Consider the following 57671-nt stretch of genomic DNA (forward strand, 5'->3'; position numbering starts at 1 on the left):
TTCAAATTTTTCTTTAGACACAATCGTGTTCCTTCCTAGTTATGATTCGCCACGTTCATTATTGAGCGAGACGCGCCAGAAATTGCTATTTTATGCGCCAACTCTCGTTAGCGCAATATTTGGACGCATTGTTCTTTCAAAAAATGAAAAAAAATGCCTTCCTTTTGTTTAACCACGCTCTGCAATGATTGCTTTTGCAACATTGTTAGGCACTTCAGCGTACTCACTAAACTCCATAGAGTAAGAAGCACGACCTTGTGTCGCAGAACGTAAATCAGTTGCGTAACCGAACATGACAGACAACGGAACTTGTGCACGAATTATCTTCAGGCCAGCTGTCCCCTCGTCCATACCTTCGATGATGCCGCGACGACGGTTAATATCGCCAACAACGTCACCCATCCAGTCTTCTGGAGTAGTTACTTCAACTTTCATCATAGGCTCAAGCAGAACCGGTTGCGCTTCAAGTGCACCCGTTCTGAAAGCCATAGAGGCAGCGATTGTAAACGCCATCTCACTTGAATCTGTTTCATGGTAAGAACCATCATATAGTGTAGCTTTGATATCCAAAACTGGATAGCCAGCAAGCACACCATTGTTCATCTGCTCTTCAACGCCTTTAGCAACTGAAGCGATAAACTCTTTCGGTACGATACCATTGGCAATTTCATCCACAAAGACAAAGCCTTCGCCAGCTTCTGATGGTTCTAGTTTCAGCCATACGTGACCGTACTGACCTTTACCACCATGTTCACGGATAAATTTACCTTCCGCTTTCGCTGTACCACGAATAGTCTCACGGTAAGCCACTTGCGGGTTACCAACGTTGCAGTTCACGCTAAATTCGCGCTTCATACGGTCAACGATGATATCTAAGTGTAGTTCACCCATACCAGAAATCAGAGTCTGGCCAGTTTCCGCATCCATATCAACGCGGAACGATGGGTCTTCCGCTGCTAGTTTACCTAGAGCGATAGTCATTTTATCTTGATCAGCTTGAGAGCTTGGCTCTACAACGATCTGAATAACTGGGTCTGGGAACTCCATGCGCTCAAGAACAATCTTATGGTTCTGGTCACAAAGGGTTTCACCAGTAGTCACATCTTTCAGGCCAATGATGGCTGCGATGTCACCTGCTCGTACTTCTTTTACTTCTTCTCGCTTGTTTGAGTGCATTTGAACAATGCGACCTAAGCGTTCACGTTGTTTCTTCACAGAGTTATAAGCTGTTTTACCGCTTTCAACAACACCAGAGTAAACACGGATGAAAGTTAAAGTACCAACGAATGGGTCTGTTGCAATCTTAAATGCTAGCGCTGAGAACGGTTCTTTGTCGTCTGCGTGACGCTCTGCTTCGTTCTCATCTTCATCGATACCTTTAATTGCAGGTACATCGACTGGAGAAGGAAGGAAATCAACCACTGCATCTAGAACAGCTTGTACACCTTTGTTTTTGAATGCACTACCACAAGTAGCAAGTACGATTTCATTATTAAGGGTACGAGTACGAAGACCTTGTTTGATTTCAGCTTCTGTTAGTTCACCTTCTTCAAGGTACTTATCCATCAGCTCTTCATTTGCTTCTGCAGCAGCTTCAACAAGTTCTGTACGATATTCTTCAGCCATTTCTTGCATGTCTGCAGGAATATCTTCGTACGTGAAAGTCATGCCTTGGTCAGCTTCATTCCAGTTAATTGCCTTCATCTTGATAAGATCGACAACGCCTTGGAAGTTTTCTTCAGCACCAATGTTCAGTTGAATTGGAACAGGAGTTGCGCCTAAGCGGTCCTTGATCTGTTCAACTACGCGCAAGAAGTCAGCGCCGGTACGGTCCATTTTATTAACGAAAACCATACGTGGAACTTGGTACTTATCAGCTTGACGCCATACTGTCTCTGACTGAGGTTCAACACCAGATGAGCCACAGAACACAACAACTGCACCATCAAGCACACGCAGAGAACGTTCTACTTCGATTGTGAAGTCAACGTGTCCAGGAGTGTCGATGATGTTAATACGGTGGTCCGAGAACTGAGCTTCCATACCACGCCAAAACGTAGTGGTTGCTGCTGAAGTGATCGTAATACCGCGCTCTTGCTCTTGCTCCATCCAGTCCATGGTTGCTGCACCATCGTGAACTTCGCCGATTTTGTGAGAAAGACCGGTATAGAACAGAATACGTTCACTTGTGGTTGTTTTACCTGCATCTACGTGAGCAACGATACCGATATTACGGTATTGCTCTATAGGAGTTTTACGAGCCACGGTTGAATCCTCTTATTAGAGACTTAGGGACTATTGCTATGTCTAGATTAGGCGTTAAAAGCGATGCTTCGCTAAAAATTGCTTGCCCTAGAAATAGCAATAGTTCCTAGCATAAGCATAGGAACTAAAGAAGTGCTGCAAGGAACCTTGCAGCACTAAAAAGGTATTACCAACGGTAATGTGCGAACGCTTTGTTTGCGTCAGCCATGCGGTGAACGTCTTCACGTTTCTTAACCGCAGTACCTTTGTTCTCAGACGCGTCTAGCATTTCAGCAGCTAGGCGTTGAGCCATAGATTTTTCACCACGCTTACGCGCAGCTTCAACTACCCAACGCATAGCAAGAGCGTTACGGCGAACCGGACGAACTTCTACAGGTACTTGGTAAGTTGAACCACCTACACGGCGAGATTTAACTTCTACCGCTGGGCGAACATTTTCAAGAGCTTCTTCAAATACAGCTAAGTGGTCTTTACCAGACTTCTCAGCCATTGAATCTAGTGCAGTGTAAACGATTTTTTCTGCAGTAGATTTCTTTCCGTCAACCATAAGGATGTTAACGAATTTTGCCAGCAATTCAGATTTGAACTTAGGATCTGGAAGGATCTTACGCTGACCTATTACGCGACGACGTGGCATGGATATTCTCCGTTGTCTTCTTCAGGTTTTTTCCAAAACTTTTCAGAATAATAAATAAAATAGTGTTTGGCCTTACTTAACGATTTCTTTTTAAAAAAGAGAATCAATTAAGACTTAGGACGTTTCACACCGTACTTAGAACGACCTTGTTTACGGTCGTTAACGCCAGCACAGTCAAGTGCGCCGCGAACAGTGTGGTAACGAACACCCGGAAGGTCTTTTACACGACCGCCACGGATTAGTACAACACTGTGCTCTTGTAGGTTGTGGCCTTCACCGCCGATGTACGAAGTTACTTCGAAACCGTTAGTTAGACGTACACGACATACTTTACGTAGTGCCGAGTTAGGTTTTTTAGGTGTAGTAGTGTAAACACGAGTACATACACCACGTTTTTGTGGGCACGCTTCTAGTGCAGGCACGTTGCTTTTAACAACTTGCTTTACACGAGGTTTGCGAACCAACTGGTTAATAGTTGCCATTAACTAGCTCCTGAAATTTACTTGAAAGTAAGCTTTGTGAAAAATCTATCCCTAATCACAAGTCGTAATTAGGGACGCAAAATTCTATTCAGCAGTGGGAGGTGTGTCAAGAAATATACAGATCTTTTTTAGCCGTCTAGAGCTCAGGATGGTCTACTTTTAACCAAACTGATAAAACACAGCTACCAAGTGACTGATTTGTCGTTCAAAACCGTCAGTTTAACGAAGCCATCGAAGTCAACTTGATCAATGGTACTTGAGACAAGTAGTTGTAAACCTCGGCTATCGAGATCTGGTTTTAACACCGACACCTGCTCTACTGCGCAGATTTGAGTGAATAACTCATGATTGGGAAGGCAAACATACACCGCATCTTCCACCAAAAGATACTGATCTTGTGGCTGAGAATAGGTCAATGCGAGTTTAAGTTTGTCGACTGATTTTACAATATGAAGCATAGCGTCCCCTAGAAAGTCAGTATCCGTTGGCACTGAGCTAACTTCTGCGTTAACTCGTCGGCTTCAACGGTGGTCACATCGATCAGCAGGTTGTCTGCTGAAAGACCAAACTGACTCAGACTACGCTGACACACATACACCTGTTCGATGTCGTACAGGTCCATAAGTTTGAATGCAGAGATGTAGTCACGCGATAGTGTTTCGTCGGGCTGCTGTGCTTTGAGAAGCTGTGTCACGCCATCGCCAACAAAGAACACGGCAATGTCTTCACTATATGCGGACGCAGCAAGCAGGGCGTCTAACCCTTCTCTACCCGCAGCGGTCGTATGAGGGAAACTGTTAAATATAAAGGCTAACTTTCTCAAAACTGCACAACCCTATCTTGCGTTAGTAGCGCTTCCGATAAGCTCCCTAATCCGGCTTGAGTAAATCCAGTGGCTAGGTTAGAGGCACTTAGTTGATGTTGCTCTGCTTCTTCAGAGCTAATCACTCCGCGTCTTAGCGCAGCTGCCACACAGGTTTCAAGGCTAACATCGTGTTCATCAGCCAGCTTTTGCCAAGCAGAAGCTAAATCAAATTCATCGTTAGCCGGTACGGTAAGGTCTGAGCCGTTACTCACGCCATCTTGATAGAAGAACACACTGTGAAGTTTGTGGCCCTGTTTAATCAGAGCCACGGCAAACTGGTAGGCACTTCTTGCTGACTGTGAGCCATAGACTGGCCCATTCACTAGGAGTGTATAGCTTAGCAACCCTCTTCATCCTCTGTTTTACGTTGGCGGATGTATAGGTACACGGTGTGCTTAGAGATGTTCAGTCGCTCAGCAACGCGGTTGATCGCGTCTTTAATATCGAAAATACCTTTGTCGTACAGCTCCATCACGATCTGACGGTTCTTAGTATTGTTCGATACCGATTTGTCAGCGTTAATTTCTTCAATGGTGCGTTCAACCGTTTGGTCGACAAGTTCTTCAACGTCACTAGCGAAGTTAACCGATGATGCGGCTTCGTCTGCGTCTTGTGTAGGCATGAACGATTGCAGCACTTGTGAGAATGGCGCGTCTAGATTCACGTTAATACACAGTAGGCCAATCACTCGGTCTTCACCGTTGCGGATAGCAACCGTGATCGACTTCATCAACACTCCGCCTTTAGCGCGAGTGAAGTATGAACGTGAGAAGTTACGCTTAGAACCTTCAATATCTTTTAGCATCTTCAATGCAAGATCGGTAATCGGCGAGCCAACCTGACGACCTGTATTTTCGCCGTTGGCAATTTTAATCGCAGAAGTATTGAGGTCTTCTAAAGAGTGCAAAACGATTTCACAAAACGGACCAATAAGGCTCGCAATACCGTCAACAACGGCCTCATAAGATCTTAGAATGATTTTATCGTGTTCACTGAATGGCATAACGTGGACTGATTCCATTTCAAGTAACACATCTGCATTGACTGTTTCTGTAGTAGTCACTTATTCCTTACCTTCGTGTGAAAAATCAACAAATTTATGTAAGTTTATCAGAAAATTTTAATTGCACACCTAGCTAACATTGCAACTAGTGATTTAGAACAAGTTTAAAAATCAAATACTCACCTTCAAATCATAAAAAAAGCCTAACTCAAAGTTAGGCTTTTTATTCAATCAACGTATTTTAGAATAAAACTTTTAACCGATATTACTGTGCAGGAGCTGCTTCAGCGTTATCGATGTTTAGTAGTTCTACTTCGAATACTAGCGTTGAGTTAGCAGGGATAGTCGGTGTGTCTTGCTCACCGTATGCTAGCTCTGGCGGGATAACGAACTTGTACTTAGAACCAACTTGCATCAGTTGTACGCCTTCAGTCCAGCCTGGGATTACGCGGTTTAGTGGGAATGTTGCTGGCTCGCCACGATCGTAAGAGCTGTCGAACTGAGTACCGTCTGTTAGCGTACCTTTGTAGTGTACTTGAACGGTATCAGTGTCTTTTGGAGAAGCGCCTTCACCAGCAGTCATTACTTGGTAAAGTAGACCAGATTCAGTTTGCTTAACGCCTTCAGTTTTAGCGAACTCAGCGCGGAAGTCATCACCGGCTTTCTTCACTTCTGCAGATTTTTCTGCCGCTTGTGCTTGCATCGTTTCAGCAACACGCTTGTCTAGAGCTTCAAGAGCTGCGCGAGTTTCTTCTTCGTTAAGTGCTGTTTTCTCTGCGAATACGTCTTCGATACCTTGAAGAACCATATCTTTGTCTAGGTTGATACCTAGCTCGCTTGGCTTATCAATGCTTGTGCTTAGGTAGTTAGCGAAAGATACACCGATTGCGTAAGCCGCTTTGTCATCTTCTGTTTTAAAGTTTACTGCTTCAACTTTAACTTCTTCTACCTGTGGAGCTTCTGCCTTTGGTTCTTCTTTCTGACAACCAACTGCTAGCATAACCGTTGCGGCAAGCAGTGATACTTTTAAAACTGATTTCATTGAATTCTCCAATTAATGGCCAAGCCATTGGTTATTGTGCACAAATCTAATGATTAGATTGGTGTGAATACGTTAGTTATAACAATATACTAGTCATATGTCTTTCGACACAAACCGGATTATTAGATGTGATGCGAATATTTTTCCACTCATTGCTATGTACAATTGTCATCACCTTGTTAAATGGTTGCTTTTTCTTCCAAGATGATGAGCAGCGTTGGGAAATTGAGCCCAATGGTGCCACCAGCTTTGCACTCAGCAGAGATGGACGCTTCGCCCTGCTCTACTCTCAGAAAAAGCAACTGCTCCTTTGGGACCTCGCCGAAGACCAAGAGTTGGCTCAGCTTGGTCCACAAGACCAGTTAGAAAACCAAGTATCGCGTATCCGTATCTCGGACAATGGCCGTTTTGCCATTACCGCTAGCCAGATGAACTTCGCCGTTTGGGACTTATCTTGGACTCAAGCACAAGGGCTCTGGTCTATCTCCGACGGCTTGATTCGCGATGTCGATATCTCTAGCAATGGTGAAAAAGTACTGCTTGGCCTTTCTAATGGAAAAGCCATCTATGTGGACTTAGTCACCGGACGCCGTCTGGAGTTCCTTGCTCACCGAGAAAAAGTGAATTCAGTCTCCCTCTCTTCTAATGGCCGCTACGCATTATCAGGCGGCAACGACTACAAAGCTTACCTTTGGGATACCGAGTCGGGCTTGGTGTTGCGCACCTTTGAGCATGAACAAAGAGTAGTACGAGTCGCGCTACAACGCGATGGTGAACTGGCTTTTACCTCTGATGGCGGCAATCAAGCGATGATTTGGGATCTTGAAACGGGCGAACCTCAAGCGCAATTGCAAAGCTGGTCTAGACAGTTGATTTTCTCGAGTGCGCGTTTTTCTGATGACGGCAGTATGTTGGTGACGGGCACACCATCCAGCCAAGTGAGTGTGTGGAATACTCAGGATGGCAAGCGAATTTCTCGCCACGATGCTGAGCCATTAAAAGATGCTCGCCCTCCTCGTGCGGTAGTGTATGATGCAGCCTTTGATGATAAGAACCGTGTGATATCGGGCACCTCTGCGGGCATTGCCCAAGCTTGGAATGTGGATTAAGAACGATGACAGAAAAGCGAGTTGAACAACTAGAAAGCCGCGTAAATGACCTAGAGTGTCAGCTAGCTTTCCAAGAACAGACCATTGAAGAACTCAATGAAGCGCTTAGCCAACAACAAATGTTGATCACGAGAATGCAAGACCAGATGAAGTTCGTGGTTGGCAAAGTAAAAAATATGGATGGCTCTAATCTAGCTGACGCATCAGAAGAGACGCCACCTCCACACTATTAAGTATGGTTCAAAATAACGAATTGATTCTAGCGACGCATATCGTTAGTTTCTCGTCCTCAATGTGTAAACACATTTCAGGACGGGACATAGAAAACTAAGAGGGCGACAGATACTTATCTGTCGCCCTTTTGTTTATTTCATCTCAGTGAATAAGCTAAAGCCAATTAAGCCGATACCAACTTAGTCATCGGCATAAATCTTCACTTCAACACGACCTTGAGTATCAACGCTTGCACGATACATTCCTGAGCTGTTCATACCAAAATGTATATCGCCTTGGCCATCGATAGCGATCAAGCCACCTTCTCCACCCATGGTTTTCAATTCACCTTGAATGATCGTTTCACAAGCGGTGTGCACATCTTCTTTCAGATAACGCATTCGTGCTGCGACATCACTGGCGACCATTTTACGTAGGAAGAACTCACCCATCCCGGTTGTTGAGACGGCAACATTGCCATTTTCAGCGATGGTTCCTGCACCAATGATCGGAGAGTCACCCACACGACCGTATTTCTTATTGGTCACGCCACCGGTACTGGTTGCTGCCGCTAAGTTACCCGCTTGGTCTAATGCGACCGCACCAACCGTGCCGTACTTTTTATCGTCAGGGTATTTCTCAGCTTGCTGCTGATCATATTTCGCTTCAGACAGAGCAAAGATGCCTTTCTCTTTCATCGACTGAAGTTGGTCATAGCGGCGCTCAGTAAAGAAGTAGTCTTGCTCGGTAAAGGTGTAGTCATGCTCAAACGCAAACTTCTCGGCACCTTCACCAATCAGCAACACATGGTCGCTTTTCCGCATCACATCACGTGCAAGCTCAATTGGGTTTTTGATATGGCGAACGCCTGCAATAGCACCTGAATCCATTTCGCGGCCATGCATCACAGAAGCGTCCATCTCAACAAATTCATCATGCGTTAAAACAGAGCCCCTACCGGCATTAAAGTGCGGGCTGTCTTCCATCACCTTAACCGATGCCACTACCGCATCCAGAGCATCACCACCCGATTGCAATATTTGATAACCAGCCAAAACCGATTTTTCCAAAGCCTCGGTAATACCCGCTTTTAATTCATAGCTCATTTGCTCGCGCAAGATGGTTCCTGCACCACCATGAATGGCAATTGAAAAAGGCTGTGACATACAAACTCTCCACTGACGTCGTCTTATAATGTTGTGCTATCAATACCACATCCATGGTTCGATGTCTGATAACGAAAACCAAACTTTTACGAATGCTTAGATTTGCGGACACTTAGTTTGGTAGAGAAAAGCGAGGTCAAAAAGCGAGACTCCTAAACGCAAAAAGCCTCCACAAGGGAGGCTTTCAAGATTCTTAAACTAAACCGTTAATTCGGTATTAGTGAGAACCACAGCTACCGCCGCCGCAGCAGCCGTCTTTTTTCTCTTCACCGTGGTCATGGCCTTCGCCACCACAGCAACCGCCTTCGTGGTCATGATCGTGGTCGTGACCGCCACAGCCGCCTTCTTGGTGTACGTGACCGTGTTGAACTTCTTCTTCAGTCGCTTCACGAACCGCTACAACTTCAACGTCAAACGTTAGAGTTTGGCCAGCTAGCATGTGGTTACCATCAACAACAACTTCGTCGCCATCTACTTCAGTAACTTCAACTGGGATTGGACCTTGGTCAGTATCCGCTAGGAAACGCATGCCAACTTCGATTTGCTCAACACCTTGGAATACGTCAGCAGGAACACGTTGAACTAGTGCGTCGTTGTGTTCGCCGTATGCGTCTTCTGGAGTAACAGTTGCAGAGAACTTGTCGCCAGCTACTTTGCCTTCAAGCTCTTTTTCAAGACCTGTAATTAGGTTGTTGTGACCGTGAAGGTAATCTAGTGGAGCTTCTGCAGTTGATTGGTCAACTACTACGCCATCTTCAAGTTTCACTTGATATGCAACACTAACTACTACGTTCTTTTCAATTTTCATGAGAGCTCCAAGGAGGTTTGGACTAAGCTCGAACAGTTGAGCTTAGGAAAAATTCTGTACCGGGATATTATGGGGATCAATTAACGAAACTCAATCATTCTGGCTTAAAAATACCGATCATTTCTTGATTCGCGTGTTCAGATTTCTCTACAGTTTTCGGTTTACGCTGTTCTGTGAAGTCACAATCGACACATTCCACCAGCTCGATATTATTTTCAATCCACCAACGGAGTGTGTCTTGAGTGTTGCAACTTGGGCAGCTTGCCCCTGCGATAAAGCGTTTTTTCTGTTTCACGTTCATATCCTTTACTGCTCTGGATTCGCGGTTCTTCCCACTCACTTTATTGATAAGTTAAGCAGAGACCGCGTTTATTATTAGGTTAGTTCTATAGTCTGTTATTTCTATGCCCAAGCTCTATTTCTAAGCTCAAGCATGAGTTATCACTTCAAGCTACTGCCAATAGTTTCGAGATTGGTGATCGTTTTCCATCTCGTGTCCAAAGATCTCTTCAAGTTCTTTGCGAGCCTCTTTCGCTCTTTGGGCTAACTCGGCATCTTCGTTATGCTGAGGCAGCAACTCTTTCAGCATACCATTATCCAACTTTCTAAAGTGTGCTTCTGCTCGCTTCGCTTTATATGGATGCATGCCAAGTTCAGTCAATGTTTGACGACCTAAATCCAATGCTCCAAGGAAGGTTTCACGCGAATAGTTACTCACACCGTGGTTAAGTAGTTGATACGCTTCAACACGGCTTCGTGCACGCGCCAAGATCTTTAAGCGTGGGAAGTGCTGCTTACATAAATCGACGGTTTTCATGATTTCATCTGGGGAGTCAGTACACAACACAATCGCCTCTGCTTTATCAGCACCGGCTGCGCGTAATAGCTCTAGGTGAGTCGAGTCTCCGTAAAACACCTTGTAGCCGAACTTTCTAAGGATGTGTATTTGGCTGGCATCACTTTCAAGGACAGTGATACGAATCTTGTTGGCATACATCAGACGACCAATGATCTGACCAAAACGACCAAAGCCCGCAATAATCACTCGAGGGCTGCGATCAACCACATCCGAAGACATCGCACTTTCACTGATTTGATTAAGCTGACGTGCAAAGAATCGGTCTTGCAGTTTAAGCATCAATGGCGTGGTCACCATAGAAAGGCTCACAACCACCAGTAAGAACGACACTTGTTCGCCACTTAAGATGCCCTGCGCACTCGCCGCGGTAAAAATAACGAAAGCAAACTCACCACCTTGGCTAAGAATCATCGCCATTCGGCTACGTGCTTTAGCTTGAGTGCCGAAGATACGAGCCAGCGCATACAGCACCAAACCTTTCAATACGACTAGCGACGACACTGCAATAAGTATTGCGAATGGGCTTTCTGCCAGTAGACCTAGGTTTACCGCCATACCCACAGAGATAAAGAACAGACCAAGCAGTAAACCTTTGAATGGATCAATCGCGATCTCAAGCTCGTGTCGATATTCACTTTCAGCCAGAAGTACGCCCGCTAGGAAGGTACCTAATGCCATCGACAAGCCAATCCGTTGCATGATCACAGCAATACCAATCACAAGTAACAGCGCCGCGACGGTGAATAACTCACGCACACCACTCATCACTACGTATCGGAAAAGTGGTCTCAACAAGAAGTGGCCACCGACCAGTAGGCCAATCACGCCACCCAGCATCCACAGCATGTCAGCCCAGCTACCGCCGGTATTACCCGCAAGTAGAGGCAACATTGCTAGCATTGGAATAACAGCGATATCTTGGAAAAGCAGTACTGCAAAGCCCGACTGCCCTGCTTCTTTGCCGCCGAGCTCTCGCTCTTCAATAACACGCAAGGCAATCGCAGTCGAAGACAGCGCCAAACCCATACCTATCACGAGACTGGTTTGCCAAGTTAATCCAAATAGACAGGCGATGGCGGTAATAATTAGAGTGGTGATCAGCACTTGCGCGCCACCGAGTCCTAGAATCGGCGCTCGCATCTGCCACAGTTTTTTCGGATTAAGTTCGAGACCAATCAAGAAGAGCAGCAGTACCACCCCGAATTCGGAGAAGTGTAGAATCGCTTCGACATCACTGATTAAGCCAAGCCCCCATGGGCCAATTGCCACGCCCGCTAATAAGTAACCAAGTACTGAACCCAAACCGGCGCGCTGTGCGATAGGAACCGCAACCACAGCAGCCGCTAAAAATATAACGCTACTTTGTAGAAAATCATTAGTCAGAGCCATCATTCGCTCCTATATCTTGTAGCGGGTCTCGCAGCCAATTTCGATACGCTTCTGCGTGTTGGTAAAGCGTCATATCCGAAACATTTCTCGCCCAGTGTAAAACCAAAGGGGATATCCAATTCATCTGACACAAAGCAGCGGTAAGCTCGAATGGTTGCAAGATCTCTTGTAATGGATATTTATTATAGCCTGCGGCACCAAACGCCTCTTCTTTACCACCGGTAGTAATCACACTGCGCCAGTGTTTGCCTTTAAGTGCGCTCTGCTCACCAAACGCAAAACCCTTGCCTAACACGCGATCAAACCACTCTTTTAACAATGAAGGGCAGGAATACATAAACAGAGGATGCTGAAACACGATCACATCGTATTGAAGGAGCAATTCATGCTCATAAGGCACATCGATAAAGAAGTCTGGGTAGATGGCGTAGAGATCATGAACTTTGACATGACCGAGCGACTCTACCTTCTTAACCATCATCTGATTAGCAATAGAGGTTTGCGGCTCTGGGTGCGCGTAGATGATCAACACCTTTGGCACGACTTTGTCTGTCGAGGGAGTATTACTCATTCCTTTGAAACATTCCTTTGAGGGCTAAACGGTGGCAAGGCCACAAGAATTTAAGCAAAAGTTATTAATATGTTATTGGCATCATAACGCAAATTGCATTGTGATCGACTTTTATCTGGTTTCAGCCTACTATGCAGGCGTCTGTTCACCTCTAATTTCTATGCTATTTCAATTATGATTACTTTCTCTGATATTCAATTGCTACGCGGCGGTAAGCCACTCCTCGACCAAGCATCTGCGACTTTTCACCCTGGCGACAAGATCGGTTTGGTTGGTAAAAACGGCTGTGGTAAATCTACGCTATTCGCCTTAATTAAGGACGAACTGTCTATTGATGCGGGTTCATTCAGTAAACCAGCCCATTGGGAAATGGCTTGGGTTGCTCAAGAAACACCTGCATTAGAAAGAACAGCAATTGAATACGTGATTGATGGCGACCGTGAATACCGCGGCCTTGAAGATCAACTAGAGAAAGCTGAACAAGCCGACAATGGCACATTGGTAGCAGAGATCCACGGCAAGATTGAAACCATTGGTGGTTACAGCATAAAGGCACGTGCTGCCGAGTTACTGGATGGCCTAGGCTTTAGCCAAGAACAAATGACATGGAACCTGACTCAATTCTCAGGTGGTTGGCGTATGCGTTTGAACCTAGCGCAAGCCCTACTGTGTCGCAGTGACCTACTGCTACTCGATGAGCCTACCAACCACTTGGATTTAGACGCAGTAATGTGGCTCGAGCGTTGGTTACAAAGCTACCCTGGCACGCTAGTGCTTATCTCGCACGATAGAGACTTCTTAGACCCTATCGTCAACCGCATCGTGCACGTTGAAAACCAACAGCTCAATGAGTACACGGGTAACTACTCATCGTTCGAAACCCAACGAGCGCAAAAACTGATTCTGCAACAAGCGATGTACCAAAAGCAGCAGAAACAGATGTCTCACATGCAGAGCTACATTGACCGTTTCCGTTACAAAGCTTCAAAGGCTCGCCAAGCGCAAAGCCGTATTAAAGCGCTAGAGAAAATGGAACAAGTGCTGCCCGCTCAATTTGATAACCCATTCAGCTTTGAGTTTAGAGAACCAGACGCGCTACCAAATCCAATCATGATGATGGATGAAGTCTCTGCGGGCTACGATGACAACCTGATTCTAGAGAAGATTCGCTTGAACCTAGTACCGGGCAGTCGTATTGGTCTACTTGGCCGAAATGGCGCTGGTAAGTCAACGCTGATTAAACTCCTTTCTGGCGAACTGAAACAGCAAGGTGGTGAACTGAGCTATTCACAAGGCGTTAAGATGGGTTACTTTGCACAGCACCAGTTAGAGACGCTGCACCCAGAAGAAACACCGCTGCAACACATGATGCAGATTGCCCCTAAACACACAGAGCAACAACTGCGTGATTACCTAGGTAGCTTCGGTTTCCAAGGTGAAAAAGCGCTCGATAAAGTAGCCCCCTTCTCAGGCGGTGAAAAAGCGCGTTTAGTTCTGGCGCTACTAGTATGGCAAAAACCGAATCTGTTGCTGCTCGATGAACCAACCAACCACTTGGATCTCGACATGCGTCAGGCGCTGACGTTTGCATTGCAGACGTTTGAAGGCGCAATGGTTATCGTATCGCATGACCGTTACCTACTCCGTGCGACTACCGATGATTTGTATTTGGTACACGACCGCCAAGTGGCACCGTTTGATGGTGACCTAAGCGATTACTACAAGTGGCTAACCGAACAGCAGAAAGTTGAACGCAAAGAAGCACAAGCATTGGCACCAGCAAAAGACGGCGCCAACAGTGCAGCAGCAAAAAAAGATCAGAAACGTAAAGAAGCAGAGTTCCGTAAACTAACGGCACCAATTCGTAAAAAGCTGAGTCAATTTGAAAAGCAGATGGATAAGTTAACGCAGGCTCTTGAAGAAGCCGAGCAAGAATTATCCGACACTTCACTGTATGAAGCTGAAAATAAGGCTAAACTGAATAAAGTACTCGCTCTCCAAGCGAGCAGTAAGTCACAGCTAGAAGAAGTTGAAATGGATTGGATGTCCACTCAAGAAGAGCTTGAGCAGATGGAACAGGATATGGATAGCTTATGAGCCCAGAGCACGCCCCAATATCACTAACACTGGAACGACTATGGCAATTTAGCCTTCAGTATTACAGTGTGCGTGGTGTAAAGGATGCGTGCCTAGCTTTACAAAACCAGTTTCACGGCAACGTCAATCTACTGCTGCTGCTCAAATGGCTTGATGAGCAGCAATTGTCTTTTGCCGAAGAAGAGTGGCACAAAGTTCAACAGTGCTTGAGCCGCTCTGAAACCCTGCTTCATAGTTATCGAGAGCTACGTAAGCATCTCAAAGCACACGTTGTCGACTCTCTATACCGTGAAGCGCTAAAGTTTGAGTTACAGCTTGAAAAGCAACAACAGTCCGATCTGGTCGACTGTATAAACTCCCTACAACTGTACGCTAACCAGCAATCACCGCTCACTTTTCAGTACTGTCGTTTATTAGGGGCTGAAAACCTCTGCGACGCTTTTTCTGAACCAGCACCACAGCCCTAGCTCGTTCTCTTTCCCTTTTATTCAATCAAGATCCAAGCTTAACCTTGATATTATTCAAACGGTTACCCATAGTCTGTTTTTGTATCTCGTATAAGTGAAGCCTTGCGCTTATGCCGAGAATCAACCAAGCTCAAATAAAAACGTGGGCGTTTCGTTACAAACTCAACACGTTATCAAAACCCGTATAAAGAAGCATGGATCGTTTTTATGACAATATTTACCGCAGCTGCTGGTCTCTCTAATCCGCACTTACAAACCTTAGTGCCACGGTTTATTCGAAAGCAGGCGCTGTTTCATCCTCACTGGCAAACCTTAGAAACACCCGATGGTGACTTTCTTGATCTTGCTTGGAGCGAATCACCAGACGGTGACACCTCAAATAAAAATGATCGCAGTAGCAAGCCGATATTCGTTCTATTCCACGGTTTAGAAGGTAGCTTTGAGAGCCCTTATGCCAATGGATTAATGAATGCGTTTGCTAAAGATGGTTGGTTGTCCGTGATGATGCACTTCAGAGGCTGCAGCGGAAAACCCAATCGCCTGGCTCGCGCTTACCATTCAGGTGAAGTCGAAGATGCGCGCTTTTTTCTAAGACACCTGCACGCCCAGTTTCCGAATAACCCTAAGGTTGCGGTTGGCATATCTTTAGGTGGAAACATGCTGGCGAACTATTTGGCTGAGTACGCAGACGACCCATTGCTGTCGGCGGCGACCATCGTATCTGCTCCTTTTGACTTAGCGTGTTGCTCTAGTCGTATTGAGCGTGGTTTCTCCAAGCTCTATAAGAAGTACCTGCTCAACTCTCTAAAATCGAATGCGCTAAAAAAGGTTAACCTGCTGCAGGAAAAACTTGGCATCACCGCTGAAGCCATCAAGAACATCACCAAACTGTATGAGTTTGATGAACGAATCACTGCGCCTCTGCACGGCTTCAAAAATGCCCAAGATTATTATGCGCAATGTTCTGCTCTGCCTAAGCTCAATAAGATCAAACTACCGACTCAGATCATTCATGCCAAAGACGACCCTTTCATGACCGATGATGTGATCCCAAAATTTGTTCTGCCCGATAACATCGATTATCGACTGTTTCAAAAAGGCGGCCATGTTGGGTTTATTACTGGCAGTACACTCAAGCCAAGGTTTTGGTTAGAAGAAGCCTTGCCTGCCTACTATGAAAGTATCCAAGATTCGGCATAATGACCGAGCCTTAGTAAATAGAAGTAAAACAATACTAAGCACACGCATTTCTACATCAATAAACCTATTTATGAACATAAAAGAGAGAAGTATTTATGATCATCCCATGGCAAGACATTGCGCCAGAGACACTGGAAAACCTCATCAAAGAGTTCGTGCTGCGTGAAGGCACAGACTACGGCGACGTAGAGGTTTCACTGCAAAACAAGATTGATCAAGTGAAACATCAATTAGCTTCAGGAGAAGTCAGCATTGTGTTTTCTGAGCTCCATGAAACCGTTGATATTCAAGTCACAAAACGCTTCTAAGCTGCGCTCATAAAGGAGCCGTGTTATAGTGGTAAACGATTGCTAACAAGTAAGTTACTCAAAAGACAAGGGTTGTCATGTCCGCTAAACATCCAATTATTGCGGTGACGGGTTCATCTGGAGCCGGCACCACCACCACCTCAGAAGCCTTCCGTAAAATGTTCAATATGATGGACGTGAAGGCCGCTTGGGTTGAAGGGGATAGTTTCCATCGCTTCACTCGCCCAGAGATGGATGTCGAGATCCGTAAAGCGCGCGAGCAAGGTAAGCACATCAGCTACTTTGGTCCTCAAGCCAACGACTTTGGTGCGCTAGAAGAGTTCTTCCGTAAATACGGTAACGAAGGTACAGGTAAAGTAAGAAGCTACCTACACACCTTCGATGAAGCCGTGCCTTACAATCAAATGCCGGGCACCTTCACGCCATGGCAAGAGATCCCTGAAAACTCCGATGTGATGTTTTACGAAGGCCTGCACGGCGGTGTGGTTGATGGCGACATTAACGTTTCTCAACACGTCGATTTGCTGATTGGCATGGTACCTATCGTAAACCTAGAGTGGATTCAAAAATTCGTTCGTGACACCCGCGATCGTGGCCACTCACGCGAAGCCGTAATGGATTCCATTGTTCGTTCGATGGATGATTACCTTAACTACATTACCCCGCAATTTTCGCGCACTCACATCAACTTTCAGCGTGTTCCAACCGTAGATACATCTAACCCTCTCAACGCCAAAGGGATTCCAAGTTTAGACGAAAGCTTCGTTGTTATACGTTTGCGCGGCATCAAAAACGTCGATTTCCCTTACCTTTTAGCTATGATTGATGGCTCATTTATGTCTCGCCACAACACGCTTGTGGTACCAGGAGGGAAGATGAGTTTTGCTATGGAGCTCATTGTAAGGCCGATCCTACAACAACTCATCGAAACCGGAAAAATTGGTTAACAGAGCACCATTCTGGTTGATTACTTTTCATACCGTGATCATGTGCACAATTTTGCGTAAAAAATCGTAGCTTGGTCACGATTAAAATCAAGAAATAGTACCTGAAAAAGGATACTATTCTTAAACGAAACACAAGATAGCTTGCAGCGCTCAACGAGTGCTCTTATCCTACAAGTCAATCCAGGCTTAGCTAAAATACGGAAAGCGGCAAGCATACCCTGCAGAGGAAGTGAGATATTATGGTTCTAGGTAAACCTCAAACCGATCCAACATTAGAGTGGTTCCTTTCACACTGTCATATTCATAAGTACCCATCAAAAAGTACTTTGATTCATGCTGGTGAAAAGGCAGAAACCTTGTACTACATTGTTAAAGGTTCTGTGGCAGTTCTTATCAAAGACGAAGAAGGTAAGGAAATGATTCTTTCTTACCTAAACCAAGGCGACTTCATCGGTGAGCTAGGCTTATTCGAAGAAGACCAAGAGCGTACAGCTTGGGTTCGTGCAAAATCTCCTTGTGAAGTAGCTGAAATTTCTTTCAAGAAATTCCGTCAACTTATCCAAGTGAACCCAGACATCCTAATGCGTCTATCAGCGCAAATGGCAAACCGTCTACAAGTAACTAGCCAAAAAGTTGGTGACTTAGCGTTCCTTGACGTAACTGGTCGTATCGCACAAACGCTACTAAACCTAGCAAAACAACCAGATGCAATGACTCACCCTGACGGCATGCAAATCAAGATCACTCGCCAAGAGATTGGCCAGATCGTTGGTTGTTCTCGTGAGACAGTTGGTCGTATCTTGAAGATGCTAGAAGAGCAGAACCTAATTTCTGCACACGGTAAAACTATCGTGGTATATGGCACTCGTTAATCTCGATTAACTGAGCCTAAAATTTGAAAGCCACCAAATGCAAATTTGGTGGCTTTTTTGTTTTCTAAAGATCTACAAAGAAAATACGAATGAAACACCTACAGCTTCGAAGCGCAAACACTCTCGAAGCGAAGCCTATCTGCATCTTTAGGGTAAAGTCCGTACTCGTATCTTTCTTTAACCGTTAGTGCTTTCGAAGATCTTGTCAGCCGATGCTGCCACAAAACCGGTATAAAGCTCACCATTAGCCATCGCATAACGCTTAGCGAACTCATAGAAGCCTCCAGGAATCATCTCATTGCCCTCAACAAATGAAACTGGGACTTTGTCTGCCATTGTTGATGATTGCTCTAATAAGACCTCTGGAGAGCCTTTAACCTGACCGCCAGATGCATTGATCGTGAAGCCTGACTCGCTCAGGTAGTCATTCACCGCCTGCACTTCATCAAATTCATTTAGCTGGTTCACACTCACCGTAAAGTGGTTTGCACCATATCCATGAGCCGCGAGCCAAGACGCGTATTCGCTCTCTTTCGCTAGTACTTGGAAGTCAGCGAAGCTCAAATCCCAAAGACGACCACCAAACAAGAACTCATGGCCTTGAAGCTTGCTTACGTCGACTTGCTCAACCAATTTAGCAACGATCTGTTGTAAGTCACTTGAACACTCTTCGACCTTCAACTCACTAATGAACACTTTAGGTTGATTTGGATCTGGGTGCTCGTAATGCTTCGCGACTAGCTTCTTACTCTCAAACAAGTAATCGCCACACGCTTTATAACCTAGCTCAAGGAAAGGCTTAGCCAATGTTTCAATACCTAGCGGAGCAACATTGAAAGTACGCAGTGCAATATGGTCATTAATCAGAGCTTCGTCTTCTTTCAGCAAGTGATGTACTTTCTCAGCCGATGGACAAAGCCTGTGAATGTAATCGTCCCAAAGTGATTTAAAGAGTAGATCGGGCGTCATGGTGACTCCTTGTCAGAGGTTCTAGCAAGCTAGTAATTTGGATTAGAGAGGGAGAGGCTGGACACAGAGTCAGCAGCCATCAGCCTGTGACATACTTGTTCTATTATTATCTACCGCCCAATCTAGGTGTTGGGCGTGATGGAAAAAGGAAGCGATAACACCACTTCCTTATTTCAAAGTTAACGAATGAGCCTAGTACCTTATAAGCCTAAGTCAAAAAAGCATTAAGCTTATAAAACCACGGTCCATAAACCTGTGCTTCATAAATCTATGGTTCATAAACCTGTAGTTCAGAAATTAAAGCTCAATACCCGGGCTAAACGTTGCTGGAAGTTGAGTTTCACCACCTTCCATTGAAGCCATAGGGTAAGCACAGTAGTCCGCGGCGTAGTAAGCACTTGGGCGTAGATTGCCCGAAGCCCCCGGGCCACCAAATGGTGCATCACCACTTGCGCCTGTTAGCTGGCGGTTACGGTTAACAATACCCGCACGGATATGGTCAACGAAGTATTCCCACTCTGAATCGTCTGTTGAAACTAAGCCTGCAGACAAACCAAAACGTGTGTCATTAGCCAGTTCAACCGCTTGCTCTAGTGACTGGTAACGAACCACTTGCAGTAATGGACCGAAGTACTCTTCATCTGGCAGTTCGGCAATGTTAGTTGCATCGATAATGCCCGGAGAAACAAACGCCGCTTGACCCGCTTTTGCTTCTACTAGGCTGACACCGCCTAACGATTGCAGATTAGCTTGCGCGTCCAGAATGAACTTAGCCGCCGCTTCAGAGATTTGTGGCCCCATGAAGGGTGCTGGCTCAGCGAATGGCTGATCAACACGAATCTTCAAGGTAGCAGCAACGAGCTTATCGAGCAGTTGATCGCCCTTCTCTCCAACAGGTACATACAAGCGACGTGCACATGTACAACGTTGGCCCGCACTGATGAAGGCCGACTGGATAATGGTATAAACCGTCGCGTCAGCATCACCAAATTGGTCAGTGATCACCATAGGGTTGTTGCCGCCCATCTCTAGCGCCAACATCTTGCCCGGTTGACCTGCGAATTGACGGTGAAGGATATGCCCCGTATTAGCACTACCTGTGAACAGCACGCCATCAAGACCTTTAGCATCGGCCAGTGCGATACCTGTCTCTTTAGCGCCTTGTACTAGGTTGATTACGCCAGCAGGAAGACCCGCTTCTTGCCATAATTTCATCGCAAACTCACCCGTCCAAGGTGTCTGCTCTGAAGGCTTAAATACCACGGTATTACCCGATAGCAGTGCAGGAACAATATGACCGTTAGGTAGGTGACCAGGGAAGTTATAAGGACCAAATACTGCCATCACGCCTAATGGACGGTGACGCAGTACAATCTGGTTGCCTGCCCCTTCACGAGAAGCTTCACCGGTACGCTCATGGTAAGCACGAATTGAAATAGCAATCTTGCCCGCCATTGCGCCCGCTTCAGTGCGAGTTTCCCAAATCGGTTTACCCGTCTCTTTCGCGATGATTTGCGCGATTTCTTCGCTGTTCTCTTTAACTTTCTCAGCAAAGTTCAACACGATCGCTTCACGCTCTGCAAAGCTCAGTTTTTTCCAAACCAAGAAGGCTTCACGAGCTGCTGCTACTGCAGATTCAACCTGTGCTGGTGTCGCGCTATCACCCTGCCACACTACTTCATTGTTGTATGGGCTTACTGATGTCATGGCGTCACCTTGACCTGCCACCCACTGTCCTGCTATCCACTGAGTCATACTTCTATCCTTAAAATCTTCGACAGATAATCGCCGCTCTTATTGAGCCAACATGCGAACGAATTCGCCTTCTTTTACTTCAAGAGCGCTTGCTACTTCAGATGATAAAATCACTGTGTCGCTTGCTTGGTCATACGCACCTTTCGCGGCTACTGCGCGGAAGTTCTCAAACGAGGTATTACCAATTAGGAAGTCTTTAGAGCTAGAGTGCTCTGCAATTTGAACCTGTGCTCGAATTGAGTGACGCACAGATTCGATGTTTCTTAGATCACACTCAACCGTTGGGCCTGCATCAAAGATGTCGACATAACCACGGTTGGTGAAACCTTCACGTTCCAGCAACTTAAGTGCAGGGCGCGTATTGTCATGTACCTCTCCGATCACCGCTTGAGCTTCTTTGCTCAGTAGGTTTACGTAGATAGGTAGCTTAGGCATTAGGTCAGCAATGAAGCCTTTCTTACCAATACCGGTTAGGTAATCGGCAAGCGTGAAGTCAATCGAGAAGAAATGTTCTTGCAGCCATTGCCAGAAAGGAGAATTGCCTTCCGCATCTGATACACCACGCATCTCAGCAAAGATCGTTTTTGAGAAACGCTCTGGGTGCTCAGCCATCAGTAGGAAACGACACTTAGACATCAGTCGACCGTTTAAGCCTTTGCGGTAATCAGGACGTAAGAACAGCGTACAAATTTCGCTGCAGCCTGTGTAGTTATTACCAAACGTCAACAGCTTAACCACGTTATTCACTTTAAGGCGCTGTGAAGAGTGAACCACTTTACTGATGTGGTACGAGTAAAAAGGCACATCCCAGCCAATGGAAGCTTCGATACCCGTTGTACCAGCAACTTCGCCAGTTTCAGCGTCGAAACCCACCATTAGATAGCCTTCATCACCGGGTTCGGTCACGTCTGCTTTCGCAAAGCTGTATTCAGAATGGGTAATTCGGTTAGTTAACAATTCTTCGTTAACCGGAAGAGATGTGAATCCATGACCTGATTCAACTGCACAGGTGTGCAGCGCATCGTAATCAGACAGTTTTATTGGGCGAACAACTAGCATCAATATTCCCTCCAGATGCAAAATAGGCCCAAAACCAGAAGCTTGGGCCTTTAGCAGAACGTCATGGGATCGCTCTATTGGCGATCATTCCTATGACGCCGCTCAGGCTAAACTAGCGTAGCGATTGCTTTGTCTAGTTTTGATAAACCTTCTTCAATTTCTTGTTTAGTGATAACCAGTGATGGAGTAAAACGAACCACGTTTGCACCCGCAACCAGTACCATTAGGCCTTGCTCGCCTGCTGCTACTAATACGTCACGCGCACGCCCTTGCCATTCGTCATTCAGTGCAGCACCTAACAATAGGCCTTTACCACGAATCTCACTGAAAATTTGGTATTTGTCGTTAATCTTAGTTAGACCATCACGGAATAGCGCTTCACGCTCTTTTACGCCTTCTAGAGTCTCAGGTTGGCTAACTACGTCAACCACTGCTTCAGCTACCGCACACGCCAGTGGGTTACCACCGTATGTAGAACCGTGCGTACCAACCTTAAGGTGTGTAGCCAGTTCAGACGTCGTCAGCATTGCGCCGATAGGGAAACCGCCACCTAGAGACTTCGCTGTGCTTAGAATGTCTGGCGTCACGCCCAGACCTTGGTAAGCATAGAAGTTACCAGTACGACCATTACCTGTTTGTACTTCATCAAAAATCAACAATGCATTGTGCTTGTCACACAGTTCACGAACCGTATTCACGAACTCAGCCGTTGGAGAGATGATACCGCCCTCGCCTTGCAGAGGTTCCATCATGATGGCACAAGTGCGATCAGAGATATGCGCTTCTAGAGCGGCAATATCGTTGTAAGGTAGGTGAGTTACATCGCCAGGTTTTGGACCGAAGCCATCTGAGTAAGCTTCTTGACCACCAACGGTTACAGTAAAGAAAGTACGACCGTGGAAACCTTGTTTGAATGCAATGATTTCAGATTTCTCAGGACCGTGAACATCCGCAGCCCAACGACGAGCTAGCTTAAGTGCTGCTTCGTTCGCTTCTGCACCAGAGTTCGCAAAGAATACTTTTTCTGCAAAACATACGTCAGTTAGCTTCTTCGCTAGACGCAGTGCAGGTTCGTTAGTCATTACATTACTTAGGTGCCAAATCTTGTTTGCTTGCTCGGTAACAGCATTAACCATTGCTGGGTGACAGTGACCCAAACAGCTCACAGCGATACCACCAGCAAAGTCGATATACTCTCGGCCTTGTTGGTCCCAAACGCGTGCGCCTTCCCCTTTTACTGGGATCATTTCCATTGGGTTATAACAAGGCACCATCACCTCATTAAACAGACTACGTTCTACTTTATTTTCCACTGTCATCGTACATTCCTTCTCGATACCGCAAGCTTCGCAAATAAGCGTAATGGTTCATAAGTGAGACAAAGATATTTTGTCTCGCCATAATCCCGCTGCAGCATTATATTTACATTTAATTAACCTTTTCAATAGTGGATTATTCTTTAGCCATCCCTTACAACCAGCTAAACGTCACTACCTATGACTATTTATGCATCAATTAATCTGTTTTATGAAGCTTTTTTTACCTAAACGTATAACCAGCAACAGCAAAGCCTTACTGGCATTGCGGTATATTGGGTTCGAGACGAAATAACGCGAATAATTTTGCATAGGCTAAAAACTTAGCCTGACGAGGGAGAAATGTTATAAAAAGTGATCGGCGTCAGAGGGATGAAGACGCGTAGCGCCCGAATTTAAACGCTTAACGGGTAATGGAATACGTTAAACTGGCTTATTTAGACGGAGAAAGAGTCAAATTTAAACACTCAGCGTGCTAGGAAGTTAGCGAGAAGCTGGTGTCCTTGCTCTGTTTTAATCGATTCAGGGTGAAATTGGACGGCATCAATCGGCAAGGTTTTGTGTTGATAACCCATGATCTCATCCATGCTACCATCTTCAAATTCCGTCCAAGACGTCAGCTCAAAACAGTCTGGTAATGTGCCGTTTTTCACCACTAAAGAGTGGTAACGAGTCACAGTCAGAGGGTTATTGAGACCTTGAAAAACACTCTTACCGTTGTGGCGGATCGGAGAGGTTTTACCGTGCATCACTTGTCTGGCTCGCACTACTTCACCACCAAACACTTGAGCAATGGCTTGATGACCAAGACACACACCTAAGATCGGCAGTTTACCCACGAAGTGTTCAATGACTTGTAGAGAGATTCCCGCATCATCAGGCGTACAAGGACCTGGCGAGATAACAAGATGGCTAGGATTCAGCGATTCAATACCCGCAATATCAATCTCATCGTTGCGAACAACTTTTACAGTGACCCCTAACTCACAGAAATACTGATACAAGTTATAGGTAAAAGAGTCGTAGTTATCGATGATAAGTAACATGGGTCGAAATCGTTTGCTAAATACTAAATGATTGGGAGATATAGGGGCGGTATTGTGCAATACCCATGGCGAAAGGCAAGTGGAAACTGCATTTCGCTAATAATTAAGGCCAACCTAGGTTGACCTTAATTGTTTACAGATAGCGTTAAGTTATCTGAATTGGCTTGCTTGTATGGCAAGCCAATCTACTTACAGTTTAGCTACTTGCGACGACGCCACATTGCCAGGCCAAACAATGACATCAATGCACCCAAGCCGAATGAACCGCCGACTCTTAACTCAAGAACCGCAGGATCATGATCCGATGAACGGAAGTGATCTTGGTACTTAGGCAGATCGCCTTTGTACTCTTCGTTGTAGTCAAACAACGTCGATTCACCACCATTAATGTGCCAGTCCGTTGCATCCACCACCATGTCTTTCAGGCTGTCGCTGATCAACAGGTGATCCAGTGCGCCCATTTCGTCATTGTATGAGTAGCTCCAGCTGTCTGGGTGCTTTTTAGCTACAGCATTAATGTAACCGTAGTTCTTAGTAATCACCGCACCGCTATCACCAAACTGTTCAACACCATCAATGTAAGTGTTACGCGCCGCTTTAATTTGCTTTCCGTATTTCTCTTCAGAGTAATCCGTTAGCACCAACATTGGATCTTCCATGCCATACGAATTCATATCACCCAGAATCACTTTATGACCTTCAATGCCATCGAGTGCTTCGCCCAGTGCCACCGCCGCAGCTACGCGGAAGTTCTCACATGAGCCTTGCTTGTCGGCATCAACACCACCTTGACCGCCCTGTTCAACCGGTGCTGCATCTTCCCAACACTTAGAGCCTTTCGATTTAAAGTGGTTAATCGCTACGGTGAGTTTCTCTTTGGTACCTTTAACCTTGAAGGTTGGCGCTAACGAGTCACGCTGGTAGTTCTTACCATCTTCAATCACCTTACCTGAATCGTCTAACACCTCTGGTGCTTGCTGGCTTGGCATCGCGATAACGCGGCTGTCTTTAAGCTTCACTACCTTCTTGCGATAGATGACACCCGTTGTGATTACGTCAGTACCAATCGAGTCCATCTCGTCGGTTACACCATCTTCATTTGAATCAACTGCGACAAACGTATAACGGTCTTTCTTACGCTCAATGCGATCATTCAACTGATTCACAAGCTGTTGAATGGCAGAACCTTCACCAAAGCCGTTGTTCTCAATTTCCATCAAACCAATGATGTCTGCATCTAGACGAAGGATCGCGTTCACAATCTTCTCTTGCTGCATCTCAAACTCAGTGATGGTGTTCGCGCCACGGTTATTGCCGTGCTGATTCGCGTCGCCACCAAATGGAGAGTTGAAGTAGTTCAATACGTTGAAGGTCGCAATACGTAGGTCGCCTTCATCCATGTCTGGTTTGTCGGTACGCGGATCGTTACGCACATAGTTTTCAGCCGAGATCTGGTTAGTCGCAATTAAACGGTACTCACCGTAGCTGTAAGTCAGCACGCCTTCTAGGCCAACAATGGTGTCATCAATGCGGATGTAATCTTCTGTTGAACCATCTTGGTCGATATCAGTGCGGCCAAAATCTGGGTAGAAAGGGACTTGTCCATCAGCCGCTTTTTGATCGGTTTCAACGAAAAGACGGCGGTCTGCGTTGTCTTCAGTTTGCTGCTTCGCTTCGTCAGATCCCGCGGCGAAAAGCTGGTTCGGCTGCATGTTAATACGCTCATGCGCCAGTACCATGTTGTTACGACGACCTGCGTAGTCATAACCAAAGGTACGCGTCACACGCATATCAAGCGCTTCGGTTGTTTTCACCAACATGCCTTCGTAGCGTTCAAGCGTTGCAGCGAAGTTCTCGTCACTGTCTAGCACTTCTATCGCCGTCGCTTCAGGTGCCTGCTGCTCGCCCTGTTTTAGCCATTGGTTGTTTTCTACTTTCAGCTGAGTGTGGCTGTAGTATTCTTGAACCTTGCCTTTCACACACACTACATCACCGGCTACTAGCTCTGAGCTCGACTGGTTGGTATGAATAAATAGACCCTCAGAAGTGCTTGAGTTGAAATCATCCTCAAGTGCTTGCAGGTAGAAGCCTTTAGTTAGGCCTGTTGTTACCGCACTTACCACACCTTTTACGAAATATTCATCGTCGGTGATGTACGGGTAGCCATCGATGAATGGCGATGTAGCGCCCTCACCTTGGATTTCTTGAATGGTGGTGAATACTGGGTCAGAGCCATCTTGTGTACAAGTGAACGCTTCTGGCAGTTCAACGCTGTCTAGTGAACCTAGGCCTTCAATGCTGTCTTTTGGTAGCGATACCCATTGTGAAGCATCAAACGTCGCAGAAGGTGTTTGTGTCGCACGAACCAAAGTAACATCTTTGCCCCAGTCCACATCGCCCATCAAACCAACAACATCATGTACCGAGCCGTCTGAATTCAAGATAGCCAGCGGGTCGTCACCATTATGATTGGCGATAGAGGCATTAATGATGTCAGCTTGAGCTTTAATCTCATCACTCGCACTAGAATGTGCGACCACGAGTACTTCACCGGGTGCTAAAACGTGTCCATCTAAAGGTAAAGTGGCACCCCATGATCCGTTGCCATTGGCAGATTTCGCCAATGAGTAACCATCTAAACTAATGCTGCTATCGCCACTATTGGCAATCTCAACCGCTTTGTTATAGCTGCCGCCTTCCACATATTGTGAAATAAACAAATCAGCGTGTGCGCTTGTAGTTAACAAGCTACCAATTGCCACTGCTAGCAATGAAGGTTTGTGTAAAAGAGCCATCCGTTTCACCTGAGTTCATCGAGTTATAGTCACTGCCATCTATGGGCAGTCATGTATTTTGTGGTAACTATCAGGTTTATTTATGAAAGGAATAAGTCAGTTGGCAAGAAAATGAGGAACTTATCACTTTGGAATCATCAATTGTTTGGCACGTTATATATTTCCAACATATATAGAAACGAGTGTGATTTTATAAAGCTTGAGGGTGCCAAATAAGATCATCTGCACAGCATTACAGCGATGGATATGCTAGCTAAATACTGGGTAAATTATCAATTCAAACAAGGGGGTTTCGAGGAAGGCAAATGGAATGGGCATGAAAAAGCCCAAAGTAAACAACAGCTACTTTGGGCTCAAATTCTCAAGCGAGTTGTGTTAGTTCACCCTATGGGCGAGTAACAAAACCTACTGCTTCGTATGCTTTTTTCAGTGTCACTGCAGCACGTTCAGAGGCTTTTTCAGCACCGGCTTTCATTACTGCGTCCATGTAGGCACGGTCAGCACGGATACGGTGATATTCAGCTTGAATCGGCTCAAGCATCTCAACCAATGCTGCGCCTACGTCTTTCTTGAACGGACCGTACATTTCAACGCCTTGGTACTGCGCTTCGATCTCTTCGAACGTTTTACCTGTCGCTGCAGAGTACAGACCCATTAGGTTAGAGATACCCGCTTTGTTTTCCCAATCGTGAGCAATGCGTGGTGGTGTTTCTGCATCGGTTTGCGCTTTGTTGATCTTCTTGATGATCGACTTAGGTTCTTCTAGCAAAGTAATCACGTTCTTACGGTTGTCGTCTGACTTAGACATCTTCTTCGTCGCATCTTGCAGGCTCATTACACGTGCATTCACTGTTGGAATGTAAGGTTCTGGTACTTGGAAGATTGGCGTTTCAGGACCGTAGATGTTGTTGAAGCGAGTTGCGATATCACGCGCTAACTCTAAGTGTTGTTTCTGGTCGCTACCTACAGGCACTTGATGAGCACCGTAAAGCAGGATGTCTGCAGCCATCAACACTGGGTAGTCGTATAGGCCTACGTTTACGTCATTTGAGTGGCGTGCAGACTTATCTTTAAACTGAGTCATACGGCTCAGTTCACCCATTTGCGTGTAACAGTTAAGAAGCCAACCAAGTTGAGCATGCTCTGGTACGTGTGACTGAACAAATAGCGTGCTCTTCTTTGGATCAACACCGACAGCAAGACAGATTGCTAGTGCGTCTAGAGTCGCTTCATGCAGTGCTTTCGGATCTTGGCGAACCGTAATTGCGTGAAGGTCTACAACACAGTATTGGCAATCGTAATCATCTTGCATCTGTTGCCATTGACGTAGAGCACCCAAGTAGTTACCGATACTTAGTTCACCAGATGGTTGAACACCACTCAATACGATGGGCTTGCTCATGGTTTTAATTCCTTTGCTTATTCGCTAAGTTTATTGAACGCTTAGCTTCTTAACTTAAATATAGAAAAGCCGCACAGCTCTTCTGTACGGCTCATCCAGTGTACTCATTGATAAGTATTTTGCTAGTAGGTTAGCTAACTTTTGTCCGCTTTATGCTGAAACTAGAACGACATCTAGTAATTGCGCGACGTTATCCGCGACATAGTCAGGGTTTGATGCTGAAATCGGCTCGCCGTGGTTATAACCGTAAGTCAGACCAAACGAGTGACAACCTGCATTCTTAGCCGCTTTAATGTCGTTGCTTGAATCGCCAACCATCAACATCTCTTCCGCTCTTACATTGTGCTTTTCTAGCAACCAGTTCAGAGCGACTGGGTTCGGTTTTTTCTCTGGGAAAGAGTCGCCACCCAACACATCAACAAAGTACTTATCAATACCGTGTTGCGCCAGTACGTCTGGTACAAACTTCGATGGCTTGTTGGTAACCAGCGCCATAGTGAAGCCGGCTTTATCCAGCTCAGCCAGCGTCTCTTTAACCGATGGGTAAAGGTGACTTAGCTTGTGACCGCCCTGCTCATAGAAATCATCAAACAGGATGCGTGCTTTTTTCAGGAGCTCTGGCTCTAGGCTTGGGTCAACCGTCAAGTTACGGCTGAGTGAACGTCCGATAAGAACATCAGCACCATTACCTACGTAGTCGCGAACTTGTTCTTCGCTCACTGAAGGGAAGCCCAACTCCTGACAAGCTTGGTCAGCAGCAACGGCCAAATCAGGCACGCTGTCTAACAAGGTTCCATCCAAATCAAAGGCGATCAGTTTTATTGAGCTTAATGACATCTTACTTTCCTATTTATTATGTTCGTCTTATGAGTTGAGCTATAAGACGTAAAAAAGGGGCAAATTAGCCCCTTAATATTCAATCTATCTGTAGTTTTACGATTATGCGTTTACTTTTGCAAGCTCTGCACGCATCTCATCAATCACTTCTTTGTAATCTGGTTGATTGAAGATAGCTGAACCCGCAACGAACATATCTGCGCCCGCTTCTGCGATTTCACGGATGTTATCAACCTTCACGCCGCCATCAATCTCAAGGCGAATGTCACGGCCTGACTCATCAATCAGCTTACGAACAGCACGTAGTTTATCTAGCGTGTGCGGAATGAAAGATTGACCGCCGAAGCCTGGGTTCACAGACATCAGTAGAATCATGTCTACTTTGTCTAGGATGTAATCTAAGCAAGAAAGCGGCGTTGCAGGGTTAAGAACCACACCCGCTTTACAGCCGTGCTCTTTGATTAGCTGTAGAGTGCGATCGATGTGCTCTGAAGCTTCAACGTGGAAGGTAATCATTGAAGCGCCGGCTTTAGCAAACTCAGGCACGATGCTGTCTACTGGCTTAACCATAAGGTGAACATCGATAGGAGCCGTAATACCGTAGTCGCGCAGCGCTTTACAAATAGGCGCGCCAAAAGTCAGGTTAGGTACGTAGTGGTTGTCCATCACATCGAAGTGCACAACATCAGCACCAGCTGCGAGTACTTTTTCTACGTCTTCACCAAGACGAGCAAAATCTGCAGACAAAATCGATGGAGCGATTAGAAAATCTTTCATACCAAACCTCTTAAGAGTGAGTAAATTGCGAATATCACCGCCTTGGTGACATCTCATACACAAATACAAGACTCAATCCCAAGACTATTTGGTGTGCAATTCTACCTAAGCACCTAAGCAGATCCTAGCAGTTCGAAAGATTAGTTTAAGAAAGTATCCGTTGGTCACTCAATTTAATGAGTTTGGCGGATATTCTGACCATTACTGTTCCGCTGATGCGTGCTGCTGGTTTTTCTCTTTATGGAAAAGTGCCAATAGCTCATCAACTTTATTACGGCCAGCGCCATTGCGACTGATGGTGCGTTTCACCTTAACCACGTTCAACTCCGCACCATGATATAAGCGACGAGTTAATGTCGTATCGTGGTTTGAAATCAAAACAGGAATACCGCGTTCCATCGCTGCTTTTTCAGCAACATCCGCCAGTGCAGCTTGGTCATCTAAGCTAAAGCCATTACCTGCGTAAGAGGTAAAGTTAGCCGTGTTTGACAGTGGTGCGTATGGAGGATCGCAGTAAACCACACAGCCTTTGCGCGCGCGGCTAAAGGTTTCATGGTATCCCTCACAGACGAAGGTGGCTTTTTTCGCTTTCTCGGCAAAAAATTCCAGCTCAGCTTCTGGGAAGTAAGGTTTTTTATAAGAACCAAATGGAACGTTAAAACCGCCCTTCTTGTTGTAACGACATAGGCCATTGAAGCCAAATCGGTTCATATACAAGAAAGCCAATGAACGATACATGACGTTATCTGTACCATTGAACTCAGCGCGAATATCTAAGAAGGCTTCTTTACGGTTGTTCTCAGGACAGAACCAGCGCTTCGCTTCCGTGATATAAGTTTCAGGATCGGTTTTAAGCAGGTTGTACAGGTTGATAAGATCGGGATTGATATCTGCAAGCAGGTACTGTTCAAAGTCAGTATTCAGAAATACTGAGCCGGCACCGACAAACGGTTCTACCAATTTACGAGCAGGTGGCAGGTGACGTTGGATGTCTTCAACTAGGCCATATTTACCACCAGCCCATTTTAGAAAGGCACGCTGCTTTTTCATTTACTGCTCTATCTATCAACTCAAAAATAAGGCTGCGGAATGTAACATATTTTGAGGCTAAGCTCAGGGTTATTTCGCACGTTCTATCTCTCGATGCACTTGATTCATCGATTTTGCCCAAGGTTCCAACTGTTGAAGGGGTTTTGATAACGCACTTACCGCGTCTCTCGCCACTTGAATCGTTGGGTAATCTTGATAAGTGATAATAAACCACTTGGTGTCGTTGCGAAGTGTTGGGTAAATACGAACCTTGTTCTCAAGGTCATACTCTTCAATGAAAGACTGTACGTCGTCCAATGAGGTCATCGCACTCAACTGCAAAGTATAAGCTCGCGGAGAGATAGCTTGTAACTCTTCGCGAGAAAATGAGAATGTAATTTTCTTAGTCGGTGGCGTGGACTGTGTTAGGTCTGTTGCTTCATCGGCTGAAGGCTGTGACTCCACTTTGTCTGCATCTGATTGCGAACTCACCGCGGCACCTGTGTTTTCTTCAACAGCAGCATCAATCGCACTGGTATCGGCACTTTCAGGTTTATCATCAAGCAAGGCATCAACCACATCAGAGGTGATTACGACACGCTGCTGATCTTGTTCGACTTCTCCAACACTCGCGGTATCTTCAACGACAGTCGGTGGCAAAGATGAGCTGTCGTCATCAGCACCTTGATAACTCATGTCAGCTTCGGCTTCAGAATCGTCCATTCCGTCGATTCCAGCTTGCTCGGTACCACTTTCCACTTCAAAAGTTGGGATAGCTGTCTGTTCAATCGGAGCGATAAGAGATTGCGCTTTATCGTCAGGGGTTGGTTGACTGAACATCCACCAATAACCACCACCAATTAAAATCAACAGCAAGGCCACCACAATCGCGATATTGATGGGTGAGCCAATAATTGAGCGAATAATAATCCTTTTTTCCACTTTCAATTCTCCTAAAGCCATTAACTCACCGGGCAGAGGTTGCGCTTTATTAAACGCACGTCGCACGCAAGTTTCAGACTCATCATCAACATATCGAATCACCAGTGATTCAAAGAAATGTTCAGCTTCTGGTTGCGAAAGGTCATCGATCTCAAGATCGATAGGTTTGTGTTGTTGACCGTAGCTCAAACGCGTTAATAACGTATCTAAGTGGCCAGGTTCCGAGAAGAGAACGATATTGATCGTCCATTGAGGGTTTGATTGAGCTTCCAGTACCAACATCCATAATTCGGATACCAATAGCTCAGAAAGTCGTTGGGCATCATCAACGACGATAACCACATTACACGGTTCTCCATCCAGTAACCTTGTTAGGCTATCCGATAAAGAATCATGTTGATTAAACAGGGGATCAGAAACAATTTGGCTAAGAATGAGCGCACGGCGTTGTTGATCGTCTTGGCTTGGATGACAAAGCAGTAAACACTGATTTTTTTCTGTCGACCATGCTTCAAGATAACGCTGAGCCAACCAAGATCGGCCAGAGCCAGCTTTGCCCGCCACCGTCACAAGGTTTGAACCAAAGTTAGTCAAAAGCTGTAAGCGCTCTAGCAGCTCAACTTGAGATTCTAACTCTAATACTCTTAATTCATGAGCCAAACTCATTGGGGATCCCTACTGATAAGATCGATCAGTAAAACGCTTCAGTTGCCTAGAGTTTAGCTAGGCAACCTCACAACCAAATTTAAAGAGTACGGCAGAAATCGATCGCTTGTTTAATGATGTCTTGAGGCACATCAGCAACCACTTCAGCAGTACCAATACTTGTTGGTAATACCAAACGCAACTGACCAGACAGCACTTTTTTATCGCGCATCATGTGCTTCATAAAGTCTTCAAAAGACATGCTTTCTGGCGTATGGATTGGTAGTTTCGCATCCTTGAGTATAGAAATAATTCGCTCAAGTTGCTGCTGAGAGATCAGTCCCTGTAATTGAGCTGTTTTAGCTGCCATTACAGTGCCTGACGACACAGCTTCACCATGTAGCCAATTACCATAGCCTAGTTCTGCTTCAATCGCATGACCAAATGTATGACCTAGGTTCAATAACGCTCTGATTCCTGACTCTTTTTCATCTAGAGCCACCACTTCAGCCTTAATTGCACAACAACGAGCAATCGCGGTAATCAGTGCTTCTTCATCAAGTTGATAAAGTTTCTCTAGATTCTGCTCCAACCAATCAAAGAAGGCTTCATCGTAAATGATGCCGTATTTGATCACCTCAGCAATGCCCGCTGCAAACTCACGCTCTGGAAGCGTTGATAAACAGTTGGTATCGATGATCACAGATTTCGGTTGGTAAAAAGCGCCGATCATATTCTTACCAAGAGGATGGTTTACTGCGGTTTTACCACCAACAGAAGAGTCCACTTGAGAAAGAAGGGTCGTCGGGATTTGAATGAAATCAATACCGCGCTGGTAACAAGAGGCAGCAAAACCGACCAAGTCACCGATAACACCACCTCCTAAAGCAATCACCACCACATCGCGGCTGTAATTTCCTTCAAGCATGTAGCTCATCACTGAATTGAACGTTTCAAGGGTTTTGTACTGTTCACCGTCTGGCAGCTCGAGAAGAGATGTCTGACAGCCGACTTGATCCAATAGCGATAAAATTTTATCAGCATAAAGAGGCGCTACTGTCACATTACTGATAACAACAACTTTCTGCTTACCTGATAAAAAAGAAAGGTACGCCGGGTCTTCAAATAACCCGGCGCCAATAGAGATAGGGTAGCTACGCTCAGCTAGATTGACCGTAATCCGTTCCATGGGTTTGCTCTCCGAAAAAATGAACTTAACGTTCTTCTAGCATTTTTACGATCTGGTTGGCTACCACTTTTGCACTTTGGTCGTCAGTACGAACTGTGTAGTCCGCCACTTCTTCGTATAGTGCGTTGCGAGATACAGCTAGATCTTCTAGCACATCACGCGGGTTGTCTGTTTGAAGTAGAGGGCGTTTCTTGTCGCGGTTAGTGCGAGCAAGTTGCTTTTCAATTGTTGTCTCTAGGTATACAACAATGCCTCGTGCAGATAGACGGTTACGGTTTTCTTTGCTCAACACTGAACCACCACCTGTCGCAAGAACAATACCTTGTTCTTCTGTCAGATCATTGATTACAGATTCTTCGCGCTTACGGAAACCTTCTTCGCCCTCAACATCAAAAACCCATGCGATGTCTGCGCCAGTGCGCTCTTCGATCACAGTGTCAGAGTCTAGAAACTCCATATGAAGTTGGGAAGCTAGGTGTCTACCAATTGTACTTTTGCCGGCGCCCATTGGGCCAACAAGAAAAATATTGCGTTTCTCAGCCATGTTTTTAGCAGTAATTTACAACGTTAATTCAATGACATCGCCACAAGGTAGGTCAGTACAAGTACTGAAATTAAAAGGCCCGTGGCACCGATTCCTCACAGATAATTCGTGATAAGACCCGAAATTATCAAGGTTAGGTGCCACTAATGCAACTTTATTTTTAATCTAATTGTTCATTACTGAATCACAACTTTGGGTGTGACAAAAATAAGTAGTTCACTTTTACCCACATTTTCATAGCTGCGACGGAACAATGCGCCCAAAACTGGCAGGTCCCCCAACAGAGGAACTTTATCCACTGTACTGCTCACGCTGTGCTGAAATATCCCGCCAAGCACGACAGTTTCACCATTATTAACAAGCACTTGCGTACCTATTCTTTGCGTATCAATGGCGACCGCTTCACCGGTTCCAGTTTTTACCACTTGCCCTGGCCTATCTTGAGTCACGCTCAAATCCAATACCAAACGATTATCGGGCGTGATCTGCGGTGTCACCTTAAGACTCAACACGGCTTTCTTAAATGCAACCGACGTAGCGCCACTTGAAGATGACTCTAAGTAAGGAATTTCAGTACCTTGCTCAATATAAGCCGGCTTTTTATTGGTGGTGATTAAGCGTGGACTAGAAATGATTTCAGCTTTTGACTCTTGTTGCAGTGCCGACAGTTCAAGATCGAGTAAGGTATCTGAACCCAGTTTGGCCACCTGAAACGCAATACTCGAGGCGTTCGGCGATGTTGCCCCTAAATTGACGTTGAGATAGTCATCAATCACGCTGCTGCCGCTATCGTCGTCATACGGCGTAATCGCTGATGGGTGGTTACCTTCGATTGAGCCACCAACGGTGAAGCTTCCGTTGGTTGAGGAAACGCCCCAGCGCACGCCAAGCTCATCAAGATTACCCTCAGTAACCGTGACAATACGTGCCTCTATCTGTACCTGCTTCACGGGAATGTCTAACGATTCAATGATGCCTCGGATCACGGCAATGTTTTCTTCCAATTCACGAATGAGCAGTGAGTTGGTGCGCTCATCAATGGTAATCGAACCACGATCGGACAACATGCTGACCGCACCTTCACCTCCAATCATGTCAGCGATGTCGGTGGCTTTAGCAAAGTTAATCTTGATGATTTCCGATTTAAGCTCCCCTAACTCCTCTTCTAAGCGCGATTTCTCTAACGCTTGTTGCTCTCGAAGGTCGAGCTCCGCTTTCGGCGCGACCAAGATAACATTGCCATCAACACGCTTATCCAAGCCTTTAACTTGCAAGATAATGTCGAGAACTTGCTGCCAAGGTACGCCATCTAAGCGTAACGTCAGGTTTCCGGCTACCGAATCAGACACCACGAGATTGAAGTCGTTGTAATCGGCAATCAGTTGCAGGACATTTCGTACCGGGATATCCTGGAAGTTAATCGATATCAGCTTGCCCTCTTTCTCTAGAACGCTTTTTTCTTTGGTCGCTTCATCGAGCACCGGTTTGCTGATCACCACCTCAATAAAGCGCCCCTTTAGGTTGTATTCATACTGATAGTCATTGCTAATCGTCGCTAGAAGCCGAGTGCTTGGTGTCTCTTTATAGACTTCAATGCCTTCAACCAAGGTAGCGAAATCCTTCACATCCAGCAGGTAGAGCTTGTCATCATCAACTTGAGTATTGATTAGCTCGATACTTAACCCTTCCTGAGCTCGTTGAACATCCACCACTGCTGTGCTGGTCGCCAGCTCAATAATGATGACGGCGTCTTTATCCTTATTGACCCTAAAATCAATATTCTCCAATTTGTTCGGTAAGCTCTCGGCATGGCTGAGCACGCTAACAACCAACATCACAGACACAGCAAAACCTTGTAGAGCCTTGCTCACTAATCCACTTATTCCTTTAATCATATTTACATCTCATATCCACATCATGTGACATTGGTTTACTTCAGAGCCAGCCTAACGTTGCGCTTATGCCAACAACCTAAGCCATCTGGAAGAGTTTCATTAATCTGAACGTATTGGCTCGTCACCTTAGTAACTCGGCCATTGTTTAAGCCGATAAACTGGCCTTTCTTGACGTTTACCACGTTGCCTTTGGGTGTTTGCACTAAGCCAAACACGCTTGAGCCACTGCCCATCACGCCTCTTAAACGAAGCTTACTCAGCGGGTACTTCTCTAACTTGCCATTACGAGAACGGGCGCTGGGTTGCCAACAGTCTTTCTTAACCAAGGGTTGGTTTTGCACAATGGCTTCTTTAGGCAGTTCAAAGGGAGGACGCAAAGATCGGCGCTGATAAGTCGCCGCCGTGAATTCAGTTGCTGGGACAAGTTGCTCGACGTCTTTTCTCGCCTTGGCTTCAACCTGCGCCACAAAATCTTGCAGTGAGTCTTGATTAGCTTTGCAGCCTGACAACGCAAGCATCAATACGATTGAGTAAAACGCGCTATTGGGTTTCATCATTAACCTCCGATTTAAACTGGTAGGTATAAGCTCGAACCCTAAAGTGCAGCGTGCTACTTTCTTGACTGACTCGCTGCCAATTCACATCATCAAAGCTAATAATACGCGGCAGCTTGGCGATGGCAGCAGAGAAGTCACCAATCTCGTGATAGTCACCTGTCAGCTCTATATTGAGAGGCAATCGATAGAGAAACTCCTTATTCTGCTTTTGCCCCCAATCGATTCGTGTGAAGGTCAGCGAGTTATCCAAGCCGAGCTCATTCACGGAGGCCAACATGCTCGCTAACTCCTTTTGAACGGGCAGCTGCTCTAATAGATAATCGTAGCGACTAGTTAGCTCATCCAACTGGCTCTGCAACTTAGGCAAGGCTGCAACCTTATTCGCCTTTATCCTCAAGGTCGTTTTTAAGGTCTGCTCCTGTTGCTTCATCTGTTTCAGTTCCTCGTCGAGCGGCAGCAGATACAGCCAAGTGCCAACACCTTGGATTAACACCATCAACACCAGAATCACGAGAAGCTGAGGCAACAATGGCCATTCGGTGATCTCATCAACATCGAGATCTTGCAAGCTCATCCTGTTTTGCCTACTAATCCTATTTTGAAGGTTAGCCATGATGCGCCCCCTTATCTTTTCTGCTCGCGGTTGTGTTTTCTAAAGACACAGGGCTAAACACAAAAGAGACCTTGAAGGTCTGAAACTCTTTATTGAAGCGCTTGCGGTTATGAACGATAGAGTGCATCTCGACCCCTTTCAAAGAATCTGAACGTTCGAGGTTGTCCAACATGGTGGCGAGACGAGCAGTGCTGTCGCTGATGCCCGACATTTCAATCTCCTGACCATTCATCTTTATCTTGTCGACATAGACACCCTCTGGAATCAGCTCCGGCATCAAGTTCATGAAGTCGGTGGTCTTATTACGGCCAAGCTGCAGCGACTCAACCACATCAAGTCGAGTCAGAATGGCTTTGTGTTCTTGCTCTGCGACTTTTAACGACTGAATTTGTCGGTCGAGCTCAGCAATGTACTGATTGAGGTAATTGAGGCGAGCTTGCTGCTTGGCTTGTTGATCGTGAAAATAGTGACCAACCGCCCATTGCCCTATAAGCGCAATGATGACGCCAAGAATGACCAGATGGATAAAACGCTTCTTGTGCTGAGCACGAATCTCATCACGCCACGGCAGCAGGTTAATTTGATGCAACATGCTTCTCTCCCTGCCACTTGAGCCCACTCATCGCCATACCCGCCGCGATACCAAAGTGTTGCCAGTCAATCGGCAGTCGGCGTCTCTTGGCGACCTTATTCTCAAATAAAGACAAAGGATTCAATGACTCGCAGCTCAACTGAAAATGGCGTTCTAGCTCTTCGGTTACCATAGGGATGCTGGCGCCCTCGCCCATCAACCAAATCCCTGAGATAGGTTGCTGCGCATTTCCCGATGAATAGAGCTGCAATTGACGCTTGAGCTTCTCAATCAGGTTAACAATGAATTGATGTGTCTCTTCCATAGTACCGAACACGCTCTCGATATCACTCGGGTCATCTGAGCTGCGAAGATCTTGAGTGCCAAAGGCGATGTCTTTATAGAAAGGCGCCGAATTCTGCGGGATAACCCCTAGCGAGGTTTGGTCGATTCCAACATCCACTAGCAACCAGTTTTTCTTATCGGGATACAGGCGCGAGGCCAATTGCCAGATATTAAGTAGCCCATGCGCCTGTGTATCCACCACCACAGGTTTGAAGCCAGCCTTGGTTAATGCATCCGCTCGGCTATCCACAACTTCTTTACGAGTGGCGTATACCTGATAACTGCTTGTCGAACCTTTACCAAATCGTTTGTCTTCCAGCTTTACAAAATCTAAACTCAGCTCCTCGATAGGAAAGGGAGATTGATGGGCGAAGGTTTGATAGATAGAAAACTCTTTTTCTCTGTCTTCTAACTCACTCTCTATTTGCAGTACTTTGCTGATCACCGTGTTATCAGGTACCGAAATGGCGACGTTGCGACAGCCAAAAGGCAGTCCTTTCCTAAGTTCTTTAAGTTTCTTAACAGTTTTCTGATACTCCAAAGTATGGTTAGCTGTAAAAATGTCGTCCGAAATCGGCAGCTCTTTGTATCCCACTAGGGCATACAACTCCCCCACGGGTTTTAGTACCACGGCTTTGATGCTGTGATGATTTATATCTATACCTGTAATTAATGATGAACCCATGTGACCTAGCTCCTGAAGTGCCAAGCATTTCGTTGATTATCTAGGGGTTGTGATTATTAGTTAAATAAGCGTTAATAAACGAAAGCTAAGTTTTTAGCCTAGAGTACAAGGGTTTGCTGCTTATCAGCCTTAACTAATCAGGGATTATCCGGTGAAGTTCATAAAGCGATTATTCATATTTACATTGATTTGCATGATTCTTGGAGTCAGTACAATTTTCGGGTTTTATTTTTACGTAAAACCAGAGTTGCCTGATGTTGCCACTTTGCGCGACGTAGAACTCCAAACGCCGATGCAAGTCTTCAGTCAAGACGGTAAGCTGATCTCTCAATTTGGTGAAAAGCGTCGTAATCCAGTCACTTATGACGAGATTCCTCGCCACTTAGTTGAGGCTCTGATTGCCACCGAAGATAGCCGTTTCTATGAACACCCAGGTATTGACCCAATCGGTATCACACGTGCAGCACTCGTGGTTGCAATGTCGGGTTCAGCCAAACAAGGTGCTAGTACCATTACTCAGCAGCTTGCGCGTAACTTCTTCTTATCTAATGAGAAAAAGATTATGCGTAAGATCAAAGAGATCTTCATTGCGATCCACATTGAGCAACTTCTTAGTAAAGAAGAGATCATGGAGCTTTACGTCAACAAGATCTTCCTTGGTCACCGTTCGTATGGTTTTGGCGCGGCAGCACGTGTTTACTTCGGTAAAGATCTTCCTGATCTCACGCTGAGTGAAATTGCGACCCTTGCGGGTATGCCAAAAGCACCTTCGACAATGAACCCTATTTACTCTGTTGAGCGCGCGACTAACCGTCGTAACGTTGTATTGCGTCGTATGTTAGACGAGAAATACATCACTCAAGCAGAGTTCGATGACGCTCGTAGCGAAGAGCTTATCTCGAAATACCACGGTGCAGAGATCGAACTGAGCGCGCCATATGTTGCTGAAGTTGCACGTGCTTGGATGGTGGAACGCTATGGTGAAGAAGCTTATACATCAGGCATGAAGGTCTACACGACCGTTGATTCGAAACTGCAAAAAGCAGCGAACCAAGCCGCAATTAAGAACCTACTTGGCTACGATGAGCGTCACGGCTACCGTGGTGCTGAAAAAGTATTGTGGCAGACTGCGCAATCAGCGTGGGATCAAGAACAAATCGTTAAACACCTTAAGTCTCAACCAACCTATGGTGACCTAGTCCCTGCTGTTGTTACCGCGGTTGATTCGAAAAGTGCTCAAATTTGGGTTAAGAACCAAGGTGAAGGCACTATCGAATGGCAAGGCATGAACTGGGCGCGTAAATTCCTAACGGATAACCGCCAAGGACCAGCGCCTTCTCAAGCGAAAGAAATTCTGGCGGTTGGTGAACAAATCTGGGTTCGCCATGAAGCCGTTACCGGCGATGAAGTCTCTGAAGAGCCGACAGAAGAGTCAGCGACTGCAGAATCAGAAACACCGATTGTATGGCGACTAAGCCAAGTACCGAATGCGAACACAGCATTTGTTGCAATGAACCCGAACAACGGCGCGGTATTGTCGATGGTCGGTGGCTTTAACTTTGTCCACAACAAGTTCAACCGTGCAACGCAATCTATTCGTCAGGTGGGTTCTGGTATCAAACCCTTTATCTACTCAGCAGCGATTGAGAAAGGCTTAACGCTAGCCTCACTGATCAACGATGCACCGATTAACCAATGGGATAAGAGCCAAGGTACCGCATGGCGACCAAAGAACTCGCCACCGACTTACGTGGGTCCAACTCGTTTACGTATTGGCTTAGCTCAGTCTAAAAACGTAATGGCGGTACGTGTACTGCGCGAAGTAGGTCTAGATGATACTCGTAACTACCTAACTCGATTTGGCTTTGATATTGATGAAGTTCCGCGCTCTGAAACCATTGCTCTGGGTGCGGGTAGCTTAACGCCAATGAAAGTAGCTCAAGGTTACTCAGTATTCGCTAATGGCGGCTACTACGTTGAACCTTTCTACATCAGCCGCATTGAGACACCATTTGGTGAGACTGAATTTGAAGCGACACCAAAAGTGGTTTGTAAAGACGATTGCCAACAGCAAATGACCTCAGACCCAATAGCTGATGAGTTTGCAGAGCAAGATGTGGATGCCAAAGTACAATACGCACCTCAAGTTATCTCTGAACAGAACGCATTCCTTGTTCGTGAAATGATGTACAGCAACATCTGGGGTGGCGGTGATTGGAGCGCAGGTACGGGTTGGAACGGTACAGGTTGGCGTGCACAGCCGTTGAAGCGTCGTGACATTGGCGGAAAAACGGGTACCACCAACGATTCGAAAGATACTTGGTACAGCGGTTACGGCCCTGGCATGGTGGCTACGGTATGGGTTGGTTTTGATAACCACAACCGCAACCTAGGCAGAACCAAAGCGAACTCAAATCTTGGTAAGAACCAAATTACGGGTGCAGAAGCTGGCGCGAAAACAGCAGAACCTGCATGGGTTGATTTCATGGGTACGGCGTTAGCGGGTGTTCCTGCTGAGCGTAAAGAGATTCCTGAGAACATCGTCCGTGTTCGTATCGACCGTGAAACTGGCTTACTGACCAACAAGTTCGATAGCTCATCAATGTTCGAGTACTTCGAGAAAGGCACAGAGCCAGCCGAGTACATCACTGAACGTTTCAATGATGACATCTACTCAACCTCATCAGGTGAAGCAGTAGAAGAACTGTTCTAACTAAGGTTTGTAGAACCTAGTAACATGAACCAACAAAAAGGGTTGATATGCATTCATATCAACCCTTTTTTTATATCTATATCTGACCAGACTAGGCTCTAAATTCAAGCGCTAAGCCGTCTTCTCCAGTTGAGTTCGAATCGTCTCAGCCAATTGCTCGAAACGTCCCTTCAATGGAGAGCCAGGACGGTAGGCAACAACAATGCGACGTGAAGGTGTTGGATTCACAGCAGGTACGTAACACACACCATCTTTCTGCTTCTCTTTCGGCACCGATAGCTGAGGAAGCAAGGTAATCCCCGCCCCCGCCGCGACCATGTTACGCAGCGTTTCTAAGCTGGTTGCCTTAAAGCGCTCATCATCTTTGGCGCCCGCAGCAAAACAGAAGCCCAAGGCTTGGTCTCTCAAACAGTGACCGTCACCTAGCGCAAGTACGGTTTGTCCATTTAGCTGCAGCATATCGACAGTGTCTTGCTGAGCCCACTCGTGGTCACATGGAACGGCAACACTTAACGGCTCGTCATACACATCGATCTCTTTGAACACCGCCGTTTCATCAACCGCAGCCAGTACTAAGCAATCAAGCTTGCCATCTTCAAGTTGGCTCACTAACTGATGGGTCTGAGCTTCATGCAGGTAAAGCTCAAGATCTGGGAAGCTCTCTTTAAGATGAGGAACAATCTTAGGCAAGATGTAAGGACCCACGGTTGGAATAAAACCAATGTGCATTGGCCCCGTCATCGCTTCACCGTGTCCACTCGCCATATCTTTAAAAGTTTTCACTTCATTGAGAATACGCTTGGCTTGTTCAACAAGTTGTAACCCTGATTCTGTAAATATCACCTTCCTTGGACTACGCTCGGTTAACTGAAGTCCAATTTCATCTTCGAGTTTGCGTATTTGACCGCTTAGTGTCGGCTGACTGACAAAGCACGCTTCTGCCGCTTTTCGGAAGTGTTTATGCTCTGCGAGCGCCACCAAGTATTCAAAGTCACGAATGTTCATGATCAGTCTCTTACCTCAGGTTTTAATAAGAACAAGGGTTCTAATAGAAACATTTAAAAGAAAAATGCTCTTGATAGAATTTACCTATCAAAACCATAACATCAAACGATTAGAGCTATCAAAGGATTTATCTAATAATGGGCTCAACGAAACGAAACAGAGCGAAGAAAAACGTTAAGCTCTGATAGAACAAAATTAAAAATACTATTTAAGGAAATCAATATGTTTGCATCTAAAGAAGGTCAATCAATCCCTCAAGTAACATTCCCAACTCGCCAAGGTGATGCATGGGTTAACGTAACTACTGAAGAGCTATTCAAAGACAAGACAGTTATCGTATTCAGCCTACCAGGTGCGTTTACGCCAACATGTTCGTCAAGCCACCTACCTCGTTACAACGAGCTACACTCTGTATTCAAAGAAAACGGTGTTGATGACATTCTGTGTGTTTCAGTAAACGACACATTCGTAATGAACGCTTGGAAAGCAGACCAAGAAGCGGAAAACATCACCTTCATCCCAGATGGTAACGGTGATTTCACAGACGGCATGGGTATGCTAGTTGAGAAAAACGACATCGGCTTCGGCAAACGTTCATGGCGTTACAGCATGCTGGTTAAAAACGGCGTGGTAGAAAAAATGTTCATCGAAGAAGACGTACCAGGCGACCCGTTCAAGGTTTCTGATGCAGATACTATGCTTAACTACCTTGCTCCTGAGCACAAAGAGCAAGAGTCAATCACAGTATTCACTAAGCCAGGCTGTCCTTTCTGTATGAAAGCAAAACAGAACCTAATCGACAAAGGTCTGAACTACGAAGAAGTGGTTCTAGGTAAAGATGCAACAACAGTAAGCCTACGTGCAATCTCTGGTCGCACTACCGTTCCTCAAGTATTCATCGGTGGCAAACACATCGGTGGTAGTGAAGAACTAGAAACTTTCCTAGGCTAATCGCTTCATCGCCGATATAGGCTTAGAAGTATCAGCTAACCCACCCTCTTGTGGGTTAGCTATTCCAAACACTCTTATCTGAGTTTTGGGAAAAAGAATATAGCTGGTGACTCGCCTGTCTTTTACTAACCTATAGTTAGCAATAAAAGCAGAGTCACAAGCTAAACCTAATAAAACAGAATCACAAAACTGACCCGCAATCCTGACTCTCAAAAAATCATCAGAGTTGGAGGGGTTCGTTCAAACCAAATTTAGCCATTGCGAGAAAATTATTATGAAACAAGTCAATGTAGATGTAGCAGTTATCGGGGGCGGTACGGCAGGTTTAGGTTCTTACCGCGCTGCAAAAGCACACACTGACAGTGTCGTGATGATTGAAGGTGGCCCTTACGGTACAACCTGTGCTCGTGTTGGTTGTATGCCATCTAAACTGCTTATTGCAGCTGCGGAAAGCGTACACCAAATCGAGAAAGCTCCGGCTTTTGGCGTTCACCCACAAGGTGATATCGTGATTAACGGCCGTGAAGTGATGAACCGAGTGAAGTTTGAGCGTGACCGTTTTGTTGGTTTTGTTTTAGAAGGTGTTGATGAAATCCCAGAGCAAGACAAGATCTCTGGCTACGCAAAGTTCTTAGATGACAACACACTACAAATTGATGACCACACGGTTGTCACCGCTAAGCGTATTGTTATCGCGACCGGTTCTCGCCCTGCATACCCTGCCGTTTGGAATGAGCTTGGCGATCGCCTGATCATTAACGACGACGTGTTCAGCTGGGATGATTTACCAGAATCGGTTGCGGTATTTGGCCCTGGTGTTATTGGTCTTGAGCTTGGTCAGTCACTGCACCGCTTAGGTGTGAAGACCAAACTGTTCGGTTTGGGTGGTCAAGTTGGCCCAGTAACTGATCCAGAGATCATGGCTTATGCAGATAAAGCTTTCAATGAAGAGTTCTATCTCGATGCCGACGTGAAAATCGAAAGCATGAAGCGCATTACCACTGAATCGGGTGAGCCACGTGTCGAAATCCAGTTCATCAATAAACAAGGTGAATTAGAAACTAACGTCGTTGAATACGTACTAGCAGCAACAGGTCGTCGCCCTAACACTGACAAGCTTGGCTTAGAGAATACCTCTCTAGAGCTTGATGAACGTGGTGTGCCAATCGCAGACCACTACACGCTACAAACATCACTACCATCAATATTTATCGCTGGTGATGCGAGTAACCAACTGCCTCTACTGCATGAAGCAGCAGACCAAGCTCGTATTGCGGGTGACAATGCAGGTCGCTTCCCAGAGATTCGTGCAGGCCTACGCCGCTCTAAAATCTCGGCAGTATTCTCTGACCCGCAAATCGCGATGGTTGGTGAAACCTACAAAGAGATCACCACACGCTTAGGCACATGTGGCTGTTTCGCAACGGGTGAAGTGTCTTTCGAAAACCAAGGTCGTTCACGAGTGATGCTTCGCAACAAAGGTATTCTGCACGTATACGGCGAGCAAGGCACAGGCCGCTTCCTTGGTGCTGAGATGATGGGACCAAACGCAGAACACTTGGCTCACTTATTAGCATGGGCACACCAGAACAAGATGACGGTTTCTGAGATGCTAGACATGCCGTTCTACCACCCAGTAATCGAAGAGGGTGTACGAACTGCCCTACGTGACCTGAATGCGAAACTGCACCTAGGCCCAGAGATGGTGAAACACTGCCTAGATTGTGGCCCTGGTTGTTAAATTATTGATATTTAATATAAATAGCTTACCTTTGGTAAGCTATTTTTCTATTTACCCACATATTTCATAATGTTTTCCACACCAAGTATGATTAAAGTCACTTGGTTACTTTTAGATACATTTCGACACTTCCATTCATCCCCTTGCATACCTCTATAATAGTAACTCATCGAAAGGTGACCTTTATTCCATAAAGGGAATTTTCAGCAATTTACTACAACTAAAATGTTCACAAGGAAGATGTAATGTTCAAACAAAGTTTGCTAGCAGCAACCATTACTTTGGCTTTAATTGGGTGCGGCTCAGACTCCAATTCAGGATCAAGCGAGGAAACTATAACCTCATACCAATTTATTGATTCTGCTGTTGAAGGGTTATCATACACAACAAGCTCAGGGTTAAATGGAGTAACGGATTCAGAAGGGAATTTCAACGCCCTCCCGAACGATTCAGTCACCTTTTATATTGGTGGTCCTGATGGTGTAAAAGTAGGAGCAGCTTCAGTGCAAGAAGTAGTAACACCGTTTGAAGCAGCTGGTAAATACAACAGAGCGATAAACTTAGCGGTTCTACTCCAGTCTGTTAATAACCAATTTGGTAGTTCCGGAAGCGGCGTTTTAACTATCCCGGAAAAGCTACAAGACAGAGACGATCAGCAAGTTGCTGATGCGTTAGTCAACCTTAGACTCGACAATATCAGCAGTGTTGAGACTTTTTTAACTGAGATTGGCGTTGCTTCCACGAACATAGTGACTGACGCTGAAGCTATCGCACATATGTCTGATTCTTTTGGTGAAATGGTGCGTGGAGACGTTGATACCAACAACCCGTTCGCACAAGGTGGTCATAAACACGTACGCTATATCGATGTTACTCAGTATAAAATCGCTACAGACTTAGACCCACAAACATTTACCTACGTACATGCAGATAAAACCCTGCCAATCGAGCTCTTTGAAAAAACTCGTGGCATGACATCTATGGACTTCACTTTAGATTCAGAAAACGTAGTTATGCTTGCTGGCTCAAACGACACATCCCTTTCGGAAAGCAGAGCTGAAGATTATTTAAACTGCCTCGCGGCAGGCCATAACTTTGTTGATAAAAGCTGTGATGGAATCCCCGACGAAAATTATTCGATCATTAAAAATGGGACATTCGCTTACCAACTGCAAGACCCTGAAGGTGTTCAAGAAACCAACGAACCATTTCCTTGGGATGAGTTCAATTTTGGTCCATTCCAAGCAAGCACTATTAGTGAGTTAAATCACTTCAATGAACGAGTTCGAGACGATAAAGATGATGGAGATATCGACTCCGCATGGCAGCGTGAAGTTATCTCAGGAGCTTACGACCCGATTACTGGCATCTACACAGAGATTACTAACAAAACAGAGTTAAATGGAGATAGCTGTGATCTATCGCCATCAAGTTGCACCGATAGCCGAAACACTCAGTTAGTCGCATTCTATTATCCTGTAGATGAGGCTGGAGGTGAGCGCTACGTAAACTTTGAAGGTGAATGGGTTAACACTCAGATTTGCGCAGACAACTCCGTAGCGAAGGAAAGCTACTCTTTCTCAGAATCCAATGTCACCATCAGCGGTTCGGAATGTCAAAATGGAACCGCACAAGACAATACCCATGACGAACCATACACCTATGAAGATTTAGCTAACATCGATTATTGGTGGTTCAACCAAACAGGTCGACAATCTCAGGCAACCCTTACAGAGTTGAACACGGTCGTGCGCTTCTGTGATCAAGATGACTATGTTCAGGGTGACGTGTGCTCTGACAATAAAGAGTATTTCGTCAAATGGGAATACCAACCTGCTGGGACAGACTGGGATCAAGGCTTGTTAATCCGCACGAAGAAATCTAAGTCGGGTCAAGTTGTTGGTCGTAGCATAATGCAAAAAGTATCTAGCTAACTGTTTCAGAATTAGTCATATAAAAAAGCCTCGCATAACAGCGAGGCTTTTCATTGAACTAAGAATGACTTAACAACAGCTGTTTTTCTCAGCAGCAATCACAGAGATCTCAACAAGTAGCGCTTCGCGAGCCATGTCGCCTGTCACACATGCGCGAGCTGGAGCGTGGCCTTCTGGAACCCATGCATCCCAAACTGCATTCATTTCTTGGAAGTCTTTCATGTCTTTCAAGTAAATCGTTGCTGACAGCATGTGCTCTTTGTCGCTGCCTGCTTGCTCAAGTAGCGCTTCTACTTTATCTAACATGGTTTGAGTTTGTTCAGTGATGTCTTTAGTTGCATCAGCACAAACTTGGCCACATAGGTAGATAGTACCGTTGTGTTTAACAATACGGCTCATACGTTGCTTGGTTTCTTGGCGCTCAATCATCGACTTTCTCTCTCTGTGTCACCGTGATCCAATATCTTGTGACGTGTTATTATCAGGGCAACAAGCATAACGCGAATCAAACCCAAGATGACATGCATTCATTGCAATAAAAGTGAAAAAATCCGTAACAAACTCGGTCGCTGCCAGCGTTGCATGAATCAGCTGATGGTGTTGTCGATTTTGAGTTGGGGAGTATGGTGGCTGTTTTTCAGAGAAGACCCAAAAACCATCAATGCCATCGCGTTGATGATGGCCGCTTTCGCGTTCAGTGGCTTGCTGTCGTTGCATTGGGTCATGAAGTTTGTGGTGCTACCGTTAAAGGGCAAAAAACGTTAGCTGGAAGTCTTTATTGGATAAAGAGTAGTGATTAGAGACAGGGCTAAACAATCCGATAATTCATCATAATTTTCGAGCTATTGTCATTTCCCGAACAGCAGATAGAAAAAAGCCCCAGAACCAATCGATTCTAGGGCTTTCTTAGAAAATTCTAAGAAAAAGCAGTGGTACTTTAATAGACCGGGCTTTTCTTAGTTTGTTCCCAAAAAAGATCAGATTTTTGATCTTTTTTTAGGAGCTATAAAATCAATGCCTTATGCAACATTAACCTTAGCAATTATCTGCTCTACCAAGTTCACTTCCAATGCCACTTCATCACACGCATGTTGACGAGGACACTGGTCACAATCTTTCAGTACCTTCTCAGGCAGCAGAGATTTCGATGTTGGTAAGAAATCATGCTTCATAAAGAACTCTGGAGTACGAGTCAGCACAAACACCTTCTTGATGGCCATTTGTCGCGCTTTCTCAACCAAGTGCTGCACAATTGCGGTACCCTGCCCTTGACCTTGCCAGCCAGCTTCGACACCCAGTGAACGGATTTCCGCTAGGCCAGAGTCATACACATAGAGTGATGCACAACCTGTCACCTCACCATGATGCTCTGCGACCGCAAACGAGCCAATATCACGCACCAGTTCATTACGAGAACGAGGTAGGTTTTCACCCATGTTCGCCCAGTAAGCGACCATACCTTCCAACGCTTCAATATCGGTCAGACGAGCAGGACGAACCTTGACGATGGACGTATCACGCTGTGATAAACGTTTCTCAGCTTGGTCAACCGCGTAAGCCACTTGCTGTGGAGATACACCGCCTAGCGCGCTACGTTTTTCAAGACACGATTCAATGGTCAGGATGTCATACACATCTTCCTCAATCACCTCAGAGAACTCTTTCATCTCTGCGATGGTTAATTCTTCTAATGCACAGCCTTTAGCAATCGCCGCCACTACCGTCACACCAACAATATGGTGAGCTTCACGGAAAGGAATCCCTTTCGCTACTAGGTAATCAGCCAATTCAGTTGAGTTCGCGTAGCCTTGTTTCGCGGCTTCAAGTGTACGTTCGCCGTTCACTTTAATGCCGTCAAAACAGAGTGCTGCCATTTCCATACAATCATTCCAAGTATCTAAAGCGTCGAACAGACCTTCTTTATCTTCTTGCATGTCTTTGTTGTACGCCAAAGGCAGAGCTTTTACTGTCATCATCATTGCCGCTAATGAACCGTAAACACGGCCAGTTTTGCCACGGATAAGCTCTAGCGCATCTGGGTTTTTCTTTTGTGGCATCAGAGATGAACCTGACGTCACGGTATCCGCTAACTCGATGAAGTTTGATTCACCTGAGTTGTAGAAAATCATATCTTCTGCAAGACGCGAAAGGTGAAGCATAGAGATAGAAGCAATCGACATTAGCTCCATCACATGGTCGCGGTCAGAAACTGAATCTAGAGAGTTGCGCGTTGCACGACGGAAACCTAAGTTGTGAGCTAACTCTTCACGGTCCATCGGGTAAGCTGTTCCAGCAAGGGCACCAGAACCCAGCGGACATGTGTCTAGACGCTTAATCGCATCATTCAAACGTGAATAATCACGCTCAAGCATTTCAACGTAAGCCAAGCACCAGTGAGCAAAAGTTACCGGCTGAGCACGTTGTAAGTGAGTGTAGCCAGGAAGCACGGTTTCTTGATGCTGAGAAGCAACGTTCACCATTTGGCTTTGTAGGCGATCCAATGCCAGTAGCAGTTGGTTACCTTGCTGACGACACCATAGTTTCAGGTCTGTCGCCACTTGGTCGTTACGAGAACGGCCAGTGTGAAGTTTTTTGCCCAAGTCACCGACTTTGCCGATAAGTTGCTGCTCAACCCAGCTGTGAATATCTTCTGCATCAGAACGTAGAATCTGTTCAGGATCTTCCATCACCTCAAGTTTTAGCTCATTCAGCGCTAACTCAAGCTTCTGTTGCTCTTCTTCTGTTAATACGTTGACCGACAGTAGAGCTTTAGACCAGGCAATTGAGCCCACAATGTCTTGCTCAGCCAATCGGTAATCAAAACGAAGAGAATCGTTAAAATCTTTGAACCGGGTGTCTGCTGCTTGGGTAAATCTACCGCCCCATAATGCCATTGTGTATCTCCTAATTGCACAGTGCTCACTGTTTTTGCAAATGATAATTCTGATTAAGATTCAGTATTTTTCTGATGGTTTAAACTTACGGCAATTCAAAATGAAAATAAAGTATTAATTCATTATTTTCACATATTTATTCACCAACAGTTCAATCCATTGATTATTTTTAGCGTGGAGCGCGAATTATATGCTATCCGATAGGAAAAACCGAAGCTGATTTATTAGGCAAATAGAAAGTAAAAAGCCCACTCACTAATCAATAGTGAATGGGCTTTGCATAATAATGTCTGTTTACTAACCTTCAATCTTTCATCAAAGGCTAGCTCACTAACTCATTGTTAGGATTACTTTTGGCTATTCAAAGCACGGATACGGCTTGATAGCGAGTAAAGGCGGATGAAGCCTTCAGCATGGCTTTGGTCGTAAACTTCATCTTCACCAAAGGTTGCAAACTCTTCTGAGTACAGGCTGTTGTCAGAACGCTTCTGAGTCACCGTTGCATGGCCTTTGTAAAGCTTGATAACCACTTCACCATTCACGTCTTGTGCTAGCTCTTCTGTCGCGGCAAGGATTGACTTACATAGTGGAGTGAACCAACGACCATCGTATACAAGGTGAGAAGCCTTAACACCGAGCTCTTCACGGAATTCGAATGCCGCTTTATCAAGAACCAGTTGCTCTACTGCACGCAGTGCTTCCATCATGATTGTGCCACCCGGAGTTTCGTAACAACCACGAGACTTCATGCCAACAAGACGGTTCTCTACGATATCGATACGACCAACACCGTGCTTAGCACCTTTCTCGTTTAGGTAAACCAGTGCGTTGTATGGCGTCATTGTTTCGCCATCAACCGCAACCACTTCGCCTTTTTCAACTTTAAGCGTCACTGTTTCAGATTCGTTTGGCGCTTGCTCAGGGTCTACAGTCCAAGCCCAGCAATCTTCGTTAGGTGCATTCCATGTGTTTTCTAGAACGCCGCCTTCTGTTGAGATGTGCCATGCGTTTGCATCACGCGAGTAAATCTTAGTAAGAGAAGCCGTACAAGGGATGTTACGCTCAGCCAGGTAATCTAGACACTCTTCACGACTCACTAGATCCCATTCACGCCATGGTGCAATTACGTGTAGATCAGGTGCTAGTGCAGCAAATGCGCCTTCAAAACGAACTTGGTCATTACCTTTACCAGTACAGCCGTGACACAGTGCGTCTGCACCTACTTTACGTGCGACTTCAACCTGTGCTTTCGCGATGATTGGACGCGCCATCGACGTACCTAGTAGGTATTTACCTTCGTAGTAAGCGCCCGTTTTCAGCGTTGGGTAGATGTAGTCAGCAACCATCTCTTCTTTAAGGTCTGCGATGTAACACTCAGATGCACCAGAAGCTTTTGCTTTCTCTTCGATACCAATCAACTCTTCGTCGCCTTGACCAACATCCGCAACAAACGCAACCACTTCACAGTCATAGTTCTCTTTCAACCATGGAATGATTACTGATGTGTCTAGACCGCCAGAGTAGGCTACTACAACTTTCTTTACGTTAACTTTGCTCATTTTCTTTCTCCTAGTTTCCATACTGCACATGGCGGTCAGCGTTGGAAATGACTTCATAATTATATGTTTATTTAATTTGTCTAAATTCTTTAAGTAGTGACTCGTTGTGAGACCTACTGAGGTAAAAACTGTGTTCCTATGCTTTTACCTGAAAACAGTTGTGTTAGCTTTTCTGGGTATCGCCAAGTGGCAACTTCGATTGGTCGTCCAAGGTCGTTAGCGGCTTCTAGTGCGGCTTGAACCTTAACGATCATGCCGTCGGTAATCACTTTGCCTGTAATAAGGTCATCAGCTTGTTGTTGATTAAGGCTTGGAATGAGGTGACCTTTGCCATCCAACACACCACTTACATCAGAAAGCAGTACCAGTTCAGCATCAAGTGCGCCTGCAACGGCAACCGCAGCTTGGTCGGCATTGACGTTCATCAGTTGGCCTTGCTCAGTCAGACCAATCGAGCTAATGATAGGCAGTGCGCCCGCATTAAGAATCGCTTGCAGAACGGTTGAGTCGCCCGGCTCCGCTTTTCCTACCGCCCCCAGTTCAGGGTTCAGTTCGCTCACTTTGCATAAACCACCGTCTGCTAGGCTTAAACCAACGGCATTGATACCGTCTTTAATCGCCTGACCTTGAAGTAATTTATTCGCCGTGCCCGCTAATGCACCAGCGATCACTGGGATCTGATCATAAGGAGTAACACGTAGCCCTTCTTTCTTAACGGTTTCGAGGTTCAACTTATTCATCAAATCATCAACAAGGTAACCGCCGCCGTGAACAATCACGATTGGTCGTTGTGCCTGTTGTTGGTAAGCAGAGATAGCACCAAATAACTTGCTAAGTGTTTCACCACAAGATAGCGCAGCGCCACCTAACTTTATGATTAATGGTTGATTATTAAGGCTCATATCTAGATTTCCTTACACTAACGCAGTTAATGGCGCAAAACCATAACGTAAATTCAAACACTGCATCGCTTGGCTAGATGCACCCTTTAATAAGTTATCAATCGCTGAAACAACGATGATGTGATGACCTTGAACCTTCCAACCTAAGTCGCAGAAAGGTGTCTGTTCTACATCTTGAATTCTTGGCAGTGTCTCTTCGAGTAGTCTCACTGCTGGTTTACCTTGGTAAGCTTGTTCAAAGGCATCTTGTATCTGTTGTTCTGTCACGCCTTCAGCCAGTTTCATGGTGATGGTCGCTAAAATACCGCGCTTAAAGTTGCCGAGGTGTGGAGTGAAAATCACATCACATCCTAAATGTGCAGCCATTTCAGGTTGATGACGGTGATTGAAGACGCCATAAGCTTGCAGGCTTACTTCGCAGAAGCTGTTAACCATCGTCGCCTTGCGGCCTGCACCAGTCACACCGCTAGTCGCGTTAATCACTGGCCATTGGTTTTCATCCAGTAACTTGGCCTCAACCAAAGGTTTAATCGCCAGTTGTGATGCCGTTGGGTAACAACCCGCGACAGCGACAAGCTGAGCTTCTTTAATTTCTTGTTCGTTCCATTCCGCTAAACCGTAAGCCGCTTTGTCTAGCCATTGTTCGTGTTGATGTTCAAAACCGTAAAACTCTTGATAGAAGTTTTCGCCTTTAACTCTGAATGCTCCCGATAGGTCGAAGACTTGGCAATCGTTCTCTAGAAAGATTGGCGCTAGGTCGTGACTAACCTCGTGTGCCGTTGCTAAGAAAATCACATCAGACTGTTTAGCTACTTCTTCCGGATTTGTTAAAGGTTGTACTGGCATATCAATCAAACCAGCTAACTTACCGTGCAGTGCCGCAATAGGTTTACCTGCGTCTACACTATTGGCTGAGACATATAAACCTGATAGCGTGAGCTCAGGGTGTCTGTTTATCATTAGAGCCAGTTCTGCTCCTGTGTAGCCGCTTGCGCCAATGATCGTGGTTTTCAACATCTCAACACATCCATTTTTGAGGTAAGTTACATTTCAAATTTGACTATTCATACTTAATTTTTAGCTTTATTTGATTTCTTATGCATTAAATATGATTTAATATGTGTTTTACCGACTTATGGTTTTCCTGTCAATAGTAGAAGTGAAGTTATTATGCAATTACCGAGTTTTCTTGAGGTCTACAAAGGCCTAATTTCCACAGACTCTATTAGCTCGACCGATCCAAGCTGGGATCATGGCAACGAGAAAGTGATCGAAAAAATGGCTCAATGGTTTAAAGACGTAGGCTTTAGCGTTGAAGTCGTGGAAGTCGAACCCGGCAAGCATAATATGGTCGCTAAGATGGGATCGGGCGAAGGTGGCTTGCTACTCGCAGGACACAGCGACACAGTGCCATTTGATGAAGGACGTTGGAACTTCGACCCTCACGCACTAACAGAACACAACAATCGCTTCTATGGATTAGGCACAGCCGATATGAAAGGCTTTTTCGCTTTCGTTTATGAAGCGGCAAAGAAGATGGATTGGAGCAAACAGACCAAGCCGCTATATGTATTGGCAACCTGTGACGAAGAGACCACCATGCTGGGTGCGCGTCATTTCACTGAAAATGCGCCGTTTAAACCGGATTACTGCATTATTGGTGAGCCAACCAGCCTTGTGCCGATTCGTGGCCATAAAGGCCATGTTGCTAACGCTGTGCGAGTAACGGGTAAATCAGGTCACTCTTCTGATCCTGCATTAGGTGTCAACGCCATCGAGATCATGCATGAAGTGTTGTTCGCTTTAATGCAACTGCGTGACAAGCTAGTCAAAGAGTATCACCACCCGGGTTTCGCAATTCCAAGCCCCACTCTAAACCTTGGCCATATCCACGGTGGCGACAGTGCCAACCGTATCTGTGGTTGCTGTGAGCTGCACTATGATGTGCGTCCTTTGCCAGGTATCAGCCTAGATGGCTTGGATAACATGCTGCGCAGCGCACTTAAAGAAGTGGAAGCAAAATGGCCGGGCAGAATCGAGATTACGCCACTGCACGAACCTATCCCAGGTTATGAGTGCCAACACGACCATCCATTTATTGGTGGCATGGAATCAGTTTGCGAAACTGAATCACAAACCGTGAACTACTGTACAGAAGCACCTTTCCTTCAAGAACTTTGCCCAACCTTAGTGCTGGGGCCGGGCTCTATCGACCAAGCTCACCAACCAGATGAGTTCCTAAGCTTCGATTTTATCGATCCAACGATTGATGTTCTGAGTAAATCTATTCGTAAATATTGTTTCTAGCTATTGCTACCCTTGCGATACTTTTTTATAAAAGCTGCCCTAAAAGGTGGCTTTTATTCTGTTATCCCAGCCAAAGCCTGATCTTGTAATTAAATTTCACTTTATTCCGAAGTCTTGGAAAATTTACTTCTCCCGCATTTCGAAAACTAATAATTGCAAACTTAGAATGCTTTATTTGACTAGATACAGCACTTTTCGCTAGATTGTGTACTTAACAAGGAACAATGGATGTAATTTTTTTACGAGGCAGGATGACAATGAACGAGAAATACGCCGCTCTCAAGAGTAACGTAAGCATGCTGGGACGCTTGCTAGGTAACACAATCCAAGATGCACATGGTGACGTTATCTTAGAGAAAGTGGAGACTATCCGTAAACTTTCCAAATCCGCCCGCGCAGGCAACAAAGCTGACCGTGACAGCCTAGTTGAAGAAATCAAAAACCTGCCGAACGAACAACTCACTCCTGTTGCTCGTGCATTTAACCAATTTCTCAACCTCACCAACATGGCAGAGCAGTACCACACCATCTCTCGCCACTGTGAGGAGCATGTTTGTGAACCAGACGTGCTGCAATCTCTATTTTCCAAATTAAACCAGAATGACATCAGCAAGCTAGACGCGGCTCAAGCCGTTCGCGACCTGAACATTGAACTCGTTCTGACTGCACACCCAACAGAAATCACTCGTCGCACCATGATCAACAAGCTAGTTAAGATCAACGAGTGTCTGTCTAAATTAGAATTAAGCGACCTATCACACAAAGAGCGCGTGAAAACCGAACGCCGCCTAGAGCAACTGATCGCTCAAGGTTGGCACTCAGATGTGATTCGTCAACAACGCCCAACGCCACTTGATGAAGCTAAGTGGGGCTTTGCGGTTGTAGAAAACTCTCTATGGGAAGCCGTTCCTGACTTCCTACGTGAAATGGATGGCCGACTAAAAGGTTATCTTGGTGAAGGCCTGCCGATCGATGCACGCCCAGTACACTTCTCATCTTGGATGGGCGGTGACCGCGATGGCAACCCATTCGTAACGCACACCATCACTAAGGAAGTTCTGCGCCTATCTCGTTGGAAAGCTGCCGATCTTTACTTAGGCGACGTAAACGAGCTGATTACCGAACTGTCGATGACTAAGTGTAATGATGCCGTTCGTGAGCTAGCAGGTGATGAACACGAAGCTTACCGTGCAATCCTGAAGAACCTACGCACTCTACTGAACAACACGCTAGAAGTGCTGGATGCAAAATTGCATGACACAGAGGTTCCGAAGAAAGAAACACTACAGAACATCGAGCAACTTTGGACACCGCTTTACGCATGTTACCAATCGCTGCACGAATGTGGCATGGGCGTAATCGCAGACGGTTCTCTGCTTGATACTCTGCGCCGCCTAAAAGCGTTCGGTGTACACCTAGTTCGTCTCGATGTTCGTCAAGAAAGTACTCGTCACTCAGATGTACTGTCTGAACTGACTCGCTACCTAGGCATTGGCGACTACGACCAATGGAACGAGCAAGACAAGATTGCTTTCTTAACCAATGAATTAAGCTCTAAGCGTCCGCTTCTTCCTCGCGATTGGGAGCCATCTGAACAGGTTAAAGAGGTTTTAGACACCTGCAAGGTTATTGCTGCTCAACCTCGTGAAGCCTTCGGTGCTTACGTAATTTCTATGGCTCGTACTGCATCAGATGTACTGGCTGTTCACTTACTACTGCAAGAATGTGGCTGCCCATACCGCATGGACGTATGTCCGCTGTTCGAAACGCTAGACGACTTGAACAACTCAGAAGCAGTAATGAAACAGCTAATGAGCATCGACTTGTACCGTGGCTTTATCCAGAACCACCAAATGGTGATGATCGGATACTCTGACTCAGCGAAAGATGCGGGCGTAATGTCTGCAGGTTGGGCTCAATATGATGCAATGGACAAACTGGTTAAGGTTTGTGATGAAGAAGGCATTGAACTGACTCTATTCCACGGTCGTGGCGGTACGGTTGGTCGTGGTGGTGCTCCGGCGCACGCTGCTCTTCTTTCTCAGCCACCTAAGAGCTTGAAAGGCGGTTTACGTGTAACAGAGCAAGGCGAAATGATCCGCTTTAAACTTGGCTTACCAGACGTTGCTGTAAACAGCTTCAACCTTTACGCAAGCGCGATTCTAGAGGCGAACCTTCTGCCGCCACCTGAGCCAAAACAAGAGTGGCGCGACCTAATGGAAGTGCTATCTCAAGTATCTTGTGAGGCTTACCGCAACGTGGTTCGTGGCGAAGAGAAATTCGTACCTTACTTCCGTCAAGCGACACCTGAACTGGAGCTAGGTAAACTGCCTCTTGGCTCTCGCCCTGCGAAACGTAACCCGAACGGCGGCGTAGAAAGCCTACGTGCGATTC

At 45.7% G+C, this 57671-nt stretch carries 53 protein-coding genes (1 of these 53 running past the window's edge); 16 read left to right on the top strand and 37 right to left on the bottom strand.

What is annotated here, in order from left to right; all coding sequences use genetic code 11:
• Positions 1-168: 168 nt before the first annotated feature.
• From fusA to fkpA, 8 genes are all read right to left on the bottom strand, one after another.
• On the bottom strand, positions 169-2265 hold the full coding sequence (gene fusA / locus AB4486_RS21540; RefSeq protein WP_017061101.1) for an elongation factor G: 2097 nt from the start codon (positions 2263-2265) through the stop codon (positions 169-171).
• Between the two features lie 166 nt (positions 2266-2431).
• The gene (gene rpsG, locus AB4486_RS21545) at positions 2432-2902 is read right to left on the bottom strand and encodes a 30S ribosomal protein S7 (RefSeq protein ID WP_010435163.1); all 471 of its coding nucleotides are present in this window, start codon (positions 2900-2902) and stop codon (positions 2432-2434) included.
• Positions 2903-3009: 107 nt separating this feature from the next.
• Positions 3010-3384: a 30S ribosomal protein S12 gene (gene rpsL / locus AB4486_RS21550; RefSeq protein WP_004737194.1), complete on the bottom strand. Its 375-nt coding sequence runs from the start codon at positions 3382-3384 to the stop codon at positions 3010-3012.
• A gap of 182 nt (positions 3385-3566) precedes the next feature.
• Positions 3567-3842: a sulfurtransferase complex subunit TusB gene (tusB, locus tag AB4486_RS21555; protein WP_017063711.1), complete on the bottom strand. Its 276-nt coding sequence runs from the start codon at positions 3840-3842 to the stop codon at positions 3567-3569.
• 8 nt (positions 3843-3850) lie between these two features.
• Positions 3851-4207 (bottom strand): sulfurtransferase complex subunit TusC, encoded by a 357-nt coding sequence (gene tusC / locus AB4486_RS21560; protein WP_372073446.1) that lies wholly within the window; start codon positions 4205-4207, stop codon positions 3851-3853.
• The gene (gene tusD / locus AB4486_RS21565; RefSeq protein WP_017063709.1) at positions 4204-4593 is read right to left on the bottom strand and encodes a sulfurtransferase complex subunit TusD; all 390 of its coding nucleotides are present in this window, start codon (positions 4591-4593) and stop codon (positions 4204-4206) included. The genes tusC and tusD overlap by 4 nt, the downstream gene beginning before the upstream one ends.
• Positions 4587-5312 (bottom strand): transcriptional regulator, encoded by a 726-nt coding sequence (locus AB4486_RS21570; protein WP_004729851.1) that lies wholly within the window; start codon positions 5310-5312, stop codon positions 4587-4589. The genes tusD and AB4486_RS21570 overlap by 7 nt, the downstream gene beginning before the upstream one ends.
• 205 nt (positions 5313-5517) lie before the next feature.
• Complete coding sequence (gene fkpA, locus AB4486_RS21575; protein ID WP_017061105.1) at positions 5518-6294, bottom strand: FKBP-type peptidyl-prolyl cis-trans isomerase; 777 nt, start codon at positions 6292-6294, stop codon at positions 5518-5520.
• A 131-nt stretch (positions 6295-6425) separates the two neighbouring features.
• On the opposite strand from fkpA, the gene AB4486_RS21580 reads away from it, so the two are divergent.
• Complete coding sequence (locus AB4486_RS21580; protein WP_372118629.1) at positions 6426-7403, top strand: WD40 repeat domain-containing protein; 978 nt, start codon at positions 6426-6428, stop codon at positions 7401-7403.
• Positions 7404-7408: 5 nt separating this feature from the next.
• Entirely contained in the window at positions 7409-7636 is a 228-nt protein-coding gene (locus AB4486_RS21585) for a SlyX family protein (RefSeq protein WP_009848930.1), read from the top strand.
• 180 nt (positions 7637-7816) lie between these two features.
• Here the strand turns inward: AB4486_RS21585 and AB4486_RS21590 are convergent, their stop codons facing one another.
• From AB4486_RS21590 to kefG, 5 genes are all read right to left on the bottom strand, one after another.
• On the bottom strand, positions 7817-8782 hold the full coding sequence (locus AB4486_RS21590; RefSeq protein WP_372118574.1) for an isoaspartyl peptidase/L-asparaginase family protein: 966 nt from the start codon (positions 8780-8782) through the stop codon (positions 7817-7819).
• A gap of 217 nt (positions 8783-8999) precedes the next feature.
• On the bottom strand, positions 9000-9590 hold the full coding sequence (slyD, locus tag AB4486_RS21595) for a peptidylprolyl isomerase (protein WP_017061108.1): 591 nt from the start codon (positions 9588-9590) through the stop codon (positions 9000-9002).
• A gap of 94 nt (positions 9591-9684) precedes the next feature.
• Positions 9685-9885, bottom strand: coding sequence for a YheV family putative zinc ribbon protein (locus AB4486_RS21600; RefSeq protein WP_029235422.1), 201 nt, complete (start codon positions 9883-9885; stop codon positions 9685-9687).
• A gap of 156 nt (positions 9886-10041) precedes the next feature.
• The gene (gene kefB / locus AB4486_RS21605; protein WP_017063703.1) at positions 10042-11838 is read right to left on the bottom strand and encodes a glutathione-regulated potassium-efflux system protein KefB; all 1797 of its coding nucleotides are present in this window, start codon (positions 11836-11838) and stop codon (positions 10042-10044) included.
• The gene (gene kefG, locus AB4486_RS21610; RefSeq protein WP_102393032.1) at positions 11825-12409 is read right to left on the bottom strand and encodes a glutathione-regulated potassium-efflux system ancillary protein KefG; all 585 of its coding nucleotides are present in this window, start codon (positions 12407-12409) and stop codon (positions 11825-11827) included. Before kefG ends, kefB begins: the two co-directional genes overlap by 14 nt.
• Positions 12410-12583: 174 nt before the next feature.
• Between kefG and AB4486_RS21615 the strand changes: the two genes are divergently transcribed.
• From AB4486_RS21615 to crp, 6 genes are all read left to right on the top strand, one after another.
• Positions 12584-14506 carry an ABC transporter ATP-binding protein gene (locus AB4486_RS21615; RefSeq protein ID WP_372118576.1) on the top strand — a complete coding sequence of 641 codons (1923 nt, stop codon included), beginning with the start codon at positions 12584-12586 and terminating at the stop codon, positions 14504-14506.
• A complete protein-coding gene (locus AB4486_RS21620; protein ID WP_017066206.1) occupies positions 14503-14973 on the top strand; it encodes a TIGR02444 family protein in 471 nt (156 codons plus the stop codon). Before AB4486_RS21615 ends, AB4486_RS21620 begins: the two co-directional genes overlap by 4 nt.
• Positions 14974-15180: 207 nt before the next feature.
• Positions 15181-16173 (top strand): hydrolase, encoded by a 993-nt coding sequence (locus AB4486_RS21625; protein ID WP_019825349.1) that lies wholly within the window; start codon positions 15181-15183, stop codon positions 16171-16173.
• 95 nt (positions 16174-16268) lie between these two features.
• Positions 16269-16481 (top strand): YheU family protein, encoded by a 213-nt coding sequence (locus AB4486_RS21630; protein ID WP_010435208.1) that lies wholly within the window; start codon positions 16269-16271, stop codon positions 16479-16481.
• A gap of 77 nt (positions 16482-16558) precedes the next feature.
• Complete coding sequence (locus tag AB4486_RS21635; RefSeq protein ID WP_010435210.1) at positions 16559-17428, top strand: phosphoribulokinase; 870 nt, start codon at positions 16559-16561, stop codon at positions 17426-17428.
• Positions 17429-17667: 239 nt separating this feature from the next.
• Positions 17668-18300 (top strand): cAMP-activated global transcriptional regulator CRP, encoded by a 633-nt coding sequence (gene crp / locus AB4486_RS21640; RefSeq protein WP_004729651.1) that lies wholly within the window; start codon positions 17668-17670, stop codon positions 18298-18300.
• Positions 18301-18477: 177 nt separating this feature from the next.
• Here crp and AB4486_RS21645 read toward each other — a convergent pair whose 3' ends face one another.
• The 18 genes from AB4486_RS21645 to pilM all read right to left on the bottom strand — a co-directional run bounded on the left by AB4486_RS21645 (position 18478) and on the right by pilM (position 39271).
• On the bottom strand, positions 18478-19269 hold the full coding sequence (locus tag AB4486_RS21645; protein ID WP_017066204.1) for a DUF1338 domain-containing protein: 792 nt from the start codon (positions 19267-19269) through the stop codon (positions 18478-18480).
• A 297-nt stretch (positions 19270-19566) separates the two neighbouring features.
• Positions 19567-21024: a succinylglutamate-semialdehyde dehydrogenase gene (astD, locus tag AB4486_RS21650; protein ID WP_372118579.1), complete on the bottom strand. Its 1458-nt coding sequence runs from the start codon at positions 21022-21024 to the stop codon at positions 19567-19569.
• 39 nt (positions 21025-21063) lie between these two features.
• Entirely contained in the window at positions 21064-22083 is a 1020-nt protein-coding gene (gene astA, locus AB4486_RS21655; RefSeq protein WP_017061116.1) for an arginine N-succinyltransferase, read from the bottom strand.
• A gap of 107 nt (positions 22084-22190) precedes the next feature.
• Positions 22191-23402 (bottom strand): aspartate aminotransferase family protein, encoded by a 1212-nt coding sequence (locus AB4486_RS21660; RefSeq protein WP_017066202.1) that lies wholly within the window; start codon positions 23400-23402, stop codon positions 22191-22193.
• A 464-nt stretch (positions 23403-23866) separates the two neighbouring features.
• Positions 23867-24445 carry an aminodeoxychorismate/anthranilate synthase component II gene (locus AB4486_RS21665; protein WP_017068833.1) on the bottom strand — a complete coding sequence of 193 codons (579 nt, stop codon included), beginning with the start codon at positions 24443-24445 and terminating at the stop codon, positions 23867-23869.
• A gap of 200 nt (positions 24446-24645) precedes the next feature.
• Positions 24646-27240 carry an ExeM/NucH family extracellular endonuclease gene (locus tag AB4486_RS21670; RefSeq protein WP_372118583.1) on the bottom strand — a complete coding sequence of 865 codons (2595 nt, stop codon included), beginning with the start codon at positions 27238-27240 and terminating at the stop codon, positions 24646-24648.
• A 385-nt stretch (positions 27241-27625) separates the two neighbouring features.
• Positions 27626-28642, bottom strand: coding sequence for a tryptophan--tRNA ligase (gene trpS, locus AB4486_RS21675; RefSeq protein ID WP_016796005.1), 1017 nt, complete (start codon positions 28640-28642; stop codon positions 27626-27628).
• A 150-nt stretch (positions 28643-28792) separates the two neighbouring features.
• A complete protein-coding gene (locus AB4486_RS21680; RefSeq protein WP_372118585.1) occupies positions 28793-29479 on the bottom strand; it encodes a phosphoglycolate phosphatase in 687 nt (228 codons plus the stop codon).
• 102 nt (positions 29480-29581) lie between these two features.
• A complete protein-coding gene (rpe, locus tag AB4486_RS21685; RefSeq protein ID WP_010435263.1) occupies positions 29582-30256 on the bottom strand; it encodes a ribulose-phosphate 3-epimerase in 675 nt (224 codons plus the stop codon).
• Positions 30257-30457: 201 nt separating this feature from the next.
• Complete coding sequence (locus tag AB4486_RS21690) at positions 30458-31306, bottom strand: Dam family site-specific DNA-(adenine-N6)-methyltransferase (RefSeq protein WP_048605377.1); 849 nt, start codon at positions 31304-31306, stop codon at positions 30458-30460.
• Positions 31307-31375: 69 nt separating this feature from the next.
• Positions 31376-32893: an AAA family ATPase gene (locus tag AB4486_RS21695; RefSeq protein WP_017068836.1), complete on the bottom strand. Its 1518-nt coding sequence runs from the start codon at positions 32891-32893 to the stop codon at positions 31376-31378.
• A gap of 79 nt (positions 32894-32972) precedes the next feature.
• The gene (aroB, locus tag AB4486_RS21700) at positions 32973-34061 is read right to left on the bottom strand and encodes a 3-dehydroquinate synthase (RefSeq protein WP_372118589.1); all 1089 of its coding nucleotides are present in this window, start codon (positions 34059-34061) and stop codon (positions 32973-32975) included.
• A gap of 25 nt (positions 34062-34086) precedes the next feature.
• Positions 34087-34605 (bottom strand): shikimate kinase AroK, encoded by a 519-nt coding sequence (aroK, locus tag AB4486_RS21705; protein ID WP_017061125.1) that lies wholly within the window; start codon positions 34603-34605, stop codon positions 34087-34089.
• Positions 34606-34781: 176 nt separating this feature from the next.
• Entirely contained in the window at positions 34782-36500 is a 1719-nt protein-coding gene (locus AB4486_RS21710) for a type IV pilus secretin PilQ (protein ID WP_032545762.1), read from the bottom strand.
• 35 nt (positions 36501-36535) lie between these two features.
• Positions 36536-37054 carry a pilus assembly protein PilP gene (locus AB4486_RS21715; protein ID WP_017063694.1) on the bottom strand — a complete coding sequence of 173 codons (519 nt, stop codon included), beginning with the start codon at positions 37052-37054 and terminating at the stop codon, positions 36536-36538.
• Positions 37041-37670: a type 4a pilus biogenesis protein PilO gene (locus AB4486_RS21720; protein WP_017061128.1), complete on the bottom strand. Its 630-nt coding sequence runs from the start codon at positions 37668-37670 to the stop codon at positions 37041-37043. The genes AB4486_RS21715 and AB4486_RS21720 overlap by 14 nt, the downstream gene beginning before the upstream one ends.
• Positions 37663-38262, bottom strand: coding sequence for a PilN domain-containing protein (locus AB4486_RS21725; protein ID WP_017061129.1), 600 nt, complete (start codon positions 38260-38262; stop codon positions 37663-37665). The genes AB4486_RS21720 and AB4486_RS21725 overlap by 8 nt, the downstream gene beginning before the upstream one ends.
• Positions 38246-39271 (bottom strand): type IV pilus assembly protein PilM, encoded by a 1026-nt coding sequence (gene pilM, locus AB4486_RS21730; protein WP_017061130.1) that lies wholly within the window; start codon positions 39269-39271, stop codon positions 38246-38248. The genes AB4486_RS21725 and pilM overlap by 17 nt, the downstream gene beginning before the upstream one ends.
• Positions 39272-39422: 151 nt before the next feature.
• Here pilM and AB4486_RS21735 point away from each other — a divergent pair, with 151 nt between their 5' ends.
• Positions 39423-41984, top strand: coding sequence for a penicillin-binding protein 1A (locus AB4486_RS21735; RefSeq protein WP_372118592.1), 2562 nt, complete (start codon positions 39423-39425; stop codon positions 41982-41984).
• 111 nt (positions 41985-42095) lie between these two features.
• Here AB4486_RS21735 and oxyR read toward each other — a convergent pair whose 3' ends face one another.
• The gene (oxyR, locus tag AB4486_RS21740; RefSeq protein WP_017061132.1) at positions 42096-42989 is read right to left on the bottom strand and encodes a DNA-binding transcriptional regulator OxyR; all 894 of its coding nucleotides are present in this window, start codon (positions 42987-42989) and stop codon (positions 42096-42098) included.
• On the opposite strand from oxyR, the gene AB4486_RS21745 reads away from it, so the two are divergent.
• From AB4486_RS21745 to AB4486_RS21760, 4 genes are all read left to right on the top strand, one after another.
• Positions 42988-43167, top strand: coding sequence for a hypothetical protein (locus AB4486_RS21745; protein WP_017096544.1), 180 nt, complete (start codon positions 42988-42990; stop codon positions 43165-43167). The genes oxyR and AB4486_RS21745 overlap by 2 nt on opposite strands.
• Before the next feature lie 44 nt (positions 43168-43211).
• Positions 43212-43940: a glutathione peroxidase gene (locus AB4486_RS21750; protein ID WP_017061133.1), complete on the top strand. Its 729-nt coding sequence runs from the start codon at positions 43212-43214 to the stop codon at positions 43938-43940.
• Positions 43941-44214: 274 nt separating this feature from the next.
• Complete coding sequence (locus tag AB4486_RS21755) at positions 44215-45681, top strand: dihydrolipoyl dehydrogenase (RefSeq protein ID WP_372118595.1); 1467 nt, start codon at positions 44215-44217, stop codon at positions 45679-45681.
• Positions 45682-45926: 245 nt separating this feature from the next.
• Positions 45927-47615, top strand: a complete 1689-nt coding sequence (locus AB4486_RS21760; protein WP_017063690.1) for a hypothetical protein — start codon at positions 45927-45929, stop codon at positions 47613-47615.
• Positions 47616-47684: 69 nt separating this feature from the next.
• Here the strand turns inward: AB4486_RS21760 and AB4486_RS21765 are convergent, their stop codons facing one another.
• Positions 47685-48044, bottom strand: a complete 360-nt coding sequence (locus AB4486_RS21765) for a RidA family protein (RefSeq protein ID WP_017071317.1) — start codon at positions 48042-48044, stop codon at positions 47685-47687.
• Between the two features lie 87 nt (positions 48045-48131).
• On the opposite strand from AB4486_RS21765, the gene AB4486_RS21770 reads away from it, so the two are divergent.
• Entirely contained in the window at positions 48132-48380 is a 249-nt protein-coding gene (locus AB4486_RS21770) for a DUF3624 domain-containing protein (RefSeq protein WP_029235423.1), read from the top strand.
• A gap of 254 nt (positions 48381-48634) precedes the next feature.
• Here AB4486_RS21770 and argH read toward each other — a convergent pair whose 3' ends face one another.
• The 4 genes from argH to argC form a co-directional block, all read right to left on the bottom strand.
• Positions 48635-50509 carry an argininosuccinate lyase gene (gene argH / locus AB4486_RS21775; RefSeq protein ID WP_017061136.1) on the bottom strand — a complete coding sequence of 625 codons (1875 nt, stop codon included), beginning with the start codon at positions 50507-50509 and terminating at the stop codon, positions 48635-48637.
• Between the two features lie 347 nt (positions 50510-50856).
• Positions 50857-52068 carry an argininosuccinate synthase gene (locus AB4486_RS21780; protein WP_017061137.1) on the bottom strand — a complete coding sequence of 404 codons (1212 nt, stop codon included), beginning with the start codon at positions 52066-52068 and terminating at the stop codon, positions 50857-50859.
• A gap of 113 nt (positions 52069-52181) precedes the next feature.
• The gene (gene argB, locus AB4486_RS21785; RefSeq protein ID WP_017061138.1) at positions 52182-52970 is read right to left on the bottom strand and encodes an acetylglutamate kinase; all 789 of its coding nucleotides are present in this window, start codon (positions 52968-52970) and stop codon (positions 52182-52184) included.
• 12 nt (positions 52971-52982) lie between these two features.
• Positions 52983-53987: an N-acetyl-gamma-glutamyl-phosphate reductase gene (gene argC, locus AB4486_RS21790; protein WP_017061139.1), complete on the bottom strand. Its 1005-nt coding sequence runs from the start codon at positions 53985-53987 to the stop codon at positions 52983-52985.
• Between the two features lie 153 nt (positions 53988-54140).
• On the opposite strand from argC, the gene argE reads away from it, so the two are divergent.
• Positions 54141-55277, top strand: a complete 1137-nt coding sequence (gene argE / locus AB4486_RS21795; RefSeq protein ID WP_009848891.1) for an acetylornithine deacetylase — start codon at positions 54141-54143, stop codon at positions 55275-55277.
• A gap of 251 nt (positions 55278-55528) precedes the next feature.
• On the top strand, positions 55529-57671 hold the 5' portion of the coding sequence (gene ppc / locus AB4486_RS21800; RefSeq protein ID WP_170791819.1) for a phosphoenolpyruvate carboxylase. 494 nt of this gene lie beyond the right edge of the window; only the first 2143 of its 2637 coding nucleotides appear in the window; the start codon lies at positions 55529-55531; the stop codon falls past the right edge of the window.

This window comes from Vibrio sp. 10N.222.55.C6, assembly GCF_041473395.1.
GTDB lineage: Bacteria > Pseudomonadota > Gammaproteobacteria > Enterobacterales > Vibrionaceae > Vibrio > Vibrio crassostreae_C.

What these genes read in the sequence shown, in the direction of transcription:
- pilM (WP_017061130.1), bottom strand. Translation starts at nt 39,271, where the DNA reads ATGGGTTCATCATTAATTACAGGTATAGATATAAATCATCACAGCATC.
- AB4486_RS21680 (WP_372118585.1), bottom strand. Translation starts at nt 29,479, where the DNA reads ATGTCATTAAGCTCAATAAAACTGATCGCCTTTGATTTGGATGGAACC.
- AB4486_RS21670 (WP_372118583.1), bottom strand. Translation starts at nt 27,240, where the DNA reads ATGGCTCTTTTACACAAACCTTCATTGCTAGCAGTGGCAATTGGTAGC.
- AB4486_RS21645 (WP_017066204.1), bottom strand. Translation starts at nt 19,269, where the DNA reads ATGACGCCCGATCTACTCTTTAAATCACTTTGGGACGATTACATTCAC.
- AB4486_RS21755 (WP_372118595.1), top strand. Translation starts at nt 44,215, where the DNA reads ATGAAACAAGTCAATGTAGATGTAGCAGTTATCGGGGGCGGTACGGCA.
- AB4486_RS21635 (WP_010435210.1), top strand. Translation starts at nt 16,559, where the DNA reads ATGTCCGCTAAACATCCAATTATTGCGGTGACGGGTTCATCTGGAGCC.
- AB4486_RS21715 (WP_017063694.1), bottom strand. Translation starts at nt 37,054, where the DNA reads ATGAAACCCAATAGCGCGTTTTACTCAATCGTATTGATGCTTGCGTTG.
- aroB (WP_372118589.1), bottom strand. Translation starts at nt 34,061, where the DNA reads ATGGAACGGATTACGGTCAATCTAGCTGAGCGTAGCTACCCTATCTCT.
- AB4486_RS21690 (WP_048605377.1), bottom strand. Translation starts at nt 31,306, where the DNA reads ATGAAAAAGCAGCGTGCCTTTCTAAAATGGGCTGGTGGTAAATATGGC.
- AB4486_RS21750 (WP_017061133.1), top strand. Translation starts at nt 43,212, where the DNA reads ATGTTTGCATCTAAAGAAGGTCAATCAATCCCTCAAGTAACATTCCCA.
- kefB (WP_017063703.1), bottom strand. Translation starts at nt 11,838, where the DNA reads ATGGCTCTGACTAATGATTTTCTACAAAGTAGCGTTATATTTTTAGCG.
- argH (WP_017061136.1), bottom strand. Translation starts at nt 50,509, where the DNA reads ATGGCATTATGGGGCGGTAGATTTACCCAAGCAGCAGACACCCGGTTC.
- AB4486_RS21665 (WP_017068833.1), bottom strand. Translation starts at nt 24,445, where the DNA reads ATGTTACTTATCATCGATAACTACGACTCTTTTACCTATAACTTGTAT.
- AB4486_RS21760 (WP_017063690.1), top strand. Translation starts at nt 45,927, where the DNA reads ATGTTCAAACAAAGTTTGCTAGCAGCAACCATTACTTTGGCTTTAATT.
- crp (WP_004729651.1), top strand. Translation starts at nt 17,668, where the DNA reads ATGGTTCTAGGTAAACCTCAAACCGATCCAACATTAGAGTGGTTCCTT.
- rpe (WP_010435263.1), bottom strand. Translation starts at nt 30,256, where the DNA reads ATGAAAGATTTTCTAATCGCTCCATCGATTTTGTCTGCAGATTTTGCT.
- AB4486_RS21625 (WP_019825349.1), top strand. Translation starts at nt 15,181, where the DNA reads ATGACAATATTTACCGCAGCTGCTGGTCTCTCTAATCCGCACTTACAA.
- AB4486_RS21710 (WP_032545762.1), bottom strand. Translation starts at nt 36,500, where the DNA reads ATGATTAAAGGAATAAGTGGATTAGTGAGCAAGGCTCTACAAGGTTTT.
- slyD (WP_017061108.1), bottom strand. Translation starts at nt 9,590, where the DNA reads ATGAAAATTGAAAAGAACGTAGTAGTTAGTGTTGCATATCAAGTGAAA.
- oxyR (WP_017061132.1), bottom strand. Translation starts at nt 42,989, where the DNA reads ATGAACATTCGTGACTTTGAATACTTGGTGGCGCTCGCAGAGCATAAA.
- argE (WP_009848891.1), top strand. Translation starts at nt 54,141, where the DNA reads ATGCAATTACCGAGTTTTCTTGAGGTCTACAAAGGCCTAATTTCCACA.
- tusB (WP_017063711.1), bottom strand. Translation starts at nt 3,842, where the DNA reads ATGCTTCATATTGTAAAATCAGTCGACAAACTTAAACTCGCATTGACC.
- astD (WP_372118579.1), bottom strand. Translation starts at nt 21,024, where the DNA reads ATGACTCAGTGGATAGCAGGACAGTGGGTGGCAGGTCAAGGTGACGCC.
- AB4486_RS21770 (WP_029235423.1), top strand. Translation starts at nt 48,132, where the DNA reads ATGACATGCATTCATTGCAATAAAAGTGAAAAAATCCGTAACAAACTC.
- aroK (WP_017061125.1), bottom strand. Translation starts at nt 34,605, where the DNA reads ATGGCTGAGAAACGCAATATTTTTCTTGTTGGCCCAATGGGCGCCGGC.
- trpS (WP_016796005.1), bottom strand. Translation starts at nt 28,642, where the DNA reads ATGAGCAAGCCCATCGTATTGAGTGGTGTTCAACCATCTGGTGAACTA.
- AB4486_RS21765 (WP_017071317.1), bottom strand. Translation starts at nt 48,044, where the DNA reads ATGATTGAGCGCCAAGAAACCAAGCAACGTATGAGCCGTATTGTTAAA.
- fkpA (WP_017061105.1), bottom strand. Translation starts at nt 6,294, where the DNA reads ATGAAATCAGTTTTAAAAGTATCACTGCTTGCCGCAACGGTTATGCTA.
- rpsG (WP_010435163.1), bottom strand. Translation starts at nt 2,902, where the DNA reads ATGCCACGTCGTCGCGTAATAGGTCAGCGTAAGATCCTTCCAGATCCT.
- astA (WP_017061116.1), bottom strand. Translation starts at nt 22,083, where the DNA reads ATGCTAGTTGTTCGCCCAATAAAACTGTCTGATTACGATGCGCTGCAC.
- AB4486_RS21620 (WP_017066206.1), top strand. Translation starts at nt 14,503, where the DNA reads ATGAGCCCAGAGCACGCCCCAATATCACTAACACTGGAACGACTATGG.
- rpsL (WP_004737194.1), bottom strand. Translation starts at nt 3,384, where the DNA reads ATGGCAACTATTAACCAGTTGGTTCGCAAACCTCGTGTAAAGCAAGTT.
- AB4486_RS21780 (WP_017061137.1), bottom strand. Translation starts at nt 52,068, where the DNA reads ATGAGCAAAGTTAACGTAAAGAAAGTTGTAGTAGCCTACTCTGGCGGT.
- AB4486_RS21580 (WP_372118629.1), top strand. Translation starts at nt 6,426, where the DNA reads ATGCGAATATTTTTCCACTCATTGCTATGTACAATTGTCATCACCTTG.
- AB4486_RS21720 (WP_017061128.1), bottom strand. Translation starts at nt 37,670, where the DNA reads ATGGCTAACCTTCAAAATAGGATTAGTAGGCAAAACAGGATGAGCTTG.
- argC (WP_017061139.1), bottom strand. Translation starts at nt 53,987, where the DNA reads ATGTTGAAAACCACGATCATTGGCGCAAGCGGCTACACAGGAGCAGAA.
- AB4486_RS21745 (WP_017096544.1), top strand. Translation starts at nt 42,988, where the DNA reads ATGATCAGTCTCTTACCTCAGGTTTTAATAAGAACAAGGGTTCTAATA.
- argB (WP_017061138.1), bottom strand. Translation starts at nt 52,970, where the DNA reads ATGAGCCTTAATAATCAACCATTAATCATAAAGTTAGGTGGCGCTGCG.
- AB4486_RS21630 (WP_010435208.1), top strand. Translation starts at nt 16,269, where the DNA reads ATGATCATCCCATGGCAAGACATTGCGCCAGAGACACTGGAAAACCTC.
- AB4486_RS21725 (WP_017061129.1), bottom strand. Translation starts at nt 38,262, where the DNA reads ATGTTGCATCAAATTAACCTGCTGCCGTGGCGTGATGAGATTCGTGCT.
- AB4486_RS21660 (WP_017066202.1), bottom strand. Translation starts at nt 23,402, where the DNA reads ATGACAGTGGAAAATAAAGTAGAACGTAGTCTGTTTAATGAGGTGATG.
- kefG (WP_102393032.1), bottom strand. Translation starts at nt 12,409, where the DNA reads ATGAGTAATACTCCCTCGACAGACAAAGTCGTGCCAAAGGTGTTGATC.
- AB4486_RS21585 (WP_009848930.1), top strand. Translation starts at nt 7,409, where the DNA reads ATGACAGAAAAGCGAGTTGAACAACTAGAAAGCCGCGTAAATGACCTA.
- AB4486_RS21615 (WP_372118576.1), top strand. Translation starts at nt 12,584, where the DNA reads ATGATTACTTTCTCTGATATTCAATTGCTACGCGGCGGTAAGCCACTC.
- AB4486_RS21590 (WP_372118574.1), bottom strand. Translation starts at nt 8,782, where the DNA reads ATGTCACAGCCTTTTTCAATTGCCATTCATGGTGGTGCAGGAACCATC.
- AB4486_RS21695 (WP_017068836.1), bottom strand. Translation starts at nt 32,893, where the DNA reads ATGAGTTTGGCTCATGAATTAAGAGTATTAGAGTTAGAATCTCAAGTT.